This is a genomic window from Polaribacter sp. SA4-10, from assembly GCF_002163835.1.
In the GTDB taxonomy this organism is placed as follows: Bacteria; Bacteroidota; Bacteroidia; order Flavobacteriales; family Flavobacteriaceae; genus Polaribacter.
Genome location: NZ_CP019331.1, coordinates 3,329,273 through 3,386,943, shown reverse-complemented (window position 1 = coordinate 3,386,943; position 57,671 = coordinate 3,329,273). Strand labels below are relative to the sequence as shown.

44 protein-coding genes, 4 tRNA genes and 1 pseudogene (2 of these 49 running past the window's edge) are annotated in these 57,671 nt (G+C 29.9%); 29 read left to right on the top strand and 20 right to left on the bottom strand.

The annotated features are described in order from the left end of the window. The 6 genes from BTO04_RS14860 to BTO04_RS14835 form a co-directional block, all read left to right on the top strand. Positions 1–4,514, top strand: the 3' portion of a protein-coding gene (locus BTO04_RS14860) for a T9SS type B sorting domain-containing protein (protein ID WP_157662481.1). The gene continues 919 nt to the left of window position 1, outside the view; 4,514 of the gene's 5,433 nt are visible here — the last part of the coding sequence; the start codon falls outside the window, past its left edge; the stop codon is at positions 4,512–4,514. A gap of 386 nt (positions 4,515–4,900) precedes the next feature. Continuing rightward, positions 4,901–9,364, top strand: coding sequence for a T9SS type B sorting domain-containing protein (locus BTO04_RS14855; RefSeq protein ID WP_087565241.1), 4,464 nt, complete (start codon positions 4,901–4,903; stop codon positions 9,362–9,364). Positions 9,365–9,482: 118 nt separating this feature from the next. Beyond that, the gene (locus BTO04_RS14850; protein WP_087565240.1) at positions 9,483–11,111 is read left to right on the top strand and encodes an acyl-CoA carboxylase subunit beta; all 1,629 of its coding nucleotides are present in this window, start codon (positions 9,483–9,485) and stop codon (positions 11,109–11,111) included. Between the two features lie 10 nt (positions 11,112–11,121). Then, positions 11,122–12,198, top strand: coding sequence for a hypothetical protein (locus tag BTO04_RS14845; protein WP_157662480.1), 1,077 nt, complete (start codon positions 11,122–11,124; stop codon positions 12,196–12,198). A gap of 81 nt (positions 12,199–12,279) precedes the next feature. Beyond that, positions 12,280–14,373 (top strand): phosphate acetyltransferase, encoded by a 2,094-nt coding sequence (gene pta / locus BTO04_RS14840; RefSeq protein WP_087565238.1) that lies wholly within the window; start codon positions 12,280–12,282, stop codon positions 14,371–14,373. 1 nt (position 14,374) lies between these two features. After that, entirely contained in the window at positions 14,375–15,559 is a 1,185-nt protein-coding gene (locus tag BTO04_RS14835; RefSeq protein ID WP_087565237.1) for an acetate/propionate family kinase, read from the top strand. Positions 15,560–15,668: 109 nt separating this feature from the next. On the opposite strand, the gene BTO04_RS14830 is transcribed toward BTO04_RS14835, so the two are convergent. Continuing rightward, complete coding sequence (locus BTO04_RS14830) at positions 15,669–16,913, bottom strand: tetratricopeptide repeat protein (RefSeq protein ID WP_087565440.1); 1,245 nt, start codon at positions 16,911–16,913, stop codon at positions 15,669–15,671. A 22-nt stretch (positions 16,914–16,935) separates the two neighbouring features. After that, complete coding sequence (gene gyrA / locus BTO04_RS14825; protein WP_087565236.1) at positions 16,936–19,464, bottom strand: DNA gyrase subunit A; 2,529 nt, start codon at positions 19,462–19,464, stop codon at positions 16,936–16,938. Positions 19,465–19,727: 263 nt separating this feature from the next. Here gyrA and BTO04_RS14820 point away from each other — a divergent pair, with 263 nt between their 5' ends. The 5 genes from BTO04_RS14820 (at position 19,728) to BTO04_RS14805 (ending at position 26,622) form a co-directional block, all read left to right on the top strand. Further along, positions 19,728–22,295: an ATP-dependent Clp protease ATP-binding subunit gene (locus BTO04_RS14820; RefSeq protein WP_087565235.1), complete on the top strand. Its 2,568-nt coding sequence runs from the start codon at positions 19,728–19,730 to the stop codon at positions 22,293–22,295. Between the two features lie 437 nt (positions 22,296–22,732). Beyond that, entirely contained in the window at positions 22,733–22,864 is a 132-nt protein-coding gene (locus tag BTO04_RS15680; protein ID WP_302849202.1) for a hypothetical protein, read from the top strand. 283 nt (positions 22,865–23,147) lie between these two features. Further along, on the top strand, positions 23,148–24,464 hold the full coding sequence (locus BTO04_RS14815) for an aminotransferase class III-fold pyridoxal phosphate-dependent enzyme (RefSeq protein ID WP_087565234.1): 1,317 nt from the start codon (positions 23,148–23,150) through the stop codon (positions 24,462–24,464). Positions 24,465–24,470: 6 nt separating this feature from the next. Continuing rightward, positions 24,471–25,529, top strand: coding sequence for a GNAT family N-acetyltransferase (locus BTO04_RS14810; RefSeq protein WP_087565233.1), 1,059 nt, complete (start codon positions 24,471–24,473; stop codon positions 25,527–25,529). 10 nt (positions 25,530–25,539) lie between these two features. Next, a complete protein-coding gene (locus BTO04_RS14805) occupies positions 25,540–26,622 on the top strand; it encodes a serine hydrolase (RefSeq protein ID WP_087565232.1) in 1,083 nt (360 codons plus the stop codon). Positions 26,623–26,885: 263 nt separating this feature from the next. On the opposite strand, the gene BTO04_RS15430 is transcribed toward BTO04_RS14805, so the two are convergent. Beyond that, positions 26,886–27,053: a hypothetical protein gene (locus BTO04_RS15430; protein WP_198342082.1), complete on the bottom strand. Its 168-nt coding sequence runs from the start codon at positions 27,051–27,053 to the stop codon at positions 26,886–26,888. A gap of 178 nt (positions 27,054–27,231) precedes the next feature. Between BTO04_RS15430 and BTO04_RS15280 the strand changes: the two genes are divergently transcribed. After that, the gene (locus BTO04_RS15280; protein WP_157662479.1) at positions 27,232–27,378 is read left to right on the top strand and encodes a hypothetical protein; all 147 of its coding nucleotides are present in this window, start codon (positions 27,232–27,234) and stop codon (positions 27,376–27,378) included. Positions 27,379–27,521: 143 nt separating this feature from the next. Continuing rightward, positions 27,522–28,823, top strand: coding sequence for a metallophosphoesterase (locus BTO04_RS14795; RefSeq protein ID WP_087565230.1), 1,302 nt, complete (start codon positions 27,522–27,524; stop codon positions 28,821–28,823). Between the two features lie 267 nt (positions 28,824–29,090). On the opposite strand, the gene BTO04_RS15425 is transcribed toward BTO04_RS14795, so the two are convergent. Then, a complete protein-coding gene (locus tag BTO04_RS15425; RefSeq protein ID WP_198342081.1) occupies positions 29,091–30,230 on the bottom strand; it encodes a ubiquitin-like protein in 1,140 nt (379 codons plus the stop codon). Positions 30,231–30,550: 320 nt separating this feature from the next. Beyond that, complete coding sequence (locus BTO04_RS15675) at positions 30,551–30,679, bottom strand: hypothetical protein (protein ID WP_302849201.1); 129 nt, start codon at positions 30,677–30,679, stop codon at positions 30,551–30,553. On the opposite strand from BTO04_RS15675, the gene BTO04_RS14785 reads away from it, so the two are divergent. From BTO04_RS14785 to BTO04_RS14775, 3 genes are all read left to right on the top strand, one after another. Continuing rightward, positions 30,680–31,087, top strand: a complete 408-nt coding sequence (locus BTO04_RS14785) for a hypothetical protein (RefSeq protein ID WP_157662478.1) — start codon at positions 30,680–30,682, stop codon at positions 31,085–31,087. Between the two features lie 248 nt (positions 31,088–31,335). Then, positions 31,336–32,277, top strand: coding sequence for an aldo/keto reductase (locus BTO04_RS14780; RefSeq protein ID WP_087565228.1), 942 nt, complete (start codon positions 31,336–31,338; stop codon positions 32,275–32,277). Positions 32,278–32,609: 332 nt separating this feature from the next. Further along, positions 32,610–33,500, top strand: a complete 891-nt coding sequence (locus BTO04_RS14775) for a DUF2971 domain-containing protein (RefSeq protein WP_087565227.1) — start codon at positions 32,610–32,612, stop codon at positions 33,498–33,500. Between the two features lie 178 nt (positions 33,501–33,678). Here the strand turns inward: BTO04_RS14775 and hutH are convergent, their stop codons facing one another. After that, on the bottom strand, positions 33,679–35,184 hold the full coding sequence (hutH, locus tag BTO04_RS14770; RefSeq protein WP_087565226.1) for a histidine ammonia-lyase: 1,506 nt from the start codon (positions 35,182–35,184) through the stop codon (positions 33,679–33,681). 116 nt (positions 35,185–35,300) lie between these two features. Here hutH and BTO04_RS14765 point away from each other — a divergent pair, with 116 nt between their 5' ends. Further along, positions 35,301–36,329: a TlpA disulfide reductase family protein gene (locus tag BTO04_RS14765; protein ID WP_087565225.1), complete on the top strand. Its 1,029-nt coding sequence runs from the start codon at positions 35,301–35,303 to the stop codon at positions 36,327–36,329. A gap of 76 nt (positions 36,330–36,405) precedes the next feature. On the opposite strand, the gene BTO04_RS14760 is transcribed toward BTO04_RS14765, so the two are convergent. The 6 genes from BTO04_RS14760 to BTO04_RS14735 all read right to left on the bottom strand — a co-directional run bounded on the left by BTO04_RS14760 (position 36,406) and on the right by BTO04_RS14735 (position 42,686). Next, entirely contained in the window at positions 36,406–37,359 is a 954-nt protein-coding gene (locus BTO04_RS14760; RefSeq protein WP_087565224.1) for an acetyl-CoA carboxylase carboxyltransferase subunit alpha, read from the bottom strand. Between the two features lie 74 nt (positions 37,360–37,433). Beyond that, complete coding sequence (locus BTO04_RS14755; protein WP_087565223.1) at positions 37,434–38,348, bottom strand: DMT family transporter; 915 nt, start codon at positions 38,346–38,348, stop codon at positions 37,434–37,436. Beyond that, complete coding sequence (locus tag BTO04_RS14750; protein WP_198342080.1) at positions 38,335–39,426, bottom strand: LptF/LptG family permease; 1,092 nt, start codon at positions 39,424–39,426, stop codon at positions 38,335–38,337. The genes BTO04_RS14755 and BTO04_RS14750 overlap by 14 nt, the downstream gene beginning before the upstream one ends. Before the next feature lie 189 nt (positions 39,427–39,615). Further along, entirely contained in the window at positions 39,616–40,746 is a 1,131-nt protein-coding gene (tgt, locus tag BTO04_RS14745) for a tRNA guanosine(34) transglycosylase Tgt (protein ID WP_087565222.1), read from the bottom strand. A 322-nt stretch (positions 40,747–41,068) separates the two neighbouring features. Next, the gene (gene rluF, locus BTO04_RS14740) at positions 41,069–41,956 is read right to left on the bottom strand and encodes a 23S rRNA pseudouridine(2604) synthase RluF (protein WP_087565221.1); all 888 of its coding nucleotides are present in this window, start codon (positions 41,954–41,956) and stop codon (positions 41,069–41,071) included. 121 nt (positions 41,957–42,077) lie between these two features. Continuing rightward, entirely contained in the window at positions 42,078–42,686 is a 609-nt protein-coding gene (locus BTO04_RS14735; RefSeq protein WP_087565220.1) for an alpha-ketoglutarate-dependent dioxygenase AlkB, read from the bottom strand. Positions 42,687–43,119: 433 nt separating this feature from the next. Here BTO04_RS14735 and BTO04_RS14730 point away from each other — a divergent pair, with 433 nt between their 5' ends. Beyond that, the gene (locus tag BTO04_RS14730; protein ID WP_087565219.1) at positions 43,120–44,910 is read left to right on the top strand and encodes a T9SS type A sorting domain-containing protein; all 1,791 of its coding nucleotides are present in this window, start codon (positions 43,120–43,122) and stop codon (positions 44,908–44,910) included. A 27-nt stretch (positions 44,911–44,937) separates the two neighbouring features. Further along, entirely contained in the window at positions 44,938–45,099 is a 162-nt protein-coding gene (locus tag BTO04_RS15420) for a hypothetical protein (RefSeq protein WP_198342079.1), read from the top strand. A gap of 339 nt (positions 45,100–45,438) precedes the next feature. On the opposite strand, the gene BTO04_RS15670 is transcribed toward BTO04_RS15420, so the two are convergent. The 8 genes from BTO04_RS15670 to BTO04_RS14695 all read right to left on the bottom strand — a co-directional run bounded on the left by BTO04_RS15670 (position 45,439) and on the right by BTO04_RS14695 (position 50,558). After that, positions 45,439–45,567 (bottom strand): hypothetical protein, encoded by a 129-nt coding sequence (locus tag BTO04_RS15670; protein ID WP_302849200.1) that lies wholly within the window; start codon positions 45,565–45,567, stop codon positions 45,439–45,441. Positions 45,568–45,636: 69 nt separating this feature from the next. Next, positions 45,637–45,729 (bottom strand): hypothetical protein, encoded by a 93-nt coding sequence (locus BTO04_RS15790; protein WP_198342078.1) that lies wholly within the window; start codon positions 45,727–45,729, stop codon positions 45,637–45,639. Between the two features lie 7 nt (positions 45,730–45,736). Next, the gene (locus tag BTO04_RS14720; protein ID WP_087565217.1) at positions 45,737–46,192 is read right to left on the bottom strand and encodes a hypothetical protein; all 456 of its coding nucleotides are present in this window, start codon (positions 46,190–46,192) and stop codon (positions 45,737–45,739) included. Positions 46,193–47,385: 1,193 nt separating this feature from the next. Continuing rightward, positions 47,386–48,006: an outer membrane beta-barrel protein gene (locus tag BTO04_RS14715; protein WP_087565216.1), complete on the bottom strand. Its 621-nt coding sequence runs from the start codon at positions 48,004–48,006 to the stop codon at positions 47,386–47,388. A gap of 52 nt (positions 48,007–48,058) precedes the next feature. Further along, positions 48,059–48,132 (bottom strand) — tRNA-Arg (locus tag BTO04_RS14710). A gap of 29 nt (positions 48,133–48,161) precedes the next feature. Then, a tRNA-Pro gene (locus BTO04_RS14705) sits at positions 48,162–48,236 on the bottom strand. Positions 48,237–48,309: 73 nt separating this feature from the next. Then, a tRNA-Ser gene (locus BTO04_RS14700) sits at positions 48,310–48,393 on the bottom strand. 101 nt (positions 48,394–48,494) lie between these two features. Further along, a complete protein-coding gene (locus tag BTO04_RS14695; protein ID WP_087565215.1) occupies positions 48,495–50,558 on the bottom strand; it encodes an HD family phosphohydrolase in 2,064 nt (687 codons plus the stop codon). 213 nt (positions 50,559–50,771) lie between these two features. Here BTO04_RS14695 and BTO04_RS14690 point away from each other — a divergent pair, with 213 nt between their 5' ends. The 10 genes and pseudogenes from BTO04_RS14690 to BTO04_RS14645 all read left to right on the top strand — a co-directional run. Further along, positions 50,772–51,947, top strand: a complete 1,176-nt coding sequence (locus BTO04_RS14690; RefSeq protein WP_087565214.1) for an acetyl-CoA C-acyltransferase — start codon at positions 50,772–50,774, stop codon at positions 51,945–51,947. A gap of 16 nt (positions 51,948–51,963) precedes the next feature. Further along, positions 51,964–52,734 (top strand): C40 family peptidase, encoded by a 771-nt coding sequence (locus BTO04_RS14685; RefSeq protein ID WP_087565213.1) that lies wholly within the window; start codon positions 51,964–51,966, stop codon positions 52,732–52,734. A gap of 315 nt (positions 52,735–53,049) precedes the next feature. Beyond that, positions 53,050–53,274 (top strand): annotated as a pseudogene (locus tag BTO04_RS15575) (hypothetical protein). 88 nt (positions 53,275–53,362) lie between these two features. Further along, entirely contained in the window at positions 53,363–53,578 is a 216-nt protein-coding gene (locus tag BTO04_RS14675) for a hypothetical protein (RefSeq protein ID WP_087565212.1), read from the top strand. A 263-nt stretch (positions 53,579–53,841) separates the two neighbouring features. After that, positions 53,842–53,915: transfer RNA gene (locus tag BTO04_RS14670), tRNA-Thr, on the top strand. Between the two features lie 127 nt (positions 53,916–54,042). Continuing rightward, positions 54,043–55,044 (top strand): NAD(P)H-dependent glycerol-3-phosphate dehydrogenase, encoded by a 1,002-nt coding sequence (locus BTO04_RS14665; RefSeq protein WP_087565211.1) that lies wholly within the window; start codon positions 54,043–54,045, stop codon positions 55,042–55,044. A gap of 72 nt (positions 55,045–55,116) precedes the next feature. Continuing rightward, positions 55,117–55,722: a uridine kinase gene (gene udk, locus BTO04_RS14660; protein WP_087565210.1), complete on the top strand. Its 606-nt coding sequence runs from the start codon at positions 55,117–55,119 to the stop codon at positions 55,720–55,722. A gap of 5 nt (positions 55,723–55,727) precedes the next feature. After that, positions 55,728–56,045: a septum formation initiator family protein gene (locus tag BTO04_RS14655; RefSeq protein ID WP_198342077.1), complete on the top strand. Its 318-nt coding sequence runs from the start codon at positions 55,728–55,730 to the stop codon at positions 56,043–56,045. After that, entirely contained in the window at positions 56,045–57,400 is a 1,356-nt protein-coding gene (locus BTO04_RS14650) for a methylmalonyl-CoA mutase subunit beta (protein WP_087565209.1), read from the top strand. The genes BTO04_RS14655 and BTO04_RS14650 overlap by 1 nt, the downstream gene beginning before the upstream one ends. A 12-nt stretch (positions 57,401–57,412) precedes the next feature. Further along, a protein-coding gene (locus BTO04_RS14645) for a hypothetical protein (RefSeq protein WP_087565208.1) crosses the window boundary here: on the top strand, positions 57,413–57,671 show its 5' portion. It continues 74 nt past the right edge of the window; only the first 259 of its 333 coding nucleotides appear in the window; its start codon is at positions 57,413–57,415; its stop codon lies beyond the right edge, outside the window.

The window sequence follows — 57,671 nt, the reverse complement described above, 5'->3', positions numbered from 1 at the left end:
ATGGAAACGGCGTAATTGCAACTATAGATAAAGGAGAATATCATTTAATTGAAGGGAATGAATACAATGCAAATGGAAATCTCTATGTAGAAACTTCTAAGCCCGTTTTTGCATATCAAGGAATTGGAGCAAATACAAGTGAAGCAAATCAAGGTTTATTTTTTGTTCCTCCTTTAAGTTGTGAAAACAGAGGGAAAGTAGATAATATACCTACTATAGAAAACATTGGAAATGTTGAATTTACAGGAGGTATTACAATTGTAACAAACAAAGGCGCTACAGTAAATATTAATTCTCAACCAATATCAAATTTCACCACTTCAGGCCCTTTTAATGTTGATGGAAATACAGAATATGTAACCTATAAAGTAACTAATTTAACTGGTGATATTTCTATTGAAAGTAGTGACGAATTATATTGCGCGTACTTTAATCAAAATGGTGCAGCAAGTTCTGGTAGTTTTTATTCAGGATTCCCTTCATCTCCTGAAATTAATTTTGACGCAACAGTTTCTACATTAGGAAATTGTATTCCAAACTTAACTTTAGAAGCTGCAAATACAGAACTTTTTGATGAATTTGAATGGTTTTTTGATGATGAAACTGGTGGTGGTTTTATTTCCACTGGAAATACAAACTCAACTTTTACTCCTACAAACCCAGGAAAATATCAACTTGTTGGAAAAATAATATGTTCTGGAACTACTTTTAAATCGACAGAAGTTCCTGTAAGTATTTGTCCTGATGATTATGATGGAGATACAATTATTGATAATTTAGATAGTGATATTGATAATGATGGAATTCTAAATTGTGATGAGTCAATTGGAAATGCTACTTTAAATATTGCAAATATTAATAATCCTAGTATCGTTTTTCAAGATAGCTCAACAAACAACTCAACAACAAGTATTTATACAGAAAATGAAATTAGCAATACTTTTTCTGGTGATAATACTGGTAATTTTGAATCAGTCATTAATCCTGCAACAGGTACTAAACTAAAGTATGAACTAAAATTTACTCAAAATGTAAATTTTAAATTCACCCAAAATAAAAATGTAGATCATACAATTACAGATGGTGAATATTTCATTATAAAAATTGGTCCAAACAACAAAAATATTACACTTTTAGATACTGATGATCAACTATTAGTAAACACTAGTTTTGACATAGACCAAGAATTTGAAGCTGGTATTACAAGTATTTCAGCAGCAGAAATATGGTTTAAATACAAAGCAAATACTACAGGTGCTGCAAGTACATTTCAGTTTATTGCAAATCAAGTAGATCACATTGATTTTAAACATCAATCTACAGGTATTTCAACAACCTCAACTTTTAATGGAAACATTCAATTAACTTGTTTTTCTTTAAATTCTGATGGAGATGGTATTGAAAATATGTTTGATCTAGACTCAGATAATGATGGAATTCCAGATTTCTATGAATCAGCAATTGATACTGATTCTGATGGAATATTGAACTACCTAGATTTAGATTCTGATAACGATGGTATTTTTGATGCTACAGAAGCTGGTCATAACTTAGATACAGATTTTGATGGTTTGGTAGACAATGCTAATTCTTCGGCAGGTATAAATGGCTTGGCAGATAATTTAGAAACAGTACCCGATGCAAAAGCACTTTCTATAAACTATAAAGTTGCAAATACAGATAATGATAATGATTTCAATTTTGTAGAACCAGATGCAGATGATGATGATTGTAATGATGTTATAGAAGCAGGTTTTACAGATCAAAATAATGATGGGTTTTTAGGAAATTTACCCATTGAAATTGATGAAAATGGAAAAGTAATTAATACGACTGATGGGTATACAAACCCAAATATAAATTACACAACAAGTGCACCTATTCTATTAAACACACCTTTTGAAGATGTTATTTTTTGTGAAGGTACTACAGATAATATTACAATAGATGCTACAGCAGATTCTTTTCAATGGCAAGTTTCTACTGATAGTTCAACGTGGAATAACATCACAGATAATACTACTTATAATGGTACAACTTCAAACACTTTACAAATAACAAATGTGCTATTATCTTATAACAACTATCAGTTCAGAGTCCTTTTAAATAGAATAGGAAACGGCTGTGGCGATACTTCAAATGCTATTACATTAAATGCAAATCCTGCTCCAGTTGTAACAAATGTAGATTTATTGCAATGTGATGATGATTTAGATAGAATCTCTACAGTAAATCTTACTGAAGCAGAAATTAGTATTTCTACTAATAATCAAAATGAAACTTTTGAGTATTTTGAAACAGAAGCAAATGCAATTGCAGGAACACCTGAAGTTAATGATAAACTAAGATACCCTGTAAATCAAAATGGTGAAGCTTGGGCAAGAACAATTTCATCTGAAGGCTGTTATACAATTTCTAAAATAAACTTAGAGGTTGAAGCAGCAGCAGATGTTGATTATAATGAAGAATTCCCTGAGGTTTGCGATGATTTTCTTCAAGAAGACGGTACTAATGGACCTTTAAATAATGATACAGATGGCATTACAAATTTCGATTTTAGTAATGCAAATAATGAAATACTAGCCTTTTTCCCTCTTGCTTTACAACCAGATTTAGAGATTAGTTATTTTGAAACAACAGAAGACAGAACTGCAGTTATCAATAAGATAACAGATATTTCTAACTACAGAAATATTGGTTACCCATCTAATATTACGAGACAAACTATTTATTTTAAAATCACTAATAAAAACAATAACAATTGTAATGGAACTGGTGAACTATCTTTAAAAACAAACTCGGTTCCTATTGCAAATCCTGTATCAGATTTAGAATTATGTGATAATGCAAATGATGGTAATGGAACTAACGGAATTGTACAAAATTTTAATTTAGAAAATCAAACGAATACAATTAGTGCAGATTTTTCTGTAACATATCATGATTCTGCAGCAAATGCAAACTCAGGTAACAATGCACTTACTTCCCCTTATGAAAATACTGTTAAAGATTCTCAAACTATTTATGTAAGAGTTACCAATACGACTACAAATTGTTTTACAGATCACACAACATTTAATTTGGTAGTAAACCCTATACCAATTGCTAATTTTGTTCAAGATTTAGAAATTTGTGATGATAATTCTGATGGTTCTGCAAGAAATGGGTTTTCCCAATCTTTTGATTTAGAATCTCAATCAGATGCTATTTTAGGAACTCAAAACAAAAGCCTATTTACGGTTACTTATCATCGTGATTTAAATGATGCTCAAAATGGGATAAGCCCTTTAGTATCTCCTTTTAGCAACACAAAACCAGATATACAAACCATTTATGTTCGTGTCTATAATTCAAATACAACGTGTGCAAATGGAATTTCACAATTTGATGTTATTGTAAATTCAGAACCTCTTTTTGAACCTATTTCTAATCTTTCTTATTGTGATGATGATTTAGACGATGATGATACAAATGGAATTATTCAAAACATAGATTTAGAGGGGCAAATTCCTAGTATTCTTGGAACAACTCAAGATCCTGATGATTTTAAGGTTACTTTTCATGAAAATCAAGATGATGCAATTTCTGGAAACACACCTCTTTTATCACCTTATACAAATACAAACCCTACAGAAACAATTTTTGTAAGAATTCAAAACAAAGCAACTTCTTGTGTAAATGATGACGCTACTTTTGATGTTATTGTAAATCCACTTCCAAATTTTACAGTTACTACTCCACAAGTAATCTGTTTAAATAATTTACCTTTAAATATTTCTGTAGAAAACCCAAGCGATATTTACACTTATCAATGGAAAGATTTAAGTGGAAATATTATAAGTACAAGTGATAATGTAGACATTACTAATGGAGGAAATTACACAGTTACTGCAACGACCACAAATGGTACAAATTGTACAAAATTAGAAACCATTGTTGTAGACGAATCCAATCCTGCAACTTTAAATGAACGTTTTATTACTATTATTGATGAATCTAATAATATTGGTAGTACTAATACTATTTCTATAAGTATAGCTACAACAAACAACAATTTAGGTCTTGGAGATTATCAATTTGCAGTAAGAAATGATGATAACAATGAAAGAATCCCTTTTATTGGTTTTCAAAAAGCCCCCCTTTTTGAGAACTTAGAAGGTGGAATTTATACCATTATTGTAAATGATAAAAAGGGTTGTTCTCCTGATGCGGAATTACAAATATCTGTAATTCAGTTTCCAAAATTCTTTACGCCAAATGGTGATGGAAAGAATGATACTTGGGTAATTAAAGGAGCTAACAAAACATTTTACCCTAATAGTAGCATTAACATCTTTAATAGGTTTGGAAAGTTGATGGCTCAAGTACCAATTGATAGCCAAGGTTGGAACGGAACTTTTAACGGAAAAACACTTCCTTCTGATGACTATTGGTTTAATATTCAATTAATTCCTGCAGATACTAGTAAATATCCAATACTTAAAAAAGGACATTTCTCTCTTTTGAGAAAATAAATATTACTTTTTTAAATTCTTAAAAGGCTACATAAAGTTAAACCTTTAATAGCATCTAAAAATATCATTCTATCTTTTTTTGACGAGACTCAGAATTATTTTCTTCTGCTAATTTAGATTTTGGGTGTCGTCAACCTCTTTCTTAATTTAAATCTACAGACATCGTTTTTTGTATCTTTTAAAATTGAATACTTTTTAGACAACCTATTTCATTAAAAATTTTAAAATAAAAAAAAATAACACAAAACATATCAAGTTAATAAATCTTATTTGTTACAAGTAATCTTATATTTATTAGAATTACTTTACCTTTTTAGGTCTGTTAAAAAATAAAATTTTTAATTCTTTTTAGATATATTTGATGTTTATTATTCAAACTTTATTAAATGAAAAAAATATTACCACTTTTAGTCCTTTTTTTTACAATAAATATATTTTCTCAAAAAGAAGCTAACTTTTGGTATTTTGGAGAAAATGCAGGTTTAGACTTTAGTACAAATCCACCAACAGCTTTAACAAATGGGCAGCTAAATACCACAGAAGGATGCTCTTCTTTCTCTTCTCCTTCAGGAGAGTTATTATTTTATTCTGATGGAATAAAAGTTTTCAGTAAAAACCATACATTGATGACCTATTCTGATGGAAGTTTGGCAAATAATCTTCAAGGAAACCCTTCAAGTACTCAATCAGGAATGATTATACCTAAACCAGGATCTACAGCTATATATTATCTATTTACTGTTGGTACTGACTTTGTTCCTAATGGTATAAACCCAAATCCTGGTTTCAATTATTATACTATTGATATGTCTAAAAATAATAGTTTAGGAGAAATCATTGACGGACCTGTTAATTTAGCTAAAGACCCAGTTACAAATACAGACAATAGTTCTGGTTGGTCAGAAAAGGTTACTGCGGTAAAAGGTAATGATTGTAATGTTTATTGGGTTTTATCCTTTGTTAATGATACTTTTTATAGTTACAAAATTACCGAAAATGGAGTTGACGTTAGTAATGTGGTTACTAGTAAAGTTAATTTTACAGCTTCTGATAAAAGGGGGTATCTACAAGTATCTCCTAATGGAAAAAAAATTGCATTTGCAGATTATAATGCTTCTAATAGCAATAATATAAATGGTAGTTTAGTTTTGTTTGATTTTGACAATATTTCTGGTAAAATTAACCAAAGTTCTTCCCAAGTTTTAATTCCAATGTTTTCTGGGGAAGCTCCTTATGGGGTGGCTTTTTCTCAACAATCTAACAAACTTTATGTATCAAGTTATAGTGGTAGTTTTAAAATATTTCAATTTGATATAGAAAACTCAGATGTTGCTTCTAGTAAAACAGAAATTATAAATAAATTTGGTTTTAGAGGAGCACTGCAATTAGGTCCGAATGGCAAAATATATGTTTCAATACCAGGTTCTAATTTTTTAGATGTTATTGAAAACCCAAATAAATCTGGAGACGATATAATATATACTAAAGATGCAATTAATTTAAACACAGGAAGAACTACTCAAGGGTTACCACCATTCCTCGCTTCTCTCTTATTACCTATTGAAATAAAAGATGAAGACACAAATACAGTCGTAAATAATCAAGACTTACAATTTTGTATTGGTCAAGACAAGGTTATAACTCCAGCATCTATTTCAGGAATAAATCTATTATACACTTGGACTTTTAATGATGGAACTACAGAAACTACAATTTCTTCTTCAGCAACTGAATCTAGTTTAAAATTTACAGATATAGACACTACTGATATAGGCATTTACAATTTAACAATTACTTTAGAAGACGATTGCGGAAATAACATAGAATATAATGCAACATTTAATGTTGCCGTTTTTGCTGCTGCAACAGCTACAAAACCAGATGATATTATTTTTTGTGATTTAGACAGAGATGGTTTTAATTCATTTGATTTACAAGATGATACTCCAGGTAAATTAAAAGATATAATTTTAACAGGTTTAGACGTTTCTAAATTTGATGTTTTATATTTTTTAAATATAGACGATGCTAGTTCTGGAGACGATGCAAATGATTTACCTAACCCTTATACAAACACAACAGCCTTTAGTTCAGAAACAATTTACGCAAGAGTGCAGAATAAAAGTGCACCTAATGCTTGTTTTGATATTACAGAATTTAAGTTGGCTATTACAGGGCTGCCAATTCCTGTGCAACCAGAACCTTATAGAACTTGTGACGATTTAGAAAGTTCAAACGATACAGATGGAATAATAAATACATTTTTATTAAACACTAAAGATGCTGAAATTTTAGGAGCATTAGAAGCAACTCAATATAATGTTAGTTATCACACAACTCAAAATGGTGCAGAAATTAATGATGTTGCAACAATAATTACAAAAGATTCAAATCATTCTGTAACAAACTCTCAAACAGTATTTATTAGAGTAGAAAACAAAGATAACTTTGGTTGTTATGATGCTGGTAAAACTTTAGATTTAATTGTAGACCCTTTACCTGTAATAAAATCAAATCCTGCAGAGTTAGATCAATGTGTTAGTGTAAATAACACAAATCCAACAGTAAATTTAACTACTGCAGAAATTAACATCTCTGAAACAGCTGATGTTACTTTCGAATATTTTGAAGATGCTGCTGGCTTAAATAAAATTACAGATATAACTTCTTATCCTGTAAAAGTAAACACACCTCAATCTGTGTATGTTATTGTAACTTCCAATCAAGATTGTGTTAGAGATATTGTTGAATTAAAATTAAATGTTGCTCAAACTAATGACAATGATTATAATGACACTCAAACACCTGTTTGTGATGATTTTTTAGATACTGATGGAAATAACACACCAGGTTCAAATGATGACACAGACAACATTACTAATTTTTATCTTGATAAAGCCGCAATTGTAACTAAAATAAACCCGCCTACAAATACAGAAGTGTTTTTCTTTGAAAATTTTGATGACAGAAATAATTCTTTAAACGAAATTGACATAACTAATTATAGAAATGATATTACTAAAATTGATATTAACACTATTCCAGAAGGAATTAAATTCCCAATATATTACAAAATAATAAGTACAATAAATAATAACTGCCAAGGTTTAGGACAGTTTTACTTACAAATAAACTCGGTTCCTATTGCAAATCCTGTATCAGATTTAGAATTATGTGATAATGCAAATGATGGTAATGGAACTAACGGAATTGTACAAAATTTTAATTTAGAAAATCAAACGAATACAATTAGTGCAGATTTTTCTGTAACATATCATGATTCTGCAGCAAATGCAAACTCAGGTAACAATGCACTTACTTCCCCTTATGAAAATACTGTTAAAGATTCTCAAACTATTTATGTAAGAGTTACCAATACGACTACAAATTGTTTTACAGATCACACAACATTTAATTTGGTGGTAAACCCTATACCAATTGCTAATTTTGTTCAAGATTTAGAAATTTGTGATGATAATTCTGATGGTTCTGCAAGAAATGGGTTTTCCCAATCTTTTGATTTAGAATCTCAATCAGATGCTATTTTAGGAACTCAAAACAAAAGCCTATTTACGGTTACTTATCATCGTGATTTAAATGATGCTCAAAATGGGATAAGCCCTTTAGTATCTCCTTTTAGCAACACAAAACCAGATATACAAACCATTTATGTTCGTGTCTATAATTCAAATACAACGTGTGCAAATGGAATTTCACAATTTGATGTTATTGTAAATTCAGAACCTCTTTTTGAACCTATTTCTAATCTTTCTTATTGTGATGATGATTTAGACGATGATGATACAAATGGAATTATTCAAAACATAGATTTAGAGGGGCAAATTCCTAGTATTCTTGGAACAACTCAAGATCCTGATGATTTTAAGGTTACTTTTCATGAAAATCAAGATGATGCAATTTCTGGAAACACACCTCTTTTATCACCTTATACAAATACAAACCCTACAGAAACAATTTTTGTAAGAATTCAAAACAAAGCAACTTCTTGTGTAAATGATGACGCTACTTTTGATGTTATTGTAAATCCACTTCCAAATTTTACAGTTACTACTCCACAAGTAATCTGTTTAAATAATTTACCTTTAAATATTTCTGTAGAAAACCCAAGCGATATTTACACTTATCAATGGAAAGATTTAAGTGGAAATATTATAAGTACAAGTGATAATGTAGACATTACTAATGGAGGAAATTACACAGTTACTGCAACGACCACAAATGGTACAAATTGTACAAAATTAGAAACCATTGTTGTAGACGAATCCAATCCTGCAACTTTAAATGAACGTTTTATTACTATTATTGATGAATCTAATAATATTGGTAGTACTAATACTATTTCTATAAGTATAGCTACAACAAACAACAATTTAGGTCTTGGAGATTATCAATTTGCAGTAAGAAATGATGATAACAATGAAAGAATCCCTTTTATTGGTTTTCAAAAAGCCCCCCTTTTTGAGAACTTAGAAGGTGGAATTTATACCATTATTGTAAATGATAAAAAGGGTTGTTCTCCTGATGCGGAATTACAAATATCTGTAATTCAGTTTCCAAAATTCTTTACGCCAAATGGTGATGGAAAGAATGATACTTGGGTAATTAAAGGAGCTAACAAAACATTTTACCCTAATAGTAGCATTAACATCTTTAATAGGTTTGGAAAGTTGATGGCTCAAGTACCAATTGATAGCCAAGGTTGGAACGGAACTTTTAACGGAAAAACACTTCCTTCTGATGACTATTGGTTTAATATTCAATTAATTCCCGCAGATACTAGTAAATATCCAATACTTAAAAAAGGACATTTCTCTCTTTTGAGAAAATAAATATTACTTTTAAAAACGGGAAGCAGAGATAATTTATTTTCGCTTATTTCTGCTTTTTTTATGATTTCATTCAAAAGAATATTTCTTAATTTAGCCCAAAACTAAGAAACACATTACCATGGATATCAACTTCAATAAAAACGAAGATTACAATAAACTTTTAGTCTCAGATTTGCGTAAAAGATTTGCCAAAGTAAAATTGGGTGGTGGTCAAAAAAGAATTGATAAACATCATGAAAAAGGCAAAATGACAGCAAGAGAAAGAGTTGATTATCTGCTAGATAATAATTCTAAATCTATAGAAATTGGTGCTTTTGCTGGTGAAGATATGTATGCTGAACATGGAGGTTGTCCTTCTGGTGGCGTTGTAGTGAAAATTGGTTATGTTAAAGGAAAACAATGCATTGTTGTTGCTAACGATGCTACTGTAAAAGCTGGAGCTTGGTTTCCTATTACAGGAAAAAAGAACTTACGCGCACAAGAAATATCCATAGAAAATAAAATTCCAATTATTTATTTAGTTGATTCCGCTGGAGTATATTTACCGCTGCAAGATGAAATTTTTCCAGATAAAGAACATTTTGGGCGAATTTTTAGAAATAACGCAATAATGAGTAGCATGGGAATTACACAAATTTCTGCTGTTATGGGAAGTTGTGTTGCTGGTGGTGCTTATTTACCAATTATGAGTGACGAAGCGATCATTGTAGACAAAACTGGGAGTATTTTTCTTGCCGGAAGTTACTTAGTAAAAGCTGCTATTGGAGAGTCTATAGACAATGAAACTTTAGGAGGTGCAACTACACACTGTGAAATTTCTGGTGTGATAGATTACAAAGCTAAAGATGATAAAGATGCACTTGATAAAATAAAATTTATTGTTGATAAAATTGGGGATTATGACAAAGCTGGTTTTAGTAAAACGGAAGCTTTTCCTCCAAAAGAAAACGAAGACGATATTTTTGGAATTATACCAAAAGAAAGAAATGCTCAATATGATATGTTAGAAATCATAAAGCGTTTGGTTGATAATTCAGAATTTGAACAATACAAAGAAGGTTACGGACAAACCATTTTAACTGGTTATGCTAGAATAGACGGTTGGGCAGTTGGTATTGTTGCAAATCAACGAAAATTAGTAAAAACTAAAAAAGGAGAAATGCAATTTGGTGGAGTAATTTATAATGATTCTGCTGATAAATCCACCAGATTTATAGCCAATTGCAATCAGAAAAAAATTCCTTTAGTTTTCTTACAAGATGTTACTGGTTTTATGGTTGGTAGTAAATCTGAACACGGAGGAATTATAAAAGACGGAGCAAAAATGGTAAATGCAGTAAGTAATTCTGTCGTTCCAAAATTTACAATTGTTATTGGTAATTCTTACGGAGCAGGAAATTATGCAATGTGTGGTAAAGCGTATGACCCAAGATTAATTGTTGCTTGGCCAAGTGCTGAATTAGCAGTTATGAGTGGTAATTCTGCTGCAAAAGTTTTATTACAAATAGAAACTGCATCACTTAAAAAACGTGGCGAAGAAATAACTCCAGAAAAAGAAGCTGAATTATTTGATAAAATAAAATCACGTTATGACAAACAGATTTCTCCATATTATGCTGCTGCAAGAATTTGGACAGATGCTGTTATTAATCCTTTAGATACAAGAACTTGGATTTCTATGGGAATTGAAGCCGCAAACCACGCTCCTATTGAAAAGAAATTTAATATGGGTGTTTTACAAGTTTAAAAAAAATGCTATGAAAAAAAAAATAAGTATTACTTTTTTAATTTTATACACCCTTGCTTCTTTCGCTCAAAAAAATAATTCAAGTCGAGACACAACCTATATAAAGTTAAAGTTTTACAAGAAAATTTTCAAAAAGAAAATAACAGTTAATGATTCTGCAAAAATTAAAATCATTGATGGAGACACACTAATACTCGTTAAAAACTTTAAAAAATTCAGAAGAAAAGCTTCAAGAATAAAAGACATTTCTTTTGAACATAAAACGAGATCTTATATGCCTTTATGGCAATACAAAAAACGACACAAAGAAGCCATAACTAAACAAGATACTATTAATTTCAAGTTCAAAAAGAATGACACATTAATACTTATTAGCAATAAAGACTTTTATAAAAATCAAAAAAGAATTTCCGTTCCCTACGAACAAAAAGATTCTACTTTTTTAGAAACATATAAAGATGTTGTTTATAAAAAATATAATTCTTTAGGTAATATTCGCAGAGGAAAAAAAGAATTTATGCGATTATGGGAAAAACCCTTAAAGATTTATTTCGCTCCTGGTTTAAATAATTATTATAAGAAAGCAATAAAAAAGGAAGTAAAAAAATTATCGAGTATCGATTCTTTAAAAATTTATTTTGTTAAAAATATTAATAAATCTAATTATATAATTTATCAAATTAATAATATAAGTTCAGTAAAATACTCTAAAAACATAAGGGAGAACAAATATATAAACTATTATATAAACTGGAGTAAAGGAAGAATCTATGATGCCAAACTAGAGATAAACCTAATACAGAATGGTACAATTGATAAAAAAGAAAATGCTAATATTTTAATTCAAAATTTTTATCAAACATTAGGACGCTTTTTTCCAACATCAAAACTACCATGTAACAACATTTTTTCTGAATGCTACTCAAGCAACAAAAAACTAACAGAAAAGGATTTAGAAATTATTAAATACCATTACTCTTATGGTATTTGTAAATTTACAGATTTAAAAACTTTTGAAGAAAACCATAAAAAAGCAAAAGAAGTTATAAAAAATGGTGGCAAAATGAAGTTTACACATATTTATTAATCATCTTATAAATAATTAATGATTAATATCATAAATATTAATTTTCATATACTGTAGTTTTGCCCGATAATAAATTAAGAAATGAGTAAAGCTATTTTCATTACCACTGTAGAATCAGACAGTGGTAAGTCCCTGGTATCGTTAGGTCTCTTAAGAATGATGCTCACCAAGTCTTCTAAAGTAGGTTATTTTAGACCTATAATTAACAAAGTAAAAAACAGTAACTATGACAACCATATAAATACTGCCATTAATTTCTTTAAGCTTGATATTGATTATGATGATTGTTTTACCTATACACAAAATGAAGTTATAGAACTTTTAAGTGAAGGAAAGGAAGAGGATGTAATTCATACAATTATTGCTAAATACAAAAAACTAGAAGCAAAATATGATTATGTTTTAGTTGAAGGAAGTGATTTCTCTGGCCAAGGAGGATTTACAGAACTAGATGTAAACTTAATGATTGCCAAAAACCTTGGTATTCCTGTTCTAATTGTTGGTTCTGGAAATAATAAAACCAAAAAGGATTTTATTAATACCATGCAATTATCATACAAGTCTTTTATTGAAAAAGAAGTAGACGTTATTGGTTTAATCGCTAACAAAATTGAAGCAGATGAAGTTGACTATATAGGAAAAGAATTAAAAAAAATAATTCCTAAGAATATTCAAATTGATATTATTCCAAAGGTAGATTTCTTAGCAAACCCAACAGTTAGAGAAGTTGTTGAAGCTTTAGAAGGAAAAATAATTTTTGGAGAACAATTTTTAGACAATGCTATTGGAAGTTATAGTACGGGTGCAATGCAACTGCGTAATTATTTAACTAGAATTAAAAAAAATGCTTTAATTATAACTCCTGGAGATAGAGCAGACCTTATTCTTGGAGCATTACAAGCAAATGCATCTACAAATTACCCAAAAATTGCAGGTATAATTTTAACGGGTTCAATAATGCCAGAAGAAGCTATCTTAAAACTAATTGAAGGCGTTCAATCCACAGTTCCTATTATTTCTGTTGATGGAGGAACTTTTGATGTTTCAAATAAAATTGGCGCCATAAAATCTAAAATTTACGCAACGCACAACAAAAAAATATTATTATCTCTAGATACATTTGATACGTATGTGAATGCAGAAGGCTTAACAAATACACTTACATCCTACAACTCTGTTAAGTTAACACCAAGTATGTTTCAATACAACATCTTACAGAAAGCAAAAGCGCATAGAAAACATATTGTGCTACCAGAAGGAGATGATGAAAGAATTATTAGAGCTGCTGCTCGTTTACAGTTATTAAATATTGTTGATTTAACTTTACTGGGTGATAGAAAAGCAATACAGTTAAAATGTGATCAAATTGGAACACAATTAGATTTAAACAAAGTAAACATTTTAAATCCTGCAAACTCTATTCATAATGATGATTTTGCAAAAACATTGTACGAAGCGCGTAAGCACAAAGGCATGACTGAAACTACAGCATGTGATTTAATTCACGATGTTTCTTACTACGGTACGTTGATGATTCTAAATGGTTTAGCAGACGGAATGGTTTCAGGTGCTGTACATACAACAATGCACACAATAAAACCTTCATTACAATTAATTAAAACAAAACCAGGAGTTTCTGTAGTTTCATCTGTATTTTTTATGTGTTTATCAGATAGAGTTTCTGTAATGGGAGATTGTGCTGTAAATCCAAATCCAAATGCAGAACAATTAGCAGAAATTGCAATTTCTTCGGCAGCATCCGCAGAAGCGTTTGGTATAGAAGCAAAAATTGCAATGCTTTCTTATTCTTCTGGAAGTTCAGGAAAAGGAGAAGAAGTAGAAAAAGTTAGAAAAGCTACAGAAATTGTAAAAAGATTACGTCCAGAATTAAAAATTGAAGGTCCAATTCAATATGATGCCGCTGTAGATATGTCTGTTGCAAAAACAAAAATGCCAGATTCAGAAGTAGCAGGACAAGCATCTGTTTTAATTTTTCCAGATTTAAATACGGGAAATAATACGTATAAAGCAATACAAAGAGAAACAGGATCTTTAGCAATTGGTCCAATGTTACAAGGTTTAAATAAACCCGTAAACGATTTAAGTAGAGGTTGTACCGTAGATGATATTTTTAATACGGTTTTATTAACCGCAATCCAAGCACATCAAGGATAATATGAATATTTTAGTTTTAAATGCGGGTTCCTCATCATTAAAGTACCAATTAATAGAAATGCCCTCTCAAACAGTTAAATGTGTAGGTATTATTGAAAGAATTGGTATGGAAGATGCTATTTTCACACATGAAAAAGAGGAAGAGAAACATTCTGAAGTTTTACCAATTTTAAATCATGAAATTGGTTTAAAAAAAGTTGCAAAAACTTTAATGGATAAAAACTTAGGTGTTATTAGTTCTGTTGATGAAATAACTGCAGTTGGCCATAGAGTTGTTCATGGAGGAAGCAAGTTTAACAGCACAGTTGAAGTTACCCAAGAAGTAAAAGATAGTATTAGAGATTTATTTGATTTGGCTCCGCTGCACAATCCTGCAAATTTAACCGGTATAGAAATTGCTGAAACTATTTTTACATCAGCAAAACAAATTGCAATTTTTGATACCGCATTTCATCAAACAATGCCTAAAAAAGCATATCAATATGCAATTCCGAATGAATATTTAGAAAAGCATGATATTAGAGCGTATGGTTTTCATGGAACAAGTCATAAATACGTTTCAGAAAAAGCAATCGAATATTTAGGAAAAGACGCTAAAAATATTATTACAATCCATTTAGGAAATGGCTGTAGTATAGCTGCAATAAAAGACGGAAAATCTATTGATACTTCTTTAGGTTTAGGACCCGCTAATGGTTTAATTATGGGAACTCGATCTGGAGATATAGATCATTCTATCATTTTCTTTTTAATGAAAAAATTTAATAAATCTGCAGAGGAAGTTAATAACTTACTTCAAAAAGAATCAGGAATGAAAGGTTTAACTGGTTTTTCTGATTTAAGAGAAATTTCTGAAAAAGCAAATAATGGAGATGTAAATTGTCAAAATGGATTAGATTTAGCAGCCTACAGAATTAAAAAATATATTGGTTCTTATACAGCAGCTTTAAATGGTTTAGACGCTATTGTTTTTACTGCAGGAATTGGAGAAAACTCAAGTTTAATGAGAAAATTAGTTTGTAAAAATTTAGATTTCTTAGGTATCGATTTAGATAACCATAAGAATGAAATTCGTTCAAAAGATAGTAGAGAAATTCAAAAAGAAAACGGGAAGGTTAAAATTTTAATTATTCCTACAAATGAAGAAATTGAGATAGCAAAACAGTCTTACAAATTACTTACTTAAATAAAACAATAATTTATCTTCTAAATAATTCTGAAAAAAAATCAAAAAAAAACCTCAAGATATATCTTGAGGTTTTTTTATAGGCAATTTGTCTCGTCCTAATAGGGTTTTAATTGTTTCTCATCTCATTATAAATAGGTCTTAAAGCACTCGCTTTAGATTCCATTTCTAATCTATCATAAATATTTAAAAGCCCTCTTACTGTATCTACAGTTCTAACAATATTATCAGCTTTTTCTAAATAAGGAAGTGCTTTTTTATATAGTGCTTTTTGCTCTTTTTCTAACTTAGTATATATCTTATTATTACTTAAGTTTTTATTCATTTTTTCAATAATTGCTTTTTCTCCACTTAAAATAACAACTGCTAAATTCATATAAGCATCACCATAATCTGGTTTTAATGCAATTGCTTTTTCATAAAAACCAATAGCTTCTTCTATTTTATTTTGCCCCGCATTAACAACTCCTAAATTAAAAAATAATGTTGGATTATTTGGATCTAATTTTACTGCTTCTTGCATCAGTTCACCAAACTTATCCATCTGTTCTAACTTAATATACATTTGAGCTTCATTCAATAATAAATTCAAATCTTTAGGATTGGCTCTTCTAGCTTCTTGTAATGCAACAATAGCTTCTTCTGTTTTACCTTGATTCACTAAAATAAATCCAATATTTTTAACAATATCACCTTGTTTTGATTCAGAAGTTTTTTGAGTAGGAGTGGTATATTGACCCGTTTTAAGCATTAAATCTCTATTCCCTTTAGACCCTAAATTTTCTACTTTACCAGTTTCTTTGTCAATAGCAAAATATTGAGTTGTGATTCCTGTATAGCCAATCTTTTTTAACTCATTATAATATTCTAATGAAGTATCATATTCTTTTGCTAAAGAAGCACTAATAGCAGCATTATATAAATACGTAGTATCTGCAGGACTTAATTTATAAGTTAAATAAAAATTATTAGTTGCATTTTTATAGTTCTTATTATTATACTCCTCTATCGCTTTATTAGAAACATATTGTACTAGCTCGTTTAATTTAGGTTTTGCTAACTTAGTATATTTTAGTTTACCTGTTTCTTTTTCGTATTCAACTAATTTATTATAAGCATCTGATGCTTTTGCAACATCTGATGTACCATATGCAGATCCTTTTAAAAAGTAATACTTTGCTTTGTATTTTGAATCCATTGAATCTTCAGTAGGTTCTAAAGTAGCTATCGTAGCTTTCGCTTCTTTAAACATCTCTTTTTTAATCGCCTTTTCTACTGCTTTTAGTTCGTTCTTTTGCGCAAAAGAGGCAATAGATAATAGTCCTATTGTTAACGCTAATATTTGATTTTTCATTTTACTAATTATTAATTTATTGTTATTCTTGATTTTCTTGATTTTCATCTGAGTCATTTTCAATTTCCGTGCCATTTTCTAACCCCTCAACATCTTCTTCTTCAACAACGTCTTCCTCATGCATCACTTTTGCAACTGCAGCAATACTATCTGAATCTTTAATGTTAATCAATTTAACACCTTGAGTTGCACGTCCCATAACTCTTAAATCTTCAACAGCCATTCTAATTGTTAATCCAGATTTATTTATAATCATTAAATCATTAGAATCATCTACATTTTTAATTGCTACTAAACCACCCGTTTTTTCAGAAATATTTAAAGTTTTAACACCTTTACCACCTCTATTTGTAATCCTGTAGTCTTCCAATTTAGAACGTTTTCCATATCCTTTTTCAGAAACCACTAAAATATTACTATCCATGTCATTTACAGCAACCATTCCAATTACCTCATCTTTATCATGCTGCAAAGTAATACCTCTTACACCTGAAGCAGTTCTTCCCATAGGACGTGTTTTAGCTTCTTCAAATCGAATAGACTTACCCGATTTTAAAGCTAACATTACTTGACTATCTCCCGTTGTAAGTTTTGCTTCTAATAACTCATCTCCTTCTTTAATAGTAATTGCATTAATACCATTTGTTCTTGGACGAGAATATTGCTCTAAAGAGGTCTTTTTAACTTGCCCTTTTTTAGTTGCCATAATCACAAAATGACTATTAATATATTCTTCGTCTTTTAAATCTTGAGTTACTAAGAATGCTTTTACTTTATCATCTTGTTCTATATTAATAAGGTTTTGCATTGCTCTACCTTTGGTATTTTTACCACCTTCAGGAATTTCATAAACACGCATCCAGAATACTTTTCCTTTTTGCGTAAAGAACATCATATATTGATGATTTGTACCTACAAACAAGTGCTCTAAGAAATCTTCATTTCTAGTTGTTGCTCCTTTTTGACCTCTTCCTCCTCTATTCTGAACTTTATATTCTTCAAGGTTTGTACGTTTTAAATATCCTGCATTAGAGATTGTAACCACAACTTTCGTATCAGGTATCATATCTTCAATACTCATATCTCCACCTGCATATTCTATTACAGATCTACGGTCATCACCATATTTATCTTTAATATGAAGTAATTCTTCTTTTATAATTTCGTAACGTCTTGGTTCGTTTGCAAGAATATCTTTTAAGTCGATAATTGTTAACATAATTGCATCAAACTCTGCACGTAATTTATCTTGCTCTAACCCTGTTAATTGACGCAAACGCATTTCTACAATTGCTTTTGCTTGAATCTCAGTTAACTCAAAGCGCTCCATTAAACTTTCTCTTGCTTCATCCGCATTATTAGAAGCTCTAATAATTTTTATTACTTCATCAATATTATCAGATGCAATAATTAATCCTTCTAAAATATGAGCTCTTGCTTCCGCTTTCTTAAGATCAAACTCTGTTCTACGAACAATAACTTCATGTCTATGCTCAACAAAATAATGAATTAATTGCTTTAAGTTTAATTGCTCTGGTCTTCCTTTTACTAATGCAATATTATTTACACTAAAAGAAGTTTGTAATTGTGTGTATTTAAATAATTTATTTAAAACGATATTAGGAATTGCATCACGTTTTAAAATATATACAATACGCATTCCGTTTCTATCAGATTCATCTCTAATATTAGAAATACCTTCTATTTTCTTATCATTTACAAGTTCAGCAGTTTTTTTAATCATTTCTGCTTTGTTTACTTGGTAAGGAATCTCAGTAACAATAATACACTCACGTCCCTTAACTTCCTCTATAACAGCTTTAGCACGCATTACAATACGTCCACGACCTGTATGAAAAGCATCTTTAACACCATCATAACCATAAATAATTCCTCCTGTAGGAAAATCTGGTGCTTTTATGTGTTGCATTAACTCATCAATCTCAATATCTCTATTATCAATATAAGCCATGGTACCATTAATAACTTCTGTTAAGTTATGTGGTGCCATATTAGTAGCCATACCTACTGCAATACCAGAAGCTCCGTTAACTAATAAATTAGGAATACGAGTTGGTAAAACGGTTGGTTCTTGTAACGTATCATCAAAATTTAAACGATGATCTACCGTATCTTTTTCAATATCTGCTAACATATCTTCCGATATCTTCTGCATTCTAACCTCAGTATAACGCATTGCTGCTGGCGAATCTCCATCTACAGAACCAAAATTCCCTTGACCATCTACCATCATATAACGCACACTCCAGTGTTGTGCCATTCTAACCATTGAGTCGTAAACAGAAGTATCACCATGTGGGTGAAACTTACCTAAAACTTCCCCAACAATTCTTGCTGACTTTTTATAAGACCCAGTCGCTTTAATTCCTAATTCGTGCATTCCATATAAAACCCTTCTATGAACGGGTTTTAAGCCATCTCTTACATCTGGCAATGCTCTCGAAACTATTACTGACATCGAGTAATCGATGTAAGCAGCTTTCATCTGATCCTCAATGTTAATCGGAATTAACTTTTCTCCGTCTGTCATATATATTTTCTATTAGAATTTAGTCACTTTTTTAAAACAAGGCAAGATACCATTTATTGTAGTATATACAAAGGTTTTAAAGAACTGAATTGATTAGAGTTATCAACATTTTTTAATAAATTTTAACATTGTTTTATCTACCTGATTTTCAATACATTTTACCCCCTTTTTATAGGGCAAATTGTCAGTTTGAAAGGATTGGCATGTTTTTTGTTTTTATCTATAAAAAAAAGAGTTAAATTTACAACTATATATACTAGATTATGGACGATAATTTTTCACCAAAAGTTAGAGATGTTATAACTTTCAGTAAAGAAGAGGCACTACGTTTAGGGCATGATTTTATTGGGACGGAACACTTACTATTAGGTTTAATTAGAAAAGCAGAAGGAAAAGCAATTGAGATCTTAAATGCATTTGATGTTGACTTAGATTTATTGCGAAAAAAACTGGAGCAACTAAACCCATCAGACCCAACTTTTTCAGATGCTTCTGAAAAGAAAAGTTTGCATTTAACAAGACAAGCAGAAAAAGCACTTAAAACTACGTTTTTAGAAGCTAAATTATATCAAAGTGAATCTATTGATACAGCACACTTATTGTTGTGTATTCTTAGAAATGAAAATGACCCATCAACAAAACTGATTCACAAATATCATGTAAATTATGATGAAGCAAAGGCTTTGTACAAACAGTTGCATGTAGAGGATACAGATGATATAGACGCAGCTTCAACTCCAATTGCAGAAACACCTTCTGATGATGAATTTGCATCAGAAAAATCAAACCCTTTTGATCAACCTCAAAAAGGAAAAGTCGTAAAGAAATCTAAAACTCCGGTTTTAGACAATTTTGGTAGAGACTTAACTACACTTGCCGAATTAGGCAAATTAGATCCTGTTGTTGGTAGACAAAAAGAAATTGAGCGTGTTTCTCAAATTTTAAGTAGAAGAAAGAAAAACAATCCAATGTTAATTGGAGAACCTGGTGTTGGTAAATCTGCCATTGCAGAAGGGTTAGCAATTAGAATTGTAGAACGTAAAGTTTCTAGAATTTTATTTGACAAACGCTTGGTTTCTTTAGACTTAGCAAGTTTGGTTGCAGGTACAAAATATAGAGGTCAGTTTGAAGAACGTATGAAAGCGTTAATGAATGAGCTTGAAAAAAATGATGATATCATTTTATTTATAGATGAAATTCATACGATTGTTGGTGCCGGAGGAGCAACGGGTTCTTTAGATGCATCTAACATGTTAAAACCCGCTTTAGCAAGAGGCGAAATACAATGTATTGGCGCTACAACTTTAGATGAGTTTAGAACAAATATTGAAAAAGATGGCGCTTTAGAACGTCGTTTTCAAAAAGTAATTGTAGATCCAACTTCTGTTGAAGAAACAATACAAATATTACAAAATATTAAAAGTAAATATGAAGAACATCATAATGTATCTTATACAGATGATGCTATTGAAGCTTGTGTAAAATTAACGAATCGGTATATGACAGATCGTTTTTTACCAGACAAAGCAATTGATGCTTTAGATGAAGCGGGTTCTAGAATTCATATTACAAACATTGTGGTTCCTAAACAGGTTTTAGAACTAGAAGCAAAGTTAGTCGTTATCCGTGATCGTAAAACAAAAGCAGTAAATGGGCAAAAATATGAAGAAGCTGCCAAGTTGCGTGATGATGAAAAAAACATGGAAGCTGCGTTAGATTCTGCTCAAAAACAATGGGAAGAAGATTCTAAACTAAATAAAGAAATTGTTACAGAAGATAATGTTGCAGAAGTAGTTTCTATGATGACAGGAATTCCTGTAAATAGAGTTGCTGAAGCAGAAAGCCATAAACTACACGAATTACCAGATTTAATTAAAGGTAAAGTTGTTGGACAAAATGAAGCGGTAACTAAAGTTGTAAAAGCAATACAACGTAATAGAGTTGGGTTAAAAGATCCAAACAAACCAATTGGTTCTTTTATTTTCTTAGGACAAACAGGTGTTGGAAAAACGCAGTTAGCTAAAGTTTTAGCACGCGAATTATTTGATTCTGATGATTCACTTATTAGAATTGACATGAGTGAATACATGGAGAAATTCGCTATTTCTCGTTTAATTGGAGCGCCTCCTGGTTATGTAGGCTACGAAGAAGGCGGACAATTAACTGAAAAAGTTAGAAGAAAGCCTTATTCTGTAATTCTATTAGATGAAATTGAAAAAGCGCATCCAGATGTGTTTAATATGTTATTACAGATTTTAGATGACGGACATATTACTGACAGTTTAGGTAGAAAAATCGACTTTAGAAATACCATAATTATTATGACTTCTAATATTGGTGCACGCCAATTAAAAGATTTTGGTGGCGGTGTAGGTTTTGGAACTTCTTCTAAAAAAGAACAAGCAGACGCAAATGCTAAATCTGTAATTGAAGGTGCTTTAAAGAAATCTTTTGCTCCAGAATTCTTAAACAGAATAGATGATGTAATTGTATTTAACGCTCTAGAAAGAAGCGATATTCATAAAATTATAGATATTGAGCTAGATAAGTTATTACATAGAATCTCTAGTTTAGGCTATACGTTAGAATTAAGCGAAAAAGCAAAAGATTACATAGCAGACAAAGGTTTTGACAAGAAATACGGGGCAAGACCACTTAAAAGAGCTATACAGAAATACATTGAAGATGCTTTAGCAGAAGAAATTGTAAATTCTAAACTTACAGAAGGGGATACCATTTCTATGGATTTAGATGAGAAAGACAACAAGCTTACCATTAAGATAAAAAAAGGGAAAAAGAAAGAAGAAACAAGAACAGAACCTAAGTCTTAATCTTAAGAATAAATTATAATCCCAAACAAAAGTTTGGGATTTTTTTTGTAATTAAAAATAACTATTTCTGCCTATTAGAATGTTAAAAATAAAACAAGTAACTTCACTCACAATTAATATTTAATTTTGATAAACCCTCATATTAGAACCTTTTAAATATAAAATTGATGTTTTTATTGGAGATCACAAACCATAAAAAAAGAGAATTATCGGTAAAACCTAATCAGTATGAATTAAAAAATAGAAATAACGAAAAAAAGAATGAGTAAAGCTAGTGTCTTGTATCCAAATGACAAAAAAAAACATTTAATATGGACTATTGTTTTAATATTCATCTTCCTATGGTTGGAAAAATTTTAGGAGATTATCTTAAGGGAGCAACTGCAGAAGAAGGTTAAAAAGAGTGTATTCCGGTTTCTATTATACCTTTTGCAGGAATGGAAAATATGTGTTTTAACGCTGTTGATGGTTTTAAAAAAGCACTTGATCCAAATGCTAAAAAAATTATGGAAAATTTAACTAATTTCACAAATATTAAACGAATTATTCAATTAAGTAAAGAACAATAATAGCGTAAATAGAATTCAAAAATATTAATTGAATAGAAACAATTATTTTTATTTAATTTTCAAAATAATAAAATCTAAAACCAATTAGTTTAAGGTTTTTTAGACAAAAAATAGCTATTTTAAATTATTAAAATAGAAGTTGGCTAACTTCAGATATAATTCATTAAAAACGAAGCCATATTAGTGTTAAGTTGGCATTCATTTCTTTTATTAGGGTTTTAAAATACAGTAATAATTGTGTTTATATATTAAATTTATATTATTAAAAAGCATCAAATCGTTTATGACTCATAAATTATCTCAAAAAAATTCACTTACAAAAAAGCATACACAGAATTACAGACAACATTTTGCTTTAAATAGAAATGCAGCAGGTTTTAATATTCAAAAGAAAGAACTTATTTACACTTTGGTTTCGGATAAATCTGATGGTGCTTTTATTTGGGATATTGACAATAATAAGTATATAGATTTAACGATGGGTTTTGGCTCTATACTTTTTGGGCATAATTATGCACCAATTCGTAAGGAAATTGAGAACCAATTAACAAAGAGTTGGTCTGTTGGTCCAATATCTCCATTAGCAGGAAAACTAGCAGAAAAAATTGCATTAGCTACAAATACAGAAAGAGTTGCCTTTTTTAATTCTGGCACCGAAGCAATTATGGTTTCTTTAAGAATTGCAAAAGCGGTTACAAAAAAGAAAAATGTTGTTTTTTTCAAAGGCGCCTATCATGGTACATTTGATCCATTACTTACTCTAAAAAGAGACCAACAAACAAATATTGCCAAAGAATCTATTCCTGGAATTACACAATCTATTTTAAATGAATCTTATGTTTTCGAATACGGTTCAGAAGCGTCTTTAGAGTTTATTAAAAAAAACAAAGATAACATTGCAGCTGTTCTTGTTGAGCCAGTTCAGAGCAGAAACCCAAGTTTTCAACCCATTGCTTTTTTAAAGGAAATACGAAATATTACAGAACAAAATGAGATTGCACTTATTTTTGACGAAGTAATCACTGGTTTTCGAATTGATATTGGAGGTTGCCAAAAACAATTTAACATAAAAGCTGATATTGTTACTTACGGAAAAGTAATTGGCGGTGGATTACCAATAGGTATTGTTGCTGGTAAATCAAAATTTTTAGATGCTATTGATGGTGGATACTGGCAATATGGAGACCAGTCAATTCCAGAAGCAAAATCAACTTTTGTTGCAGGTACATTTTGTCATCATCCTTTAGCAATGGCTACTTCCTTAAAAACATTAGAAATACTCAATTCTACTAACGGCTCACTATTAAATGAAATAAACAATAGAACATCCAATTTTTGCAATAAAATGAATGCCTTTTTTAAAGAGTATTTTCCAAAGTTATCAATTGTTTATTTCGGGTCTTTATTCCGGTTTGTAACTCCGGGAAAGTATAAAGCACTTTATAATCAACTTCTTTTAAATGGAGTTTATATCTGGGAAGGTAGAAACTGTTTTTTATCAGCAGCGCATACAGATGACGTAATTGATTTATTGGAAGATAAAATTAAGTTAAGCTGTAAACAATTAGTAGAAAGCGGTATTATTAAAACTCAAGTATAAATAATTATGAAAAAAGAGATTCTATTTACTGACGGCAAATACTCCATTCAAAGACATCAAGGTATTCCTAAAGAAGCTTTACATTTTTTAGATAGTATTGCCTGGGGAAATGAAGGTGCTATCTATGAACACAAAAATACAGAAGAACATATTAAATTGATAAAAAACCCAGTACTTCTTGCCATTTTTGAAGGTGAAAAAATAAGAGCAACGGCTGTTTTTTCTATGACAACTGTAACTACTAATAGTGAGAAATTTAATTGTAATTATATCAGATATTTTGCTTCATCAAAAGAAATACGTGGCAAAGGAGTTATGAAAAAATTTTCCATAAAAGTGATGGAATTAATTCGTGAAAAGGAGAAAGAAAAAACCATTTATTTTGCTTGTATAGAAAGAGCTAACAAAAGTTCTTATAAAGTTGTAGAAAGTGCGGGTTATAATCCTTTAGGAACGGTAAAAACTTTAGGATTTAGTCGTTTTTTTCCGAAAAAAAAGAAAAAAATCGAACAAATAACTTCAAAAAAAGAAAAAGAAGAAGTTTTAACCTTACTTAAGAAAACCTATGACAACCATGCTTTAACCCAATTCGATTCTTTATTTATTAAAAACAATTATTTTGTTATTCGAGAAAACGGACAAATTATAGCGGGCTGTCAATACCACCGTGCACATTGGGTTATTAACAATATGAAAGGTTTTATAGGAAAAATAGTAATGAACGTAGTGCCTTTAACACCTATTCTTAATAAATTATTTAACCCAAAACGATTCGAATTTTTAGCATTTGAAGGTCTCTTTTTCAAACCTGGTTATGAATCCCAATTATATACTTTATTTGAAGGTTTACTGGCTAAAGAAAAATTAAAATCTTCTCTATTTTGGTTAGGGAATACCTGCCCAATTCGTGAAAAAATTATAACAAAAGGTAAATTAGGTATGATTCATTCATTTATAAAGGATTCTGATGTTGAAATTATGGCTGCTTATAAAAACATAGATGAAGCTAAAATTGAAAATTTAAAATCGAAACCAATATTTGCTTCAGCTTTTGATTACATTTAAGAGTAGCTTTATGAAAAAATATGAAAATTTCGCTAATTTACTAATCAATACAGAAGGATCTGCTCCTATTTATAATTGCCTACTTACCATAAATAGCGCAAAAAAGAATATTAATTATAACATTGCTCTAGGACAAATAGATGCTACTGATAAGAAAATAGCTAGCAATTATCGTTTTAGAACAGGAAGTATTACCAAAACTTTTACATCAACTATTATTTTACAATTAATGGAGGAAGGATTGTTAAAATTAGAAGATCCTTTTCTAGATAGCTTACAAAATGTGGAAACAAAGAAAATCCTATCAGAAATATTATTTTTTGATACAATTAACTACTCTAATAAAATAACAATAAAAAACTTACTACAACATAAAAGTGGACTTCGAGATTACTTTTCTGATGATGAAAGATTCTTTGCAAATATCAAAAAATATCCAAATCAAGAATGGGATTGGAAAAAGGTTTTAGAAAAATATTTTGAATATGGTTTAAATAAAAAAGGAGTATGTAAGCCAAGTGAAAGCTTTTATTATTCTGATACAAATTATTTACTATTAGCTCTTTTAATTGAAGAATTAACAAACAAAACATATTCTAAAGTACTAGAAGAAAGAATATTAAACCCACTCTCGCTTAATGATACTTATTTAGAATTTTATCAAAACAAAAAAGGTGCTACTCCAGTTATATTTCCATATCATGGAATCTATTCCTTAGAAAATATAAACACCTCATTTGATTGGGGTGGCGGTGGCTTAATATCATCAACAAATGACTTGAATATTTTTATACGATCACTTTTAACCGGTAAATTATTTAATGATCCTAAAACACTTAAACAAATGATTAATTTTGAAGATGACTCAATTATTTCAACTCAAAAAAAAGAAAAAATAGGTTATGGAATGGGACTTCAACAAAAAAAAATAGGAAAGCATAATTTTATTGGACATAATAGTGCGTACGGAGGGATGGTCTTTTATAATTTAGAAACTGATTCTAGTTTTATTCTTAATATAAATCAAGTTTTAGCGCCTCATAAGGCTGAATGGCTTCTAAAAAAAATGGTAGAAGCTTTTTTCCTTTATTAAATAAAAAAGAAAGGACAACTCCACATATATAAATTACAAAATCCTACTAAGTAGAATAATTCTGAAAACTTAATAACACTAAATTTAAACATCAAGAAATTGTAGTTGCTAACTCGTTACTTTTCATATTCTATCGACCTAAGTTTAGCAGTTCATTAGCAAAACCTACCAAAAATCGTCAGAATAAACGTTTATTAAAGCAATAAAAACAGCTAATTTTACAAAAAACAAGTGTAAGAGAACCCAATTCTTACCCAAAACAATTACCAGGTAACACATGCTATTTGTACTTTGGATGCTGAAAAACCTTCAAAAAAAAGTAAAGCAGCATTTCTGAAAATTGATAAAATAGCCGTACTAAATTTTGCAATAGTATATAAAAAAGCAAGTATAAAGCCTTTTGAATTATTAGCTTCTGTTAGCGTAAACATTAAATTAGGTTCCTTTATTTTAAAGAACAAAAGACAGATTAGTAAAAGCGTTAAAGTGATTAAATTATGAATATTATCTAGGACTAATTATTGTTTTCCAAAAACCTGAAGCGCTTAAAAATAAAATGATAGAAAAAGATAGGTATTGGAGTGATAATTTACAAAAGTTTCAAAGGAATTGGAAGAAAATAAAAACAAGAAGATTATTAAAACTGTAACTAGAATAACCTACAAAGCAATTGATTATTTAGACAAAGAAGCTGATATTATAAAGTTTGATATAAACAATATTAAAAAAGGAAAAACTAAAAACACAGTTATCTAAACAAGAATCTAAAAAATTACTTCTAATATTTTAGAGCACTCATTTTTAGACAGGTATAAATACCTGATTTTACCCTGATAATTGGTTAACAATCTCTTTTACACTAAATTGGCTATAAATTAAGTATTTTTAAAAAAAAACTCATGAAAACAATTAAATCTATTTTTATACTATCTCTTTTTTTAAGTAGTTTCATTTCTTGTAAAAGTGATGCAAAAAAAAAGGAATCCGCAGCAACAGATATTAAAATATCTGTTATTAAAAAAAACCCAACATTTTTATTCTTATCTGATATTCACTTAGATTCTTTTAGAGAAACTACAGATTACAAAGAAGATACTGGAATGATCTTATGGAAGGCTTTTCTTGCCAAAGCCGATGCCGTTATTAAAAAAAACGATCCAGACTTTATTATCTATACGGGAGACCTTCCTTCTCATTTAAAGATATGGCGTTTACTACCTCAAAGTGCAAGAGGTAAGCATAACAAAAATATAAGTACTATTTTATTTGGTTTAAAAGATTTAGCTACTAAAAATAAAAAAACATTGCTATATCTTCCAGGAAACAACGATGGAATAGCGGGAGACTATGCTTCTTACGCCGATGAAAAAGATAACATTCCCACAGATTTAATTCCAGAAAAAAACAACCCTTATCCTGCGTTAAATATTAACAAAACAGGCACAAAAGCTCCTGTAATGGTTTCTAATCCAGCACCCAAATTGGGATACTATTCTGCAAGACCTATTGAAGGTTTGCGAATTATTTCTTTAAACACCGTCATACATTCTGCTAACTATTTTAATGCCGATGATGGCTCACAAAATGCCGATGCAAAACAGCAAATGACTTGGCTTGTCAACCAATTAAAAGAGGCAAAAAGTATTGGAGAAAAAGCATATATTGCAATGCATATTCCACCAGGAATAGATGCATTTGGATATAAAAAAAAAGGTATGGATGCAACTAACTGGAAACAATTACCCGCACCAAATGATTGGAACAATCAGTTTTTAAAAATTGTTTCTCAATACCCAACAACTATTACCGGAATTTTATACGGACATACACATATGGATGAGTTTAGAAGATTGTATAATCATTCTGGAAAAAACATTACAGAAATTGCCATTAGTTGCCCAGGTGTAACACCAATACACAGGAACAATCCTGGTTTTAAATTGGTTTCTTATGATGCCACTTCTAAAGAATTAATGGATTTTACCACCTACCATACCATTCCTTCTGCAACAATCTGGGGAGATGCATCCTATTCTTTTAATAAAAAGTTTGGGTACGCAACTAATAAAACAATGTACGAAAATCTAAGTTCAGATTCATTGTCTAACATTCATACAAAACTAGATGCTATTTATACTGTATTGCACGGAGCTGCGGGGTATGATATTTCTCCAGGTATTGAAGTGAAGACAGAAAAATAAACAACCTTTTAAATACTATTTAAAAAGCCCAAACAAAAGTTTGGGCTTTTTTATTTTACCCAAACTAGTCGTTAATACTTAGTTTAGATGGAAACCCTCAATTCTCTTGACTTTACAAAAATTTTAAATTAACTTCGTTATTGTCTGATATAAGTCCTTAAAACGGACTCATATCATTAAAGTTAACATTAATTACAACCAAACAAAAAAAGCTCCTCCAAAGAGAGTCTTGTTCATCATTAAAGAGAGAGAGAGCTCCTTATTAAATTACATTTTCACGATGTTAAAATTATTGCTCATAATCATAAGATCCCCATCTCCAGAACAGCAATAATCATTTGCAAACTGCATTGAAATTGTATCATTAGCGTTCAGTACTAAAAACAAAGACCTTGCCAAAGAAGTCTGTTCATCACAATATCCAGTTCCGACGCCAGAAGAAATGATTGAACTATTTATCGTAAATCCATTGATGGAAATACTTAATTCTGCTTGAGTTGATTGACCGCAACCAAATTGCTTAATTACCGCGTCATAATTAATTAAATATTTACCACTAATCAAAACAGTTATCTCCTCTATACTGCTGTTATATAAATAACCTGATTCAATTAAAGCAGTATAGCCTAAATCCAATTTAGCTACAGAAGATGGATAATTGAATCGTGAAGAATTAATTTCATTGAAAAATTGGGCTGCGGGATGAGTTGCTGTTACAACGTTATCTGTAATTTCTACCCCTTCTCCAGCGGTATAAACCTCAACGTTATCTGCGGTCTTTGCGTGTAAAGCATAAGGAACACTTAACAATTGGCTAGTACTTGTAAGGGCATAACTATTCCCGCCCGTTGGGTCGATTTCTATTTTTATAAAGTACGGGCCATAAGACCAATTAATAGTATTAAATACTCCAGAAGCGACAGTTCCGTATCCTATTTCTATACTGACCAAGCCGTTACTATTGGTTGTAGGTGTTTGGGTTTCCACATAAACAGAAGACCCCGGATTTGCTAAACCTCCTCCTTGCAAAATACTTATTTGCATCCCTACTAGTTTGTTTGTAACCAAAGAACCACTGCCATTTCTTACTACGGCCTGATAACTCATTTTCTCTGGAGCCCCCTTTAAAATTAAATAGAGCATTGATTCCTTTCCAATATTATATTCAATTAACATTCTCCCATCATGAATTATTGTTCCTTCAAAAAGAAGTCTTTGCTCATTAGGTGGTATACCTACTTTATCCTGAATTTTTTGTTTTACGTTCTCTATAGAGTCAGTTGACTCAACATCTAAAGTAATAATTTCTCCGGTTAAGGTTGTTACAAAAATCTGCATGGAAGCAGAAATTGAAAATGAGTTTAAGAATAAAAAAGAAATGAGCAAAAAGGTGTATCGTTTTTTCATGTTTTTATATTTTTTATAGTATTCGTGAATACTGCGTATTTCATACTGTTCAAATTTTAATGATTTTTAATGCTTAGCTGTTTTGGCTTATTCACGATTTCAAAAGCAAATATGACTATAAATAAGTGAAAGTAATTCAGTATAAATACCTAAATAAAAGTGATTATGTTACTACATTGTTAATCTTATCAAGATTAAAATCAATAAATTTATAACCAAAGTTTTCAGTATGATATAATCAGACAATGGGTTAGGATGGGTACTTGTTTATAAACTTACAATAGTTAAATCAGGATTGCTTAATATTAATAGCGCTATACTCATTTCCACGCCTTAAGTAAAGTACTACCACAACTTTTAGCTTCTCCTACTAATGTAGAAATCATTTCTTGTAAATAGATTAAATGTCTAGTAAATAATAGTAATGTTAAAAATGAAGTATTTCTCATTTGGTTTTTTTTTTAGAATATTTTGTCTTTTTCGTCCCAAATGGGGAGTTTAGAAGATTGTATAATCATTCTGGAAAAAACATTACAGAAATTGCCATTAGTTGCCCAGGTGTAACACCATTTTATAGCAACAATCCTGGTTTTAAATTGGTTTCTTATGATGCCACTTCTAAAGAATTAATGGATTTTACCACCTACCATACCATTCCTTCTGCAACAACTTGGGGAGATGCATCCTATTCTTTTAATAAAAAGTTTGGGTACGCAACTAATAAAACAATGTACGAAAATCTAAGTTCAGATTCATTGTCTAACATTCATACAAAACTAGATGCTATTTATACTGTATTGCACGGACCTGCGGGGTATGATATTTCTCCAGGTATTGAAGTGAAGACAGAAAAATAAACAACCTTTTAAATACTATTTAAAAAGCCCAAACAAAAGTTTGGGCTTTTTTATTTTACCAAAACTAGTCGTTAATACTTAGTTTAGATGGAAACCCTCAATTCTCTTGACTTTACAAAAATTTTAAATTAACTTCGTTATTGTCTGATATAAGTCCTTAAAACGGACTCATATCATTAAAGTTAGGCAACATCATAAAACAATAAAATGATGTTTAGTAACTCTTTAAATAATGAATTTTCTTCAAAATGAAATATAAAAAATACATAAAAGACGCTATAAATATCTCTGAAATTGGCCTTGGTGGATGGCAATTAGGGCAAGACGGTAGTTGGAAAAGTATGACGGAAATTGAAGCTATTAAACTTGTTCATACATCTTTAGATTTTGGAATCAATTTTTTTGATACGGCTCCAAATTATGGCTTTGGAACTAGTGAGGAGCGATTGGGTAAAGCACTTAAGAAGGCAGACCGCAGTAAAATTGTAATTAACACTAAGTTTGGCCATACGCATACAGGTACTTTAAACTTTAGTTCTAAGTATATCAGAGCATCTTTAGAAGGAAGTTTAAAAAGACTTCAAGTAGATTATATTGACTCATTTATTATTCACAGCCCACCTTCTGAATATTTTGATGGAAATAAAAATGACCATTACGAGATACTCGAGAAGTTAATTGAAGAAGGAAAAATAAAGGCATACGGTGCTTCTTTAGACACCTATGATGATATGAAGTTGTTAATGGATACAACAAATTCTAAAGTGATTGAAACATTTTTTAATATCTTTCATCAAGATACCCTGCAAGGATTTGAAGAAGCACAAACGAATGAAGTTGGTCTCATTGTAAAAATTCCGCTTGATTCTGGTTGGCTAACTGGCAAATACAATGCCCAAAGTACGTTTAATGACATTAGAAGTAGATGGTCTAAAGAAGATATTGAAACCAGAGCGCAACTAGTAAACAACCTTAAGGCTATAACCGGAACAGAAGAAAACCTGGCACAAATAGCAATCGCTTTTTGTTTGGCATATGATGCTGTTTCCACAGTTATTCCTGGTAATATTACTATAGAACAGCTCACAAACAATGTAAAAAGTTCAGAAATTTCTATGCCACAGCATCTTTTAGAAAAACTTGAACAGTTATATCAATCTGAAATTAAAAAACGAAACCTACCCTGGTAATAAAATAAACGTTGCCTCAAAATAGCTATAAGTAATTGCTTGTTCTTGCCTACTTCTAAATATCGGCATCGGCTTTCAGTATAGTGTGTACTTGTAAAGTTAAATGATAAACCATTCAACTACCCATAGCCCAGACCGTTTGAACTTTTTTACTTCACCTAAACTGGGTATTAATACCCCTTTTTAAGTGGAAACCCTTAATTATCTTCACTTTAAAGAAATTTAAACTAACTTCACTCCGTTATCGTTTGAAATAAGTCATTAAAATGGATTTATATCATTAAAGTTGTACATAATTTGAGAAAAACATCCAACTAAAAATCATTTATTAAATGAGTAAAAAAAGTAATCAAATTGAGAAAGAATTAACTGAATTCCTAAAAGCTGAATTACCTAATGAACTATACCATTACACAAACTTAAATGGATTGAGCGGAATTATAAATAGTTCAGAGCTTTGGTTAAGTAATTTATATTTTCTAAATGATAAAAACGAGTTCGAATTAGGGCTGAAATTCGTAATAGAACAACTTGAATCTTACAAAGGTGGATTCTCAGTTTTAAAACCTACGAAATACTTTATTGAAGCATTAGAAAAAGCTATTGATTTTATAAAAGAAAAAGATGCACCATATATATTATCGATGACTGCTAACAATGATTTATTAAGTCAATGGAGAGGTTATACAAATAATGGGGTTGGTGTTAATGTTGGTTTTAATAAAAAATTCTTTACAGAAAATGATTTAAAAGTTTATAAATGCATTTATAATATTGAAAAACAAAAAGAAATAATCGACCATATATTAACTCAATCAATATTTATGTTCATTGGAATTGCTGATTCTCAAGGAATATTTAAAGATTCTGAGGATATTGATTTCAGCCAATATGATAAAGCTGTAACTATTGCTGGACAATATTTTATTGATAAAACTATATTTTTTTGTAGCCTAATAAAGGATAAAAGCTTTGAAGAAGAAGATGAGTGGAGATTACTTTTATTAGATGAAGAAAGTGAAATTAATTTTGTTAATATTGGGAATTATTTTAAACCTTTCAAAAAATTAAAAATTAAAGATTTAAACGACAGCATTAATAACATAATGATGGGACCAAATTCTGAACAAGCACTATGTGTTTCATCTATAAAAATGTTATTGAAAAAACATAAAATAGAAATTGAAAAATTGAAGAATAGTGAAATACCATATAGAAATTAAAAACCGTGCTTAACACAGTATAAAAAAAATGCCTAGTTTATTACTTGACCAAAGGTCGTTGCAATTTTGTTACATCTGATTTTCCTGCAGAAAATGCTCGCACACAAAAACACAACTATTCATATACAAGCAAAATAACAAAACCTCCAAACACACCTCACAATACCTTTAAAAAATATTAAAACAGCTCTTCAGAATCAATTTCTAAAGAAGTAATAAATTTAGAAGCATTTACAAGATCATGATGCATAACTCTGTCTTCTTCTACAATAGTTACTTCTTTTCTAAACATTGTTATGATAGATTCTAAAAACGGAGACGTTTTTCCGTTTCCAAAACTTAATGCTTGTGAAGCTGTAAATAATTCTATTGCAAGAATTGTTTGTAAATTATCTACTATTTTTTTACATTTTGTGGCAGCATTTGCACCCATAGAAACATGATCTTCTTGTCCGTTACTAGACTCAATAGAATCTACACTTGCGGGAGTTGCATATTGTTTATTCTGACTTACAATACTTGCTGCTGTGTATTGCGGAATCATAAAACCTGAATTTAAACCCGGGTTTGAAACTAAAAAAGGCGGTAAATGTCTATGACCAGAAACTAATTGATAGGTTCTTCTTTCAGAAATATTACCTAGTTCAGACAACGCTATTGCTAAAAAATCGAGTCCTAAAGCTAATGGTTGTCCGTGAAAATTTCCACCAGAAATAATTTCATCTTCTTCTACAAATATATTTGGATTGTCTGTTACCGAATTTATTTCCGTTAAAAAAGTAGTTGTTACAAAACGGATTGTGTCTTTTGATGCTCCATGAACTTGTGGCATACATCTAAAAGAATACGGATCCTGCACATGTTGTTTTTCTTGAGAAATTAAAGTGCTTTCTTTTAAGAAACCTTTTATTCTTTGGGCTGTTTTTATTTGTCCGTTATGTGGTCTTGCAAAATGAATTAATTCATTGAAAGGCTCTATTCTTCCATCAAAACCTTCTAAAGAAATACTACCTATTAGATCTGATAAATAAGATAATTTATGCGCTTTTAGTAAATTAAAAATACCATAAGCACTCATAAATTGTGTTCCGTTTAACAACGCTAAACCTTCTTTAGATTGCAAATTAATTTTCTCCCAAGAAAAAATTTCTAACAATTTTTCAGAGGCAATTTTTTTACCTTTATAAAACACCTCTCCAAGACCAATTAATGGTAAAGATAAATGTGCCAAAGGCGATAAATCTCCAGAAGCTCCTAAGGAACCTTGCGTATAGATTACAGGTAAAATATCATTATTATAAAAATCAAGCAATCTATTAACCGTTGCCAACTGAACACCAGAATGACCATAACTTAATGCTTGAATCTTAAACAAGATCATCAGTTTTACAATCTCATTTGGCACTTCATCTCCGGTACCACAAGCATGACTCATTACTAGATTTTCTTGTAACTTCTGTAAATTATGTCCATCAATCTTTACATTATACAAAGCTCCAAAGCCAGTATTAATACCATAAATTGGCTTCGAAATCGATTTCGTTTTTTCATCTAAATAAGCCCTACATTTTTCGATTTTTTGAATCGCAGTTTCAGACAAAGCTAATTTTATATCCGAAGAAATAATTTCTTGAATTTTAGTTAAATCTAATGGATTAGTATCAATATAATGAAATGAGTTCATAGTTGTTGTTTTCAGTTGCCAAAAATGCAAATTAGCATCTGTATATACAAGTATTTTTAACTATTATTCTATCTATTATGTTTTATATTTGCCTTCGCATTATAAATATATAAAAAATGAAGAATTTAAATATCGTTCTTTTTGCATTACTAGTTATTGCTTCTTGTACAAAAGAACATTCTAAAGAATTTTTAACGCTTTCTGGAAAATTAGAAAATAATAAAGATTCTTTAATTACAATTACTGGAAGAACAGGAGTTTTAAAAACAATAAAGATAAATGAAGATGGTTCTTTTAACGATACTTTAAAAGTTGCAAAAGGAGATATCTATACTTTTGAAACGAGTAAAGCAAAAAGAATTCCTCTTTATTTAAAAAATGGATTTGATTTAACTTTAACGGGTAATTCTGATGAATTTATGACGAGTCTTAAATATGAAGGAATTGGTTCTTCTAACAGTAATTTTATAGTATCACAAATAAATTTAAGTCAAAAAATTGGAAGTACTGCTGCAATTTTTGAGTTAGAAAAAGAAGGTTTTGATAAAAAAGTAGCTTCATTAAAAAGTAATTTTGACAGCATTTTATTCTCTTATAAAGATTTAGACAGCACTTTAATTGCAACTGCTAATCAACAAAATAAACAAATGGTTGATTATTTTGAAATGACGTATGCTAAAAATCTTACAATGAAAATTGGTAAACCTTCTCCTAAGTTTGAAGGTTATATTGATATTAAAGGAGGTAAAAAATCTTTAGCTTCCTTTAAAGGCAAGTTTGTTTATATTGATGTTTGGGCAACTTGGTGTGGGCCTTGTATCAAAGAAATTCCTTCTTTAGAAAAACTTGAAAAAGAATATCATAATAAAAACGTAGCGTTTGTAAGTATTTCTACAGATGAATCTAGAAGAAGTGGTGGTTCTTGGGAAGCAGCAGAAAAAAAATGGAGAGATTTTGTAAAGGCAAAACAAATGACTGGAGTTCAACTTTGGGCTGGACAGGATATTTCTTTTCAGCAAGCATATCAAATAAATGCAATTCCAAGATTTATTTTAATTGATCCTTTAGGTAATATTGTTGATACAAATGCACCAAGACCTTCTGATCCAAGATTAAAAGATTTATTTTCTTCTTTGGGTATTTAAACTTAAAAAAGAAGCATAAAAAAAAGCGAAGTTTAATAAACTTCGCTTTTTTTTATGTGATTACTTTATGTACTATTTACTCTTTATAAACACCCATTGCAGCATATTTATCCATTCTCTGAGAAACTAAATCTACCTCCGTTAAATCTTTTAACTCATCAAAAGCAGTAATAATTTGCGCTTCTACAGCTTTAAAAGCTCCTTCTCTATCTGTATGAGCGCCACCAACAGGTTCTTGTATAATTCCGTCAATTAATTTTAATCGCTTCATATCTGTACCTGTCAATTTTAATGCAGCAGCAGCTTGTTCTTTATACTCCCAACTTCTCCATAAAATAGAAGAACAAGATTCTGGAGAAATAACCGTATACCAAGTATTTTCCATCATATATACTCTATCTCCTACTCCAATACCTACAGCACCACCAGAAGCTCCTTCACCAATTACAACTGTAATAATTGGCGTTTTTAAGCGAGTCATTTCAAGAATATTTCTTGCAATTGCTTCTCCTTGTCCGCGTTCTTCTGCTTCTAAACCAGGATATGCACCAGGTGTATCTAATAAAGTAACAACAGGAATTTTAAATTTCTCTGCCATTTTCATTAAACGCAATGCTTTTCTATAGCCTTCTGGATTTGCCATTCCAAAATTTCTGTACTGGCGCGTTTTAGTATTGTATCCTTTTTGTTGACCAATAAACATAAATGATTGATCGCCAATTTTACCTAAACCACCAATCATGGCTTTATCATCTTTTACATTCCTGTCTCCATGAAGTTCCATAAAGGTATCTCCACAAAGTGCTTTAATATAATCTAATGTATAAGGTCTATTAGGATGTCTAGATAATTGTACTCTTTGCCAAGGTGTAAGATTTTTATAAATATCTTTTCTTGCTATATCTAATTTCTTCTGAATTTTTTTACACGTAGCGCTTACATCTACATCACTTTCTTTACCAATAATCTGGCACTTATCTAATTGATCTAAAAGCTCTTTGATAGGCATTTCAAAATCTAAATATTCCATATAGCAGTAATTTGATTTTAGTTGTTTGTAAGGACAAACATACTATAAAATTAATTGTTTTATTTAAAAATAAGTTACTTTTTTCTAACAGTTTTTCCTTTAATTTTACTTTTAATGGTTGCGCTGTTTTTAATAATTCCGTTTAACAAAACCACAAATAAAACAATACCTGCACCAAAATAAAAGGCTGGATTCATCTTTTCTTTATCTCCAAAGATAAATATTGCTAAAATAATGGCATAAATAGGCTCTAAATTTATGGTTAACATTACGGTGTATGGCGATAAATATTTCATCACTTTAACAGAAGCAATAAAAGCATATGCGGTACAAATGCTACTTAAAAGGACTAAATAGAACCAATCTGAGTTTTTTAATTGAAAAAATGGAGCTGTAAATGCATTACTATAAACTAAATAGACTGTTATAAAGAGTGCGCCAAATAGTAATTGATATATAGAAATAATACTTGCCGTGTATTTTTTGATAAATAACCCATTTAAAACAGCAAATAAAGCACCTAAAAATGAAGCAATTAATGCGTAAATAATTCCTAGTTTATATTGACTTTCAAAATTAAAAATGATGTACAAACCAACGATAACAAATAGTCCTAATAAAATTTCTACTGATTTTATTTTCCTTCTAAAAAAAATAGGTTCTATTAAAGAGGTAAAAAACGCACCAGTACTCATTGTTACCAAAGCCACAGAAACATTTGAGACTTTTATCGCTTTAAAAAAGAAAATCCAATGTAGCGCAATAATAATTCCAGTTATTAAAAACTTTACAATTCCTTTTGCATCTACTTTAAATGATTTGTTTTTTAGAATAAAGTAAATGACAATAAATACAACTGCCAAACACATTCTATACCAAACCAACGGAATTGCATCAATAGTAATTAATGCTCCTAAAATAGCAGTAAACCCCCAAATAAAAACAATGAGATGTAATAATAGGTAGTTTTTAAACCTACTTTCTTGCATAGAAATATAGATAAATAGCTACACAGCCAAAGAAAATATTAGGTATCCAAACATATAAGAGAGAGTCTACGCCTGCTACAGCTCCTAAAACCTCAGCTATTTTCATTAAAAAAACATACAGAAACATAATACCAATTCCTATTGCTAAATTTACTCCTGTACCTCCTCTTCTTTTTCTATACGCTAATGCAACTGCAATAATTGTTAAAATATAAGAGGCAAATGGTAAGCTTGTTCTTTTATGAAACTCTACTAAATAGGCATTCAAGTTTTTAACACCTCTTTTTCTAGAAATATTAATAAATTTTAACAACTCATCTGAAGGCATTTCTTGTGCCAATGCAGATTTATATATTAAATCTTTTGGCGTGAAATTAAAAACGGTATCAATTTTAGATCCAGAAAAAATACTATCATGGCTTTTGTAAATAACTCTTTTTCTCCAATTTGTTAAACCAAAAATAGAATCTTTAACATTGTATTTAATATTATCTGCCACTAATTTAGATTTTAGCTTTAAGCCATCATAAAGTTCTGAAGTAAAATCATAGCCAGAATTAGTCATTGTATTATATCTTCTTATAAAAATATAGGTACTGTCTGTTAACTGTAGGCTAAAATCTGTTACATATTTTGCCTTGTTCTTTTGACTACTGCTTTTTATAAACTCTTTTTCGAAATTTTTTCTTATTTTACTACTATTAGGCACTACAAAATGATTCATACCTAATGAAATAAGCGTCACCAAAGTTGCGCCTACAAAATACGGATATAAAAAACGTGTAAAGGATACTTTTGCATTTGTAATTGCTATTATTTCTGTATTATTAGATAGTTTTGACGTAAATAAAATTACAGCAATAAATAATGCTAATGGCATAAAAGTATTTGCATAATAGATGATAAAATTTCTATAATACTCATCTACAATCTGATAAAAACCTAGATCTGGGTGCTCTAAAAAATTGTCAATCTTTTCAGAAATATCTATTGCCATTGCAATAGGTATTAAGATTAACAAGGTAAACACAAAGGTTACCAAATAACGTTTTAATATGTACCTGTCTATAATCTTCACTTATCTTGTGTAATTGTTAACTTTTTAATTGTGTAACTGATTAATTATGCAACTGTGCAACTGTGCAACTGTAAACTGTGTAACTGTGTTACTGTTTATTGTGTAACTGTAAACTGCAAACTGTGTTACTGTTTAATCTTCATTTATTATTGTTTACTGCCTACTAGTTGCAGAATACTGCCTACTTTTTTAAAGGCGTTTGTCCATTTGCTTTACCATCTTATCTTTCCATTCTCTAAAATCTCCTGCTATAATATGTTTTCTTGCTTCTCGCGTTAACCAAACATAAAAACCTAAATTATGAATAGAGGCAATTTGTTTTCCTAACATTTCTTTTGCTGCAAAAAGATGACGTAAATAGGCTTTTGAGTACATGGTATCTACCCAAGTAATATCCATATCATCTATTGGAGAAAAATCATCTGCCCACTTTTTATTTTTTATGTTGATAGAACCATGCGCTGTAAACAACATGCCGTTTCTTGCATTTCTTGTTGGCATTACACAATCAAACATATCTATACCTAATGCAATATTTTCTAAAATATTAATTGGCGTTCCAACACCCATTAAATACCGTGGTTTATCTTCTGGTAAAATGGCGGTCACAACTTCTGTCATTGCATACATTTCTTCTGCCGGTTCCCCAACAGAAAGACCTCCAATTGCATTTGCTTGCTGACCAGAATTTGCTATATATTCTGCAGATTGCGCTCTTAAATCTTTATAGGTACTTCCTTGTACAATTGGCATAAACGTTTGCTCAAACCCGTATTTAAATGGTACTTTTTCTAAATGATTTATACATCTATCTAACCATCTATGTGTCATATGCATAGAACGTTTTGCATAATTATAATCACAAGGGTACGGTGTACACTCATCAAAAGCCATAATAATATCAGCACCAATTGTGCGCTGCGTTTCCATCACATTTTCTGGTGTAAAAAAGTGCATAGAACCATCTATATGACTCTTAAACTTTACGCCTTCTTCGTTAATTTTTCTTCGTCCTGATAAAGAATATACTTGGTAACCACCAGAATCTGTTAAGATATTACTATCCCAATTCATAAACTTGTGCAAACCACCGGCTTTTTCTAGAATTTCCATTCCTGGACGTAAGAATAAATGATAGGTATTTGCTAAAATAATATCTGGCTTTATTTCATCTTTTAGTTCTGTTTGGTGTACTCCTTTTACGGTTCCAACAGTTCCCACAGGCATAAAAATTGGTGTTTCAATTTCTCCATGATCAGTTGTTATAACACCTGCTCTTGCCTTGCTTTTTGGGTCGGTAATTTTTAAGTCGAATTTCATTGGTGGCAAAGATACTATTATTTAAGAATTGAAAAATAAAATGATGGGTTATATAAAGTCAAAAAATAATTGACTGCTTTTGTTGGCAAAAATATCCGTTAAGAAGTACTCCTACTTTTATATTTATGTTGAAATTGTGAATGCGATGCATTTAAAGTGAAAATCCTTTTTTTTACTGAGCTTACTAAAGTAGCTCTTCTAAATAGGCGAATTGCTTTAAAAAAGTAGCTGCCGAACTTAATTCAGTATAAAGAAAAGAGTGCAACAAAAAGCCTGACTTTGGTCTTGAATGCTCTCAGGACAAAGGAATGCCCAAAAAATATTACCAACGTTTCTTTTTGGCTGCAGCACTCGCGTTTCTTTGCGTTTTTGGTGATGATTTTCTAAAAGAGGCACTTTTTTTATTAAAATCGTTTTTAGTAGCTGCTTGTTTTCTCTTTGGTTTTGCTTGTTTTGGCTTCTCTTTAACTACAGATGCTTCTTCGGTTTTAGAAGAGGAAGAAATCATTGTATTGATTTCTTTCATTTCATCATCTGTTAACTCTCGCCAATCACCTGCCTGTAAATAACCAAGCTCTACGTTCATAATTCGTGTGCGCTTTAACTTGGTTACTTCGTAACCTAAGTATTCGCACATTCTACGAATTTGACGATTTAAACCTTGTGTTAAAACGATTTTAAAGATTTTATCGCTTATTTTTTCTACCAAACACTTTTTAGTCATGGTGTCTAAAATAGGAATTCCACTTCCCATACTTTCAATAAAATCTGCTGTTATGGATTTGTCTACAGAAACAAAGTATTCTTTTTCATGATTATTGCCTGCACGTAGAATTTTGTTCACAATATCTCCATCGTTTGTTAAGAAAATCAACCCTTCAGATGGTTTGTCTAAACGCCCTATTGGAAACAATCTTTCTGGATAATTTACATGCTTTACAATATTGTTTGGTTCTCTATCATCTGTAGTAGAAACAATACCAACTGGCTTATTTAAAGCAATATATAATACTACATCTTTTGGTGTTAAAAGACGGCCATCGAACTTTACAACATCTTTTTTACCCACTCTATTCCCTAATTGAGTGGGTTTACCATTTATGGTAATTCTGCCTTCTTTTATATATTTTTCTGCTTCTCTACGAGAGCATACACCAGAAGAACTTATATATTTATTAAGGTTTGTAGATTGTTGCTTAGTATTGTCCAATGAGAAAATTTTTCTGCAAAAGTAAGTATAAGATTATAATTTTATTAATCTATTTTTCTTTTATTAAACCATTTACCTACGAAGTTGAAGTTTAAAGTGATTTTATCAAAAAAATAGAAAGTTAATTATTTAATTCAATCTTTCTAAAAGTTAAATTTATTCTTGGTGTGGTTACTTTTTTTGTTGGTGGTAATCTGTGCAACCAATTAGTTTGTGTCCCTTTTTTCATTACTAATAAACTTCCGTTTTCTAAAATTACATCTATTCTTTGCTTGTTTTCTTTATGTTTAAAAGAAAAGGTACGAGCTGCGCCTAATGATAAGGAAGCAATCGCGCCATTTTTCTTTAACATTTTTTCACCATCAGAATGATAAGCCATTCCTTCTGCCCCAGAATGATATAAGTTTAACAGACAAGAATTATACGTTTCTCCACTTTCTTTTTCAATAATTTCTTTTAATGCTAGTAATTCCTTAGTAAAAAGAGTTGCGGTTTTAGTAACTTTAGAATAGGTGTAAGAAAATTCTGATGCGCCATACCAAGCAACTTTTCTTTTGGTAATTATTTTTTTACCAAAAATTATTGCTTCGTCATTTTTCCATAAAATGGTTTTCATCAATTCTTGATAATAAAAATCACATTGTTTTTTATCTAAAATGATTCCATAATAATTAGTAACTCCATCAAAAGGTAAAATATTTGTGATGCTATCAGTAGAAAATAAATCCATAAAATAAAAGTACAAAAAATAACTTCTTAAAAACAAAAAACCTTACAATTTCTAGCAAGGTTTAATTAAGCTATACAAGATGCTCTTACCAACTAATGAAAAACTTATTTTTAGTATGCTCTTTTAAAAGACAGCGTATTTAAAGAAATGAACCTGTTTTAGATATAAATAGATCAATTGCGCTAGTTCTAACCCTTCTCTATATTAGCAAGGCACCAGACACAAACATGAAGGTAAGCTCAGTTAAAGCAATTACTAGCCAAAGAGAAAATAAACCACCTTTTTATACACCTCATTTTAAAGCTCTTAATTACAGTATTACTGCTTTAACTATAAATACGGGTATAAGCTTTAATAAAAAAGGGTATTAATACGTAATCTTATTTAATAAAACATTACTAAGTTTGCAATTAATTCTCTAAACATAACCCCCATGAAAAGAAAAATAATATACTTGTTGTTCTCAACATTTTTACTATTAAATTCAATTAATTTACAAGCACAAAGTACTTGGACTGGTAATGGTACAGCAGGTGCTTTCCCAAATGTCATTCCTGACCCTAGTTATAATAATGCAGGTAATTGGAACACAGATGTACCTGGTTCTATTGACAATATTATTATTAATACTCTTACTTTACCTAATACTAATTACCCACAAGTTGAAGGTGCAGATAACATAGTATTTAATAACATGACTATTAATGGTACTGCTACTTTTACATTAGCAGATGGTACTGTAACCTCTAATGGAGCCGTAATTATTACGAGTACTGCTACTCTTACTCTTGAAGCTGGAACTGCTTTTACAGCAACAGGTTCAGTAGCATCTAGTGGAACCATAACTGTTCCGAGTACTGCTACTTTTACACTTGAATCTGACGCTTCTCTTACTACAGACAATGCAATAGATGGAGATGGAACAGGTGATGGTGTCATTACATACAAAAGAAATATACTGGACACAAATTGGCATTTAATTAGCTCACCTGTTAGTGGACAAAGTATTCAAGGTATAAAAGACAATGTTAATGTAGCCACAAATGGCAATAACGTAGGGCTTGCCTCTTATTTAAATTCTGGTCCAGTTCCATATGTTTATGAAAAGGTTGATGAGACTAACAGTAATCCGTTAACTACAGGAAAAGGGTATTCTATCTTATTAACCTCTGCGGGTGATGTTTCTTTTACAGGTGCGCCAAACACAACAAGCCAAACTATTTCTGTCACTCAAGGAACCGGATTTCCTAATCCTGTTGCTAGAAATGACTATTTTTTAGTAGGAAACCCTTTTACCGCTTATATGGATGGTAAACTTCTTTTGAATGCCAATTATAATACCAATGGAGATGGCAGCAGTAGGCTAAAATCACCAACTATGTGGTTATATAATGGAACTCAATATATAACTAAAAATAGTGCGGAGTCTTTTCAGCTAGTACCAGGACAAGGTTTTTTTATAGAAGTAGAAAATGATGGACTTATGGATTTCGATGTAGCAAATCTAGGTGTTCTAAGTTCAGGTACTTTTACAAGAGAAGAAGCGACAAGTAGTTTTGAATTATTTATTGAAAATAAAAACACTAAAAGTGCAGCAAAAGTATTTTATATAGACGGAAAAACAACGGGTTATGATAACGGTTATGATTCTAAAATGTTTGGTGGTGACAGCTATAGTTTTGCTGTGTTTACAGAATTAGTTAGCGATAACAAAGGGAAACATTTAGCAATTCAAACTTTACCAAAAAATGACGCTTCTATTATTCCCGTTGGTATTATTGCCAATAAAGGTGAAGAAATTACTTTTTCTATAGAAAGCACCAACTTACCAGAAGGCGTAAGTGTGTCTTTAGAAGATAAGAGTACAGGAGATTTTACTAACTTATCTGAAAGCACGTATACAACTATATTAACAGAAGCTGCAAACGGAATTGGTCAGTTTTATATACATACTGCTGGAAAAAGCTTAAATACAACTAATTTAAATGCAAAAGACATTAGTGTATATAAATCTTCTTCAAACGAAATAACTATTACGGGTTTAAATACAGACGCTACTTTTACAATGTTCTCTTTATTAGGAAAGCAAGTGTTACAAACTAAAGTTACTGCTAACGGAGTACATAAAGTTAGTTTACCTTCATTAAGTACTGGAATATATATTGTAAAACTTAATTCTAGTTTAGGCACCATCACTAAAAAAATAACTTTAAACCAACAATAACCCCCTTTCCTTTTTAAACGAAACATTATGAATAAAAAACATACAGAAAATATTAATCGTAAAGAAGCTTTAACAAAGATTGGTAGTTATGGTAAATACGCCGCTTTAACAGCTTTAGGAACCTATTTAATATTGAGCCCGCAAAAAGCGCAAGCCGCAAGTCCGGAAGCTCCAGGAACTGGATTTTAAATAAATTCTTACCAACAAAAATTTTATTTAACCCTAAAGACTTAATTCGTTTTTAGGGTTTTTTTTTTGTAAAAATAGGAGCTCAAAAAATCGATATTCATAAATAGAGAACTAAACACAAATAAAAGTAAGAAAGGGCAACATTAAATTAAAAATACTCTAGCTTGTTTTAGTTTTAATTCTATTTTGAAGAAATATTCTAAATCCTGAATGAATTTTAAGTCCAAATCTTTAAGTCTCACCTCTTTTCTTTTGTAGAATTTAGTAATGAATAGCCCTACTTTCTCTTCTACTCTCCACATACCTACTCCAAGATAATATATTAAAGTCAATTTCTATTCATTTTTTTGTCTCCTGGTTATGTAAATCATAAGCTCCTAAAAGGGTAATTTCCTCTTTAGAGTCTTCTCCTTTATATTCTCTATAAACAGCATCTATATCGAAGTCATTAGGTAAGATTTGAAGCATTAAAAAAGCCTCATTAATCTGATGATTAACAAAGCTTATATTTTTATTTAAAATTCTGTTTTCTTTGCTCTATAGAGAAGCTTTCTGTTTTATGTTATCCCAATATTCTAGTTCAATAAAGATACCCGTTGAGAATTCTTTTCTACTTTTTAAAAATGTCAACCTGCATCTAAGAGGACAGTCTCCTTTTTTGTATATTTTTTAATTTACTGAACATTTCAAAATTGTCTTTTATGAAATTGTCAACTTCAGAGGATTCCTCTTTTAAAGTATCAAAGTACTCAATCAGCCATTCTTCCATTATAGCAGTGACTGTATTTTGAGGAGAAATATTAAAGGATATTGATTCTTCTATTTTTTTTACTCCAATCTGAAAGAACATTTCTTCTCTAAAATCGGCTTTAATATTATTCTTTTTTAAGTCTTTGATATAATCTTCTTTAACTTCTTCAATTGGAAGACTTATGTTATTTGCCATTCGAATTATGCTCTCATTTCTTTCTTTGTCATTTTTTCTTTTTTTAAATTCTTCACTATATATGTGTTCTTCTTGGTCTGTTATAGTAAAGTTATAAATGAAAAAGCCAATTATAACTCCTATTATTAATATGATGATTATTGTCATAGTTTAAATTTTGTCTAACAGTCTTGTATATGAAAATTAGTCGATTTTAAGCACTAACTTATCGTTTTATAACTGACACTTATTTTATTATTTATCTTTCGTTTAAGTACAAAAATTGCTATTTTTTATATCTTTCTTCCGTAATATATTTTTTTTTAATGTTGCACAACTAGTTATATAAAAGCGTGTGCTATCGGCTGAGTATCTCCTCTTCAAATCTGAACTAAATTTCTTTTTTTTTAAAGGAATATACCTAGAGAATTTTCATTATATAATAATTTTATCTCTTAGTTTATTTTGTGTTCATGTTGAACAGTTAATTCGCTATATATGAACAAATCCCTAAATTAATCTACTAATAAAAGAAATAGTACGCTCTTTCACCTTAGTATTAATAACCATTCTGCAAAGTTATACTATGTTTTTTTATTCTTGTTACGGTAAACCACATTTAAAATAGTTGGTTTCCGTAATAAAAAAGATGAAAGAATAATTATCTACAAACAAAATTTCATTATTACCTTTTAATCTCTTTACTCACTTTCTTTTGATTGCGGGGAGCAAGAAATTAGAAATAACATCATCAATAAGAATGTTGTCTGATTAAAACCTTTTTCCATAGAATGTTTGATTTAAATTTCAATAAATATAAAAACACTTTTTAGCAGTTTACACTTCATTTAGTTATCGTAGTGTTATCATAAGTAAACGTCTTTTTTTTTTATCGAATTTATACTATTTGAATCTGTTTTCAAACAACATATATACCTGAATATCAGCTTCTATTTTTCTATAATAACCAAATTATTGTAAATCTTAATAGGGTAAGGACTAAACCTAATTTAAAATCGTTACTTAAAATACGATCTCTTAATTTAGTTAGATAGTAAAGATACCTGCAGAGAATTCTTTCCTACTTTTCACAAATGTAATTCTACACTTTGTAGGGCATTGCCCTTTTTTATTCATTTTGATTTTTTGCAAAACAAATAATACTGATAATTTGAAATTATTCATGTTTTTAGTTTTTTTTTTTTTAAAAGCGGGTACCTAAAAGGTGCTGTTTAATTAAAGGTTTAGTTTATTTTGAAGTTAATATTGAAACTGATGTGAAATACTAAAAACGCTTATAAAACCTATAGAAAAAAAAAGACCTTACTATTTCTAGTAAGGTTTAAGTGAGCTTTGAAAGGTTAAAATTGAAATCCAATTCCTATCTGAATTATTCTATTTTTGTACTCATGTTCGATAAATGACGAAGGGTATGAAACTTTTGAAACATCCGCTAAACCATGCATGTACTTGGTTTCTAAAAAACCTCCAAACTTAAATTTATATTCCAAGCCTAAAACTAACCCAGCATCAAAATTTTTATATCCTTCTATTTCAAATCTGTTTGGATTATCATAACTTTTCTCTTTAGAATGAATAACATGGCCAAGGTAGCCTCCAGTGATTGCAAATAAATTTTTAAATATTCTTTTTTTAATTATAATTGGTAAATTGATTTGATTTAGTTCGTGAATTACATAACCTGAATAAGTATAATGAATAACCCATCCTTGTTCAGAGTAAACTAATTCTACTTGAAATAATAAATCATTTTGTTTTGAACTTAACAGAATCTCAAAACCTGTTCCAACATAAAAAGAATTTCTATTGTCAAATTCTCTAATAGAAGAACTCCCATTTTTAATAACATGAAAAACTGTATTAGAAGAACTTAGTCCACCCTTAATAAAATACTTAATTGATGATTGTCCAAAATTAATAGCACTAATAAATAATAGTAAGAATAAAATTTTTATTTTCATATTTAGTTTTTAATAAAAACAAAAAACCTTACTATTTCTAGTAAGGTTTAAGTGAGCCCTGCAGGATTCGAACCTGCGACCGCCTCCTTAGAAGGGAGGTGCTCTATCCAGCTGAGCTAAGAGCCCGTAGTTTTTATGTTTCTACGAAAACAGTGTCGGGGTGGCAGGATTCGAACCTGCGACCTCCTCGTCCCAAACGAGGCGCGATGACCGGGCTACGCTACACCCCGAAAGTGTAATATAGTAGTGTAATTTGTTTCTATATTATCGAAAAAAACTACACCCCGAATTAACTAATTATTGCGGAGAGACAGGGACTCGAACCCTGGCGACAGTCACCCGTCGACAGATTAGCAATCTGCTCCATTACCACTCTGGCACCTCTCCGGTTTTGAACTTAATAGCACTTGTTTAAAAATGCGAGTGCAAATGTAGTATTAGAATTACAAACAAGCAAGCCATTTTTAATTTATTTCTGCATTTTTTTTCTACTCCGGGTATTCAACTCTTAAATGGTAAATATTCATGAGTTTTTTCTTGATTACTTTCTTAATAATCTGAATCTCTCTAAAGGTTATATCAGAATTTAAAAACTGATTATCAGCCATTTGCTTGTTAATAATTTTATCTATTAAATCACTAATTGTTTGTGCTGTTGGTTTTTGAATACTTTTTGATGCTGCCTCTGCAGCATCACACATCATTAGAATTGCAGTCTCTTTAGAAAAAGGAATGGGTCCATGGTATTGAAAATCCTTAATATCAACCTCAACATCTGGGTTCATTTCTTTTTCTTTCATATAAAAATAATAGGTAAGACTTGTACCGTGATGTGTCCTAATAAAATCGATTACTCTATCTGGTAGCTTATATTTTTTTGCTAACTCTACTCCTTTAATAACGTGATCTGTAATTATCTTAGCACTATCCATTGGCGATAATTCATTATGAGGATTAACACCTGTAGATTGGTTCTCTGTAAAATACATAGGATTTAGCATTTTACCAATATCATGATACAAAGCTCCTGTTCTAACCAACATGGAGTTGGCACCAATTTCATTTGCTGCTGCTTCTGCTAAATTTGCAACTTGCATAGAATGCTGAAAAGTTCCTGGAGCTTTCTCATTTAACTCTCTTAAAAGCTTTGTATTTGTATTAGACAGCTCTAATAAAGTAACATCAGAGACCAAACCAAAAACTTTTTCATATATGTATATTAATATTATCGATAAAAATGATAATAATCCATTTGCTGAAAAAAGCATGAAATAACCCCAATTTATTTGAGATGCATTTCCTTCTTTTATAATAGAAAATGCAAAATAGGTAATCATATAAATAAAGGTAATCTGAGCAACTGAAATAAATAAGTTTGCTCTTTTATATAATTCTGAAACTGTAAGAATTGTAACAATACCTGCAATAATATGAAGGTAAATAAACTCGAAACTATTTGGAACGATATACCCTAAAAGCAATACTGTTAAAACATGTGTAAACAAACCTAAACGGGCATCAAAAAAAGCTTTTAAAACAATTGGAAGTACACTTAAAGGAACAACATATAAATAATCTGAATTATATTTAACAACCAATGTTTGAATAAAAACCATTGAAAATACATTGAAAAAGATAAAGGTGACTTTATTATTGTTGTTGTAAATTTCTAACCTGTATTTATTAAGAAATAAGAGCAACATCAACAAAGCTAAAGCTACTAAAATTGTATAACCAAAAATAATCCAATTATAGTTAGAGTCTGTCCAAACTTTAGATTCAGATTCGCTTTTCAATGAATTTAAAATGGCTAATTTTTTACCCTCTACAATGTCTCCTTTTAAAATAATAAGTCCACCAGAAGATATTTTACCTTTTGTATAAGAGATATTTTTAATTTCTGTGTCTATTACTTTAGTTGTATACTCTTTATCAAATGAAACATTGGGTTTAATGATTTCAGTAAGAATATCCAACATTCTTTTTTTACCAAAAGAGTAGGATTCATTTCCTAAATTATTCTTTATTATGGCCAATACATCTTTAGAACGCAGTAAACGTTTGTATAAAACATCTTGCACCGCATTCTCTTTACGCAGCGCTATTAATCCATTTTTATTAGAAACCCTGCCTTGGCTTACTACCTCTAAAAAACCTGATTCATACACTTTGTCAATTACATTTCTCCCTATAACCTCTAAATTTCTTACTTCTTCTATCGTTAACGAATCTGAAGGACTAAAAGCAGAAACTCTTTTATTAAAAGTTGAACTTACATCAGAAAACACAGTAGAATCATAAAAAAAATAGTGTTTCGCATTTACTTCTATTTGCTTCTTTTCAGTTTTAATTTCCTCCTCCGTTTTTTGAACTGCAAAATCAAATGGTGCGTATAAATTATCATACTTCCAAAGCTGACCATTGCTAAAATCATATTTAAACTGTCCTCCTTTTGGAAATAGGTATACAATAGCAGTAGTGGTAATTAAAAACAGCATTACTTTATAAATAATGGTGCTGTTTTGATATAATTTATTAACTATTTCACTCATGTTATCTCTCTTCTAACAACAAACTTACAGTAAAATTTTTAAGGTTAGAAATTCTAATTACTTTATAAAACACAAATTGATTAAAATTAGTTATTTTTGTCAAATAAGACCTATATCATTTAAAATTTAAATTTATCATAAAAGAAAGAATGTTTTATTACATTAAATTTAAATATTCAAACACCTTAATCGTAAAATAGAATAAGAAAACATATGAAAGAAGTTGTAATTGTATCAGTAGCTAGAACTCCAATTGGGAGTTTTATGGGAAGTTTATCTAGTATTCCTGCACCAAAATTAGGCGCAATTGCCATTAAAGGTGCTTTAAACAAAATTAATCTAAAACCAGAATTGGTTGATGAAGTTTATATGGGAAATGTAGTTTCCGCTGGTTTAGGACAAGCTCCTGCAAGACAAGCTGCAATTTTTGCTGGCATACCCAATACTGTTCCTTGTACAACTGTTAATAAAGTTTGTTCTTCTGGAATGAAATCTATTATGTTTGCTGCACAAGCAATTGCTTTAGGCGATGCAGAGATAGTGGTTGCTGGGGGAATGGAAAATATGAGTTCTATACCACATTACCAACATGCTAGAACGGGTTCTAAATTTGGACCAATTACCATGGAAGATGGAATGCAAAAAGATGGCTTAGTTGATGCTTACGAAAAAGTTGCAATGGGTGTTTGCGCAGATGAATGTGCAACTGAATATAAGTTCTCTAGAGAAGATCAGGATAATTTTGCCATAGAATCTTACACTCGTACTGCGAAAGCTTGGAGCGAAGGAAAATTTGATGATGAAATTGTTCCTGTAGAGATTCCACAAAGACGTGGAGAACCTTTACTATTCTCTGAAGATGAAGAGTATAAAAATGTGAAAATGGAAAAAATTCCTGCTTTACGTGCTGCTTTTACAAAAGACGGAACCGTTACCGCTGCAAACGCATCAACAATTAATGATGGTGGAGCTGCATTAATATTAATGTCTGCTGATAAGGCAAAAGAATTAAATATTACACCAATTGCAAAAATAAGAGGTTATGCAGATGCTGCACATGAACCAAAATGGTTTACAACAGCACCGGCAAAAGCTTTACCTAAAGCTTTATCCAAAGCAAATATTGCTATTGAAGATGTAGATTATTTTGAACTAAATGAAGCTTTTGCTGTAGTTGGTTTAGCAAATATGAAAATCTTAAATTTACAATCAGACAACGTGAATGTAAATGGTGGTGCAGTTTCTTTAGGACATCCTTTAGGTGTTTCTGGAGCAAGAATTATTATCGCATTAACTTCAATTTTGAAGCAAAATAATGCTAAAATAGGTGCTGCAGCAATCTGTAATGGTGGTGGTGGTGCTAGCGCAATGGTAATAGAAAGAATTTAATTTTTTAGTTTAATATATGCTCTACGGCATTTGTAATTTAAGTATTGTTCCTTTAAAAGCCAATGAATCTGACACATCAGAAATGATAAGTCAAGTTTTATTTGGTGAACATTTTGTGGTTATTGAAAAACAAAAAAACTGGAGTAAAATCCGTTTAGCTTTTGATAGTTTTGAAGGCTATATAGACAATAAGCAATATGAAGAAATATCAGAAGAATATTTTATACTTCTTTCAAATCAAACACCTATATATTCTGGTGAAATAGTAGATTTTATTACAAATGCTAAAAGTGAATTAACAACAATTCCTCTAGGAGTAAATTTACCTTTTTATAAAGATGAAAAGCTTCAAATAAACAACAAGCCTTATTTTTACGAAGGAAGTATTTTATCAGGAAAATCGACTAAAAAAGAGATTCTTCAAACTGCATTTACCTATTTAAATTCTCCTTTTTTATGGGGAGGAAAAACACCTTTTGGTATAGACTGCTCTGGCTTTACACAAATGGTCTATAAACTTTGTGGCTACACATTACTTAGAGATGCAAAAGAACAAGCAGCCCAAGGAGAAGGTTTAAGCTTTATTGAAGAAAGTGAACCTGGTGATTTAGCTTTTTTTGATAATGAAGAGGGTGTTATTATACATGTTGGAATTATTTTAAATGACTATAACATTATTCATGTTCATGGAAAAGTGAGAATAGACACCTTAGACCATAGTGGTATTTTTAATACTGATTTACAAAAACACACTCATAAATTAAGGGTTATAAAAAAAATTATTTAAAAAAAAAGTAAACAACAAAGAAGCATTTCTTTTTTTTAAAACAATTCCTCTACTACTTAAATTCTAAAACCCTAGACAAAAATTAGTTTTAGTTACTCATAACTTTAAACATGAAAAGCGGACTCATAAAACCTACAGAATAAAAAAGCGTGTTTTTTAAAAGTCGTTTATTCTATGAAATTTTTGTTTCTTACCAAAGAATCTTAAAAATTTAAATGCATTTTCGCTATTTATAATAATTATAAATAAAACCCAAAGTGGTACACTATTTGTTAATATGTGCCTAAATAGCATAACACATAAAAATATTTAACCATAGATATATTAGAAAAAGCACTAGAGTTTGAGACTATAAAAATGAGGTTTATTACTACTAGTGATTGAATTTCAGCAGCAAGAGAAGCGAAAAAAGTAATATTAAGTCTTTATGAATTGTTTAAAGAAAATAAAGATACAGAAATAATGGAACAAATGAAGCGCATAACAATAATTAAGCAAAGAATAGAGAAAAGATTAAAAGGTAAACCACTAAATGCATAATAAATTCATATTTAACTTGCTTTTCTAACTTTTATTTTTATATTCGAAAATTAAAATTAAAAAATTTAGAAAAAAGGAAATATAGAGAATGGATTTAATAGAAAGAGCAACAGAGTTCGAAAATAGAAAAATGAGATTTATCACTACAAGTGATAGAATAGTAGCTTCTAGAGAAGTAAAAGCATTAATCTTAGAACTAAATGAAGTTTATAAGGAAAGTAAAGATCCAGAATTAATGGATCAAATGAAACGTTTAACAGCAGTTAAACAAAAGATTGAAAAGCGTTTAAAAGGAAGACCATAAGAAGTAAACTCCTCTTCTAAAAAAAGATTAAAATACATTTATCTAAACATCTTTTAAAATACAGGAATTCATACTTAAATTTAAAAGTAGCAGTAAAAAAACATACGTTTTAAGATAAAGTTTAGAAATTTTTCTATACTTTTTATTGAATTATTTTTCTTAAAAAAAAGCTTCATATAAAATGAAGCTTTTTTTATGTAAAAAAGTGAAGTTTTGTTAGGTAGATTTCAATTTTTATATGTTATTTGCCAACTCTTAAAAAAGCCGATGTAGCTCAGCTGGCTAGAGCAGCTGATTTGTAATCAGCAGGTCGTGGGTTCGAGTCCCTCCATCGGCTCAATTTTTTAAAAGCCTCATTTTTATGAGGCTTTTTTTTGCTCAAAAAAGTAAAACGAATCAACCTGTAAAATATAATTGAAATTGATTATATTGCAGTAAATCAACTCTTTTTATCAAAAAAACACATGAAACTTAAAGTAGGATTATTAGGAGGAGGTTCTTGGGGAACTACTGTAGCATCCTTAACTGCAAAAAATAGCGAAACAATTATATGGGCTAGAAACCCAAAAACAGTTAAAGAAATTAATGAATTTAATACGAATGCAAAGTATTTGCCTAATGCAAAACTAAACAGAAACCTAAAGGCTTCTAACTCTATTAAAGAAACTGTAGAAAATGCAGATGTAATAGTAATGGGTATTCCGTCTCAAAGTTTTAGAAAAGTTTTAGAAGAAGCAAAACCTTATATTAGACCGTGGGTTCCTATTGTTAGTTTAGCAAAAGGACTAGAGATTAGCTCAAAAATGAGAATGACAGAAATTATTCAAGAAATAATGCCTGGTCATCCTGCTGGAGTTTTAACGGGTCCTAATTTAGCGAAAGAAATTCATTCTGGTAAAGCTGCAGCTGCGGTTATTTCTATGGTAGATAATACCATTGCAACAAGGTTGCAAGCTGTTTTTAGTTCTGGATTATTTAGAGTTTACACAAATAATGATGTTATTGGATGTGAGTTAGGTGGCGCATTAAAAAACATAATGGCTATTGCTGCTGGAATGGGAGATGGCACAAATGCTGGAGACAATACTCGTTCTGCTTTAATAACAAGAGGTTTATCAGAATTAACAAGATTAGGTACTGCAATGGGAGGTAAAAATAGAACCTTTGCAGGACTTGCAGGTTTGGGAGATTTAATTGCAACTTGCTCTAGTTCTAAAAGTAGAAATCATCATGTTGGATTTCAGCTAGGAAAAGGAAAAAAATTAGAAGAAATCATAGCAGAAATGAATGAAGTTGCAGAAGGAGTTAAAACTGCAAAAGTTGTAATGGAATTAGCAAAAGATTATAAAGTTGATATGCCAATATCTAATGAAGTTTACAAAGTCCTTTATGAAGGAAATACTGTAAACGACGCTTTTAGAGGTTTACTAAAACATGAAGTTGGTTCTGAAAAAGAACCTGGATAAAATTCATATTTTATATATTTATAATATCTTTACTTTTTTTTTATAAAATATTTATCAAAATCATAATTTTATATGCTTATTATTGGAATTGCTGGTGGAACTGGAAGTGGAAAGACAACTGTTGTTAACCAAATTATTAATCAACTTCCTACAGATGAAGTTTGTGTGATTTCACAAGACTCTTACTATAAAGAGACCAACAATCTTTCTTATGATGAAAGAAGGAAAATAAATTTTGACCATCCAAGAGCAATTGATTTTGATTTAATTGTAGCACATTTAAAAGCATTAAAATCTGGCAAAACGATTGATCAGCCTGTATATTCTTTTGTAACACACAATAGAACAGAAGATACTGTAAAAACACATCCAAGAAAAGTTGTTATTGTAGAAGGGATACTTATTTTTAATAGCGAAGAATTGCGTTCTCTTTTTGATATAAAAATATTTGTTCACGCCGACACTGATGAACGTTTAATAAGAAGAGTTAAAAGAGATATTACAGAAAGAGGAAGAGATATTAATGAAGTTTTAAATCGTTATCAAGATACCTTAAAACCAATGCATCAACAATTTATAGAACCAACAAAAAACTTTGCAGATATTATTATTCCTAATGATAGGCATAATACTGTTGCTATAGATATTGTAAGAACTGTTATTAATGAACGTTTGTAAATTCTATGACAATAAGAGATTTAAAGAATAATAAAGCTGTAAAAATTCTATCAAATGTTTTTGTTTTAATTTTTATTCCATTTCTTATTTGGATGTTATTTTTTGATGAAAATTCGTATTTAATTCACAGAAAATTTGACAAAGAAATTAATGATTTAGAAAATACGATTTCTTTTTACAAAACTAAAATTAATGAGAATAAAACGGTCATAAAGAAATTGCAAGATTCTCTTCAATTAGAACGCTTTGCTAGAGAAAAATATTTAATGAAAAAAGAGAACGAAGATATATATATTATAGAATTTGATACTGTAAAAAAATAATGAGTAAATTTTTATTTGATGAATTTAACGGAACCTCACCTGCTGCCTGGAAGCAAAAAATTCAAGCAGATTTAAAAGGCGAAGAATATAATGACACACTTCTTTGGAAAACCAATGAAAACATTGTTGTAAAACCATTTTACACATCAGAAGACAGGAATCATGAAGAAATTAACTTACCTGAAAAAGGATTTAATATTTGTCAAACTATTTTTATTGATGATGAAAAAATAGCAAATTTTTTAGCATTAGATTCATTGAAAAGGGGTGCAAATTCAATTCAATTTAAGGCAACTTCTACTTTTGATTATAAAATATTACTTCAAAATATAGAAGCAAAATCTATTAATATCTATTTTAATTTTACTTTTTTAAATGATGAATTTCAAATTAAATTATCTGATTTCATCAACTCAAAAGAAGTTTATTTTCAAACAGATATTATTGGCAATTTAGCTGAAACGGGGAATTGGTTTGTGAGTTTAAAAGAAGATCATTCTAAACTAGCAACAATAATAAAACATACTGATAATTGCATTTCTGTTTCATCAGATTTATATCAAAATGCTGGAGCAAATAGTACGCAGCAACTTGCGTATACTTTGGCCCATGCAAATGAATATTTGAATCATTTTGGTAGTGAAATGGCAACTAAAATTCATTTTACTTTTTCTGTAGGAAGTAATTATTTTTTCGAAATTGCTAAATTAAGAGCATTTAGAATTTTATGGGCTACATTATTAACAGAGTACAATGTTAAGAATGTAGAAGCTCATTTGTTTGTTCAACCTAGTTTACGTAACAAAACATTGTACGATTACAATGTAAATATGCTAAGAACAACAACAGAATGTATGAGTGCTATTTTAGGTGGTGCAAACACAATTTCTAATGTTTCTTATGATACTATTTATCATAAATCAAATGAGTTTGGAGAAAGAATAGCAAGAAATCAATTACTAGTTTTACAACAGGAAAGCTACTTAAAAGAAGCTCAAAATTTTGCAGATGGGTCTTATTATATAGAATCATTAACACATCAGTTGGCAGAAAAAGCACTTACACTTTTTAAGCAAATTGAAAAAGCAGGTGGTTTTTTAAATCAGCTAAAAGAAGGAATTATTAATAAAAAAGTAAAAGAAAATTCAAACAAAGAAATAGCACTTTTTAATGATAAAAAAATAGTTCTTTTAGGAACAAATTACCAACAAAACATAGAAGATATAATGATAAACAGTTTAGAATTGTATCCTTTTGTTAAACAAAGAAATATAAAAACATTAATTCATCCATTAAATAGAAATCGAATTTCAGAAGCTCTAGAAAAACAAAGACTTGAGCTAGAAAAAGATTAAAAAAAGAAATGAATGGTGAATAAAAACATATTAATTTCAAAGTACCAAAACAGGAAGAAATTCTTAAAAGAAGAAATCATCAATATTAAAAAAAGATTACCAACATTTATTATTGGTTTTTCATTTTTTACTTTTGTTGCCATCTATTTTTTAGAAGATAAATTATATGCTTTTTTTGGCAACGGAGTAAATTATAATATTACTGGGGTAATCCTAATTGGATTTTTTTGTTTAATTTTTGTCTACAAAAGTTTAAATTCAGTAAGTAAAA

Excerpts from the sequence above, each read along its gene's own strand:
- BTO04_RS14855 (WP_087565241.1), top strand. The coding sequence starts at position 4,901 with ATGAAAAAAATATTACCACTTTTAGTCCTTTTTTTTACAATAAATATA.
- BTO04_RS14850 (WP_087565240.1), top strand. The coding sequence starts at position 9,483 with ATGGATATCAACTTCAATAAAAACGAAGATTACAATAAACTTTTAGTC.
- BTO04_RS14845 (WP_157662480.1), top strand. The coding sequence starts at position 11,122 with ATGAAAAAAAAAATAAGTATTACTTTTTTAATTTTATACACCCTTGCT.
- pta (WP_087565238.1), top strand. The coding sequence starts at position 12,280 with ATGAGTAAAGCTATTTTCATTACCACTGTAGAATCAGACAGTGGTAAG.
- BTO04_RS14835 (WP_087565237.1), top strand. The coding sequence starts at position 14,375 with ATGAATATTTTAGTTTTAAATGCGGGTTCCTCATCATTAAAGTACCAA.
- BTO04_RS14830 (WP_087565440.1), bottom strand. The coding sequence starts at position 16,913 with ATGAAAAATCAAATATTAGCGTTAACAATAGGACTATTATCTATTGCC.
- gyrA (WP_087565236.1), bottom strand. The coding sequence starts at position 19,464 with ATGACAGACGGAGAAAAGTTAATTCCGATTAACATTGAGGATCAGATG.
- BTO04_RS14820 (WP_087565235.1), top strand. The coding sequence starts at position 19,728 with ATGGACGATAATTTTTCACCAAAAGTTAGAGATGTTATAACTTTCAGT.
- BTO04_RS15680 (WP_302849202.1), top strand. The coding sequence starts at position 22,733 with ATGGAAAATATGTGTTTTAACGCTGTTGATGGTTTTAAAAAAGCACTT.
- BTO04_RS14815 (WP_087565234.1), top strand. The coding sequence starts at position 23,148 with ATGACTCATAAATTATCTCAAAAAAATTCACTTACAAAAAAGCATACA.
- BTO04_RS14810 (WP_087565233.1), top strand. The coding sequence starts at position 24,471 with ATGAAAAAAGAGATTCTATTTACTGACGGCAAATACTCCATTCAAAGA.
- BTO04_RS14805 (WP_087565232.1), top strand. The coding sequence starts at position 25,540 with ATGAAAAAATATGAAAATTTCGCTAATTTACTAATCAATACAGAAGGA.
- BTO04_RS15430 (WP_198342082.1), bottom strand. The coding sequence starts at position 27,053 with ATGTTTACGCTAACAGAAGCTAATAATTCAAAAGGCTTTATACTTGCT.
- BTO04_RS14795 (WP_087565230.1), top strand. The coding sequence starts at position 27,522 with ATGAAAACAATTAAATCTATTTTTATACTATCTCTTTTTTTAAGTAGT.
- BTO04_RS15425 (WP_198342081.1), bottom strand. The coding sequence starts at position 30,230 with ATGAAAAAACGATACACCTTTTTGCTCATTTCTTTTTTATTCTTAAAC.
- BTO04_RS15675 (WP_302849201.1), bottom strand. The coding sequence starts at position 30,679 with ATGAGAAATACTTCATTTTTAACATTACTATTATTTACTAGACATTTA.
- BTO04_RS14780 (WP_087565228.1), top strand. The coding sequence starts at position 31,336 with ATGAAATATAAAAAATACATAAAAGACGCTATAAATATCTCTGAAATT.
- BTO04_RS14775 (WP_087565227.1), top strand. The coding sequence starts at position 32,610 with ATGAGTAAAAAAAGTAATCAAATTGAGAAAGAATTAACTGAATTCCTA.
- hutH (WP_087565226.1), bottom strand. The coding sequence starts at position 35,184 with ATGAACTCATTTCATTATATTGATACTAATCCATTAGATTTAACTAAA.
- BTO04_RS14765 (WP_087565225.1), top strand. The coding sequence starts at position 35,301 with ATGAAGAATTTAAATATCGTTCTTTTTGCATTACTAGTTATTGCTTCT.
- BTO04_RS14760 (WP_087565224.1), bottom strand. The coding sequence starts at position 37,359 with ATGGAATATTTAGATTTTGAAATGCCTATCAAAGAGCTTTTAGATCAA.
- BTO04_RS14755 (WP_087565223.1), bottom strand. The coding sequence starts at position 38,348 with ATGCAAGAAAGTAGGTTTAAAAACTACCTATTATTACATCTCATTGTT.
- tgt (WP_087565222.1), bottom strand. The coding sequence starts at position 40,746 with ATGAAATTCGACTTAAAAATTACCGACCCAAAAAGCAAGGCAAGAGCA.
- BTO04_RS14735 (WP_087565220.1), bottom strand. The coding sequence starts at position 42,686 with ATGGATTTATTTTCTACTGATAGCATCACAAATATTTTACCTTTTGAT.
- BTO04_RS14730 (WP_087565219.1), top strand. The coding sequence starts at position 43,120 with ATGAAAAGAAAAATAATATACTTGTTGTTCTCAACATTTTTACTATTA.
- BTO04_RS15420 (WP_198342079.1), top strand. The coding sequence starts at position 44,938 with ATGAATAAAAAACATACAGAAAATATTAATCGTAAAGAAGCTTTAACA.
- BTO04_RS15670 (WP_302849200.1), bottom strand. The coding sequence starts at position 45,567 with ATGCTTCAAATCTTACCTAATGACTTCGATATAGATGCTGTTTATAGA.
- BTO04_RS14720 (WP_087565217.1), bottom strand. The coding sequence starts at position 46,192 with ATGACAATAATCATCATATTAATAATAGGAGTTATAATTGGCTTTTTC.
- BTO04_RS14715 (WP_087565216.1), bottom strand. The coding sequence starts at position 48,006 with ATGAAAATAAAAATTTTATTCTTACTATTATTTATTAGTGCTATTAAT.
- BTO04_RS14695 (WP_087565215.1), bottom strand. The coding sequence starts at position 50,558 with ATGAGTGAAATAGTTAATAAATTATATCAAAACAGCACCATTATTTAT.
- BTO04_RS14690 (WP_087565214.1), top strand. The coding sequence starts at position 50,772 with ATGAAAGAAGTTGTAATTGTATCAGTAGCTAGAACTCCAATTGGGAGT.
- BTO04_RS14685 (WP_087565213.1), top strand. The coding sequence starts at position 51,964 with ATGCTCTACGGCATTTGTAATTTAAGTATTGTTCCTTTAAAAGCCAAT.
- BTO04_RS14675 (WP_087565212.1), top strand. The coding sequence starts at position 53,363 with ATGGATTTAATAGAAAGAGCAACAGAGTTCGAAAATAGAAAAATGAGA.
- BTO04_RS14665 (WP_087565211.1), top strand. The coding sequence starts at position 54,043 with ATGAAACTTAAAGTAGGATTATTAGGAGGAGGTTCTTGGGGAACTACT.
- udk (WP_087565210.1), top strand. The coding sequence starts at position 55,117 with ATGCTTATTATTGGAATTGCTGGTGGAACTGGAAGTGGAAAGACAACT.
- BTO04_RS14655 (WP_198342077.1), top strand. The coding sequence starts at position 55,728 with ATGACAATAAGAGATTTAAAGAATAATAAAGCTGTAAAAATTCTATCA.
- BTO04_RS14650 (WP_087565209.1), top strand. The coding sequence starts at position 56,045 with ATGAGTAAATTTTTATTTGATGAATTTAACGGAACCTCACCTGCTGCC.